Annotated in this window: 54 protein-coding genes and 18 pseudogenes (1 of these 72 cut by a window edge); 39 read left to right on the plus strand and 33 right to left on the minus strand. The window is 60.6% G+C overall.

Features of this window, described 5'->3' with window-relative positions; all coding sequences use genetic code 11:
- The 4 genes and pseudogenes from NKJ01_RS23705 to NKJ01_RS23720 form a co-directional block, all read right to left on the minus strand.
- The coding region (locus NKJ01_RS23705) for a hypothetical protein (RefSeq protein WP_352731477.1) at positions 1-337 on the minus strand (337 nt) is incomplete at its 3' end.
- A 211-nt stretch (positions 338-548) separates the two neighbouring features.
- Positions 549-1,209: pseudogene (locus tag NKJ01_RS23710) on the minus strand (type II toxin-antitoxin system HipA family toxin); the annotation flags it as partial.
- Positions 1,202-1,537: a helix-turn-helix domain-containing protein gene (locus tag NKJ01_RS23715; RefSeq protein WP_352731479.1), complete on the minus strand. Its 336-nt coding sequence runs from the start codon at positions 1,535-1,537 to the stop codon at positions 1,202-1,204. The pseudogene NKJ01_RS23710 and the gene NKJ01_RS23715, both read right to left, overlap by 8 nt.
- Positions 1,538-1,610: 73 nt before the next feature.
- The gene (locus NKJ01_RS23720; RefSeq protein ID WP_352731481.1) at positions 1,611-1,931 is read right to left on the minus strand and encodes a TatD family hydrolase; all 321 of its coding nucleotides are present in this window, start codon (positions 1,929-1,931) and stop codon (positions 1,611-1,613) included.
- Between NKJ01_RS23720 and NKJ01_RS23725 the strand changes: the two are divergent.
- Positions 1,905-2,403: pseudogene (locus NKJ01_RS23725) on the plus strand (IS6 family transposase); the annotation flags it as partial. The gene NKJ01_RS23720 and the pseudogene NKJ01_RS23725 sit on opposite strands and share 27 nt — an antisense overlap.
- Before the next feature lie 87 nt (positions 2,404-2,490).
- Here NKJ01_RS23725 and NKJ01_RS23730 read toward each other — a convergent pair.
- Complete coding sequence (locus tag NKJ01_RS23730) at positions 2,491-4,326, minus strand: AfsR/SARP family transcriptional regulator (RefSeq protein ID WP_352731483.1); 1,836 nt, start codon at positions 4,324-4,326, stop codon at positions 2,491-2,493.
- On the opposite strand from NKJ01_RS23730, the gene NKJ01_RS23735 reads away from it, so the two are divergent.
- Together NKJ01_RS23735 and NKJ01_RS23740 are read left to right on the plus strand one after the other, a co-directional pair.
- Positions 4,325-4,990 (plus strand): peroxiredoxin, encoded by a 666-nt coding sequence (locus tag NKJ01_RS23735; RefSeq protein WP_352731485.1) that lies wholly within the window; start codon positions 4,325-4,327, stop codon positions 4,988-4,990. The two genes, NKJ01_RS23730 and NKJ01_RS23735, sit on opposite strands and share 2 nt — an antisense overlap.
- Positions 4,991-5,106: 116 nt before the next feature.
- Complete coding sequence (locus NKJ01_RS23740; protein ID WP_352731488.1) at positions 5,107-6,249, plus strand: NAD(P)/FAD-dependent oxidoreductase; 1,143 nt, start codon at positions 5,107-5,109, stop codon at positions 6,247-6,249.
- A gap of 182 nt (positions 6,250-6,431) precedes the next feature.
- Here the strand turns inward: NKJ01_RS23740 and NKJ01_RS23745 are convergent.
- Positions 6,432-6,615, minus strand: a pseudogene (locus tag NKJ01_RS23745) (IS1595 family transposase); the annotation flags it as partial.
- A 453-nt stretch (positions 6,616-7,068) separates the two neighbouring features.
- Between NKJ01_RS23745 and NKJ01_RS23750 the strand changes: the two are divergent.
- Positions 7,069-8,169, plus strand: a complete 1,101-nt coding sequence (locus NKJ01_RS23750) for a nucleotidyltransferase family protein (protein WP_352731490.1) — start codon at positions 7,069-7,071, stop codon at positions 8,167-8,169.
- A gap of 183 nt (positions 8,170-8,352) precedes the next feature.
- On the opposite strand, the pseudogene NKJ01_RS23755 reads toward NKJ01_RS23750, so the two are convergent.
- The 3 genes and pseudogenes from NKJ01_RS23755 to NKJ01_RS23765 form a co-directional block, all read right to left on the minus strand.
- Positions 8,353-8,839, minus strand: a pseudogene (locus tag NKJ01_RS23755) (glutathione S-transferase family protein); the annotation flags it as partial.
- A gap of 311 nt (positions 8,840-9,150) precedes the next feature.
- A pseudogene (locus NKJ01_RS23760) lies at positions 9,151-9,609 on the minus strand (NAD(P)H-dependent oxidoreductase); the annotation flags it as partial.
- Positions 9,610-9,620: 11 nt separating this feature from the next.
- Complete coding sequence (locus tag NKJ01_RS23765; RefSeq protein ID WP_352731620.1) at positions 9,621-9,764, minus strand: hypothetical protein; 144 nt, start codon at positions 9,762-9,764, stop codon at positions 9,621-9,623.
- Between the two features lie 290 nt (positions 9,765-10,054).
- On the opposite strand from NKJ01_RS23765, the gene NKJ01_RS23770 reads away from it, so the two are divergent.
- Genes NKJ01_RS23770 through scpB form a run of 7 tightly spaced genes read left to right on the plus strand, consistent with a single transcriptional unit; the run spans position 10,055 to position 13,093 of the window.
- Positions 10,055-10,987: an alpha/beta hydrolase fold domain-containing protein gene (locus NKJ01_RS23770; protein ID WP_352731492.1), complete on the plus strand. Its 933-nt coding sequence runs from the start codon at positions 10,055-10,057 to the stop codon at positions 10,985-10,987.
- On the plus strand, positions 10,984-11,175 hold the full coding sequence (locus tag NKJ01_RS23775) for a dihydrofolate reductase family protein (RefSeq protein WP_352731494.1): 192 nt from the start codon (positions 10,984-10,986) through the stop codon (positions 11,173-11,175). The genes NKJ01_RS23770 and NKJ01_RS23775 overlap by 4 nt, the downstream gene beginning before the upstream one ends.
- A 25-nt stretch (positions 11,176-11,200) precedes the next feature.
- Positions 11,201-11,521 (plus strand): dihydrofolate reductase family protein, encoded by a 321-nt coding sequence (locus tag NKJ01_RS23780; RefSeq protein ID WP_352731496.1) that lies wholly within the window; start codon positions 11,201-11,203, stop codon positions 11,519-11,521.
- A 7-nt stretch (positions 11,522-11,528) separates the two neighbouring features.
- The gene (locus NKJ01_RS23785; protein WP_352731499.1) at positions 11,529-11,939 is read left to right on the plus strand and encodes an RNA polymerase sigma factor; all 411 of its coding nucleotides are present in this window, start codon (positions 11,529-11,531) and stop codon (positions 11,937-11,939) included.
- Positions 11,906-12,286, plus strand: coding sequence for a sigma factor-like helix-turn-helix DNA-binding protein (locus tag NKJ01_RS23790; RefSeq protein WP_352731501.1), 381 nt, complete (start codon positions 11,906-11,908; stop codon positions 12,284-12,286). Before NKJ01_RS23785 ends, NKJ01_RS23790 begins: the two co-directional genes overlap by 34 nt.
- Before the next feature lie 12 nt (positions 12,287-12,298).
- On the plus strand, positions 12,299-12,523 hold the full coding sequence (locus tag NKJ01_RS36475; protein ID WP_502905900.1) for a hypothetical protein: 225 nt from the start codon (positions 12,299-12,301) through the stop codon (positions 12,521-12,523).
- A 3-nt stretch (positions 12,524-12,526) separates the two neighbouring features.
- On the plus strand, positions 12,527-13,093 hold the full coding sequence (gene scpB / locus NKJ01_RS23795) for an SMC-Scp complex subunit ScpB (protein WP_502905901.1): 567 nt from the start codon (positions 12,527-12,529) through the stop codon (positions 13,091-13,093).
- 41 nt (positions 13,094-13,134) lie between these two features.
- Here scpB and NKJ01_RS23800 read toward each other — a convergent pair whose 3' ends face one another.
- From NKJ01_RS23800 to NKJ01_RS23840, 9 genes and pseudogenes are all read right to left on the minus strand, one after another.
- On the minus strand, positions 13,135-13,296 hold the full coding sequence (locus NKJ01_RS23800) for a hypothetical protein (protein ID WP_352731504.1): 162 nt from the start codon (positions 13,294-13,296) through the stop codon (positions 13,135-13,137).
- Between the two features lie 699 nt (positions 13,297-13,995).
- Positions 13,996-14,193, minus strand: a complete 198-nt coding sequence (locus NKJ01_RS23805) for a hypothetical protein (protein WP_352731507.1) — start codon at positions 14,191-14,193, stop codon at positions 13,996-13,998.
- A 90-nt stretch (positions 14,194-14,283) separates the two neighbouring features.
- Positions 14,284-14,839: pseudogene (locus NKJ01_RS23810) on the minus strand (transposase); the annotation flags it as partial.
- Between the two features lie 277 nt (positions 14,840-15,116).
- Positions 15,117-15,265 (minus strand): annotated as a pseudogene (locus NKJ01_RS23815) (transposase domain-containing protein); the annotation flags it as partial.
- A gap of 410 nt (positions 15,266-15,675) precedes the next feature.
- Complete coding sequence (locus NKJ01_RS23820) at positions 15,676-16,446, minus strand: ABC transporter permease (RefSeq protein WP_352731509.1); 771 nt, start codon at positions 16,444-16,446, stop codon at positions 15,676-15,678.
- Positions 16,443-17,249, minus strand: coding sequence for an ABC transporter ATP-binding protein (locus tag NKJ01_RS23825; protein ID WP_352731511.1), 807 nt, complete (start codon positions 17,247-17,249; stop codon positions 16,443-16,445). Before NKJ01_RS23825 ends, NKJ01_RS23820 begins: the two co-directional genes overlap by 4 nt.
- A gap of 23 nt (positions 17,250-17,272) precedes the next feature.
- Positions 17,273-18,328, minus strand: coding sequence for an ABC transporter substrate-binding protein (locus NKJ01_RS23830; RefSeq protein WP_352731513.1), 1,056 nt, complete (start codon positions 18,326-18,328; stop codon positions 17,273-17,275).
- A 308-nt stretch (positions 18,329-18,636) separates the two neighbouring features.
- Positions 18,637-19,334, minus strand: a pseudogene (locus NKJ01_RS23835) (transposase); the annotation flags it as partial.
- Between the two features lie 13 nt (positions 19,335-19,347).
- On the minus strand, positions 19,348-19,638 hold the full coding sequence (locus NKJ01_RS23840; RefSeq protein WP_352731516.1) for a hypothetical protein: 291 nt from the start codon (positions 19,636-19,638) through the stop codon (positions 19,348-19,350).
- A gap of 81 nt (positions 19,639-19,719) precedes the next feature.
- Between NKJ01_RS23840 and NKJ01_RS23845 the strand changes: the two are divergent.
- Positions 19,720-20,078: pseudogene (locus NKJ01_RS23845) on the plus strand (hypothetical protein); the annotation flags it as partial.
- Between the two features lie 516 nt (positions 20,079-20,594).
- Positions 20,595-20,753, plus strand: a pseudogene (locus NKJ01_RS23850) (SMC-Scp complex subunit ScpB); the annotation flags it as partial.
- 41 nt (positions 20,754-20,794) lie between these two features.
- On the opposite strand, the gene NKJ01_RS23855 reads toward NKJ01_RS23850, so the two are convergent.
- Positions 20,795-21,304: an RES family NAD+ phosphorylase gene (locus tag NKJ01_RS23855; protein ID WP_352731518.1), complete on the minus strand. Its 510-nt coding sequence runs from the start codon at positions 21,302-21,304 to the stop codon at positions 20,795-20,797.
- The gene (locus NKJ01_RS23860) at positions 21,301-21,687 is read right to left on the minus strand and encodes a hypothetical protein (RefSeq protein WP_352731521.1); all 387 of its coding nucleotides are present in this window, start codon (positions 21,685-21,687) and stop codon (positions 21,301-21,303) included. Before NKJ01_RS23860 ends, NKJ01_RS23855 begins: the two co-directional genes overlap by 4 nt.
- A gap of 407 nt (positions 21,688-22,094) precedes the next feature.
- Between NKJ01_RS23860 and NKJ01_RS23865 the strand changes: the two genes are divergently transcribed.
- From NKJ01_RS23865 to NKJ01_RS23875, 3 genes and pseudogenes are all read left to right on the plus strand, one after another.
- The gene (locus NKJ01_RS23865; RefSeq protein WP_352731523.1) at positions 22,095-23,831 is read left to right on the plus strand and encodes an adenylate/guanylate cyclase domain-containing protein; all 1,737 of its coding nucleotides are present in this window, start codon (positions 22,095-22,097) and stop codon (positions 23,829-23,831) included.
- 186 nt (positions 23,832-24,017) lie between these two features.
- On the plus strand, positions 24,018-24,500 hold the full coding sequence (locus NKJ01_RS23870; RefSeq protein WP_352731525.1) for a GNAT family N-acetyltransferase: 483 nt from the start codon (positions 24,018-24,020) through the stop codon (positions 24,498-24,500).
- Between the two features lie 161 nt (positions 24,501-24,661).
- Positions 24,662-24,778, plus strand: a pseudogene (locus NKJ01_RS23875) (transposase); the annotation flags it as partial.
- Position 24,779: 1 nt separating this feature from the next.
- Here the strand turns inward: NKJ01_RS23875 and NKJ01_RS23880 are convergent.
- Positions 24,780-25,206 (minus strand): annotated as a pseudogene (locus tag NKJ01_RS23880) (transposase); the annotation flags it as partial.
- Between the two features lie 22 nt (positions 25,207-25,228).
- On the opposite strand from NKJ01_RS23880, the gene NKJ01_RS36480 reads away from it, so the two are divergent.
- From NKJ01_RS36480 to NKJ01_RS23895, 3 genes are all read left to right on the plus strand, one after another.
- The gene (locus NKJ01_RS36480; protein ID WP_502905902.1) at positions 25,229-25,600 is read left to right on the plus strand and encodes a hypothetical protein; all 372 of its coding nucleotides are present in this window, start codon (positions 25,229-25,231) and stop codon (positions 25,598-25,600) included.
- 311 nt (positions 25,601-25,911) lie between these two features.
- Positions 25,912-25,998, plus strand: a complete 87-nt coding sequence (locus NKJ01_RS23890; protein WP_502905904.1) for a hypothetical protein — start codon at positions 25,912-25,914, stop codon at positions 25,996-25,998.
- A 123-nt stretch (positions 25,999-26,121) separates the two neighbouring features.
- Entirely contained in the window at positions 26,122-26,325 is a 204-nt protein-coding gene (locus NKJ01_RS23895) for a helix-turn-helix domain-containing protein (protein WP_352731527.1), read from the plus strand.
- A gap of 179 nt (positions 26,326-26,504) precedes the next feature.
- Here the strand turns inward: NKJ01_RS23895 and NKJ01_RS23900 are convergent.
- Positions 26,505-26,884 (minus strand): annotated as a pseudogene (locus NKJ01_RS23900) (HipA domain-containing protein); the annotation flags it as partial.
- A 685-nt stretch (positions 26,885-27,569) separates the two neighbouring features.
- On the opposite strand from NKJ01_RS23900, the gene NKJ01_RS23905 reads away from it, so the two are divergent.
- From NKJ01_RS23905 to NKJ01_RS23920, 4 genes and pseudogenes are all read left to right on the plus strand, one after another.
- Positions 27,570-28,877 carry a PRC-barrel domain-containing protein gene (locus NKJ01_RS23905; RefSeq protein WP_352731529.1) on the plus strand — a complete coding sequence of 436 codons (1,308 nt, stop codon included), beginning with the start codon at positions 27,570-27,572 and terminating at the stop codon, positions 28,875-28,877.
- A gap of 729 nt (positions 28,878-29,606) precedes the next feature.
- Positions 29,607-29,858 (plus strand): annotated as a pseudogene (locus NKJ01_RS23910) (IS21 family transposase); the annotation flags it as partial.
- A 311-nt stretch (positions 29,859-30,169) separates the two neighbouring features.
- Positions 30,170-30,879 (plus strand): annotated as a pseudogene (locus tag NKJ01_RS23915) (IS6 family transposase).
- Positions 30,880-31,168: 289 nt separating this feature from the next.
- Complete coding sequence (locus NKJ01_RS23920; protein ID WP_352731531.1) at positions 31,169-31,849, plus strand: peroxiredoxin-like family protein; 681 nt, start codon at positions 31,169-31,171, stop codon at positions 31,847-31,849.
- A 420-nt stretch (positions 31,850-32,269) separates the two neighbouring features.
- Here the strand turns inward: NKJ01_RS23920 and NKJ01_RS23925 are convergent, their stop codons facing one another.
- Together NKJ01_RS23925 and NKJ01_RS23930 are read right to left on the minus strand one after the other, a co-directional pair.
- Positions 32,270-32,773 (minus strand): DUF6538 domain-containing protein, encoded by a 504-nt coding sequence (locus NKJ01_RS23925; RefSeq protein WP_352731534.1) that lies wholly within the window; start codon positions 32,771-32,773, stop codon positions 32,270-32,272.
- 216 nt (positions 32,774-32,989) lie between these two features.
- A pseudogene (locus tag NKJ01_RS23930) lies at positions 32,990-33,472 on the minus strand (IS630 family transposase); the annotation flags it as partial.
- Positions 33,473-33,803: 331 nt separating this feature from the next.
- Between NKJ01_RS23930 and NKJ01_RS23935 the strand changes: the two are divergent.
- The 15 genes and pseudogenes from NKJ01_RS23935 to NKJ01_RS24005 all read left to right on the plus strand — a co-directional run.
- Positions 33,804-35,006, plus strand: coding sequence for an ABC transporter substrate-binding protein (locus NKJ01_RS23935; protein ID WP_352731536.1), 1,203 nt, complete (start codon positions 33,804-33,806; stop codon positions 35,004-35,006).
- A gap of 74 nt (positions 35,007-35,080) precedes the next feature.
- Positions 35,081-35,947: a branched-chain amino acid ABC transporter permease gene (locus NKJ01_RS23940; RefSeq protein ID WP_352731538.1), complete on the plus strand. Its 867-nt coding sequence runs from the start codon at positions 35,081-35,083 to the stop codon at positions 35,945-35,947.
- Between the two features lie 5 nt (positions 35,948-35,952).
- Positions 35,953-36,927 (plus strand): branched-chain amino acid ABC transporter permease, encoded by a 975-nt coding sequence (locus NKJ01_RS23945; protein ID WP_352731540.1) that lies wholly within the window; start codon positions 35,953-35,955, stop codon positions 36,925-36,927.
- A 4-nt stretch (positions 36,928-36,931) separates the two neighbouring features.
- Complete coding sequence (locus NKJ01_RS23950; protein ID WP_352528520.1) at positions 36,932-37,711, plus strand: ABC transporter ATP-binding protein; 780 nt, start codon at positions 36,932-36,934, stop codon at positions 37,709-37,711.
- A 2-nt stretch (positions 37,712-37,713) separates the two neighbouring features.
- Complete coding sequence (locus NKJ01_RS23955) at positions 37,714-38,436, plus strand: ABC transporter ATP-binding protein (RefSeq protein WP_023759956.1); 723 nt, start codon at positions 37,714-37,716, stop codon at positions 38,434-38,436.
- Positions 38,437-38,444: 8 nt separating this feature from the next.
- On the plus strand, positions 38,445-39,185 hold the full coding sequence (locus NKJ01_RS23960; RefSeq protein WP_352731543.1) for an aspartate/glutamate racemase family protein: 741 nt from the start codon (positions 38,445-38,447) through the stop codon (positions 39,183-39,185).
- 102 nt (positions 39,186-39,287) lie between these two features.
- Positions 39,288-39,992, plus strand: a complete 705-nt coding sequence (locus NKJ01_RS23965; protein WP_023759958.1) for a GntR family transcriptional regulator — start codon at positions 39,288-39,290, stop codon at positions 39,990-39,992.
- Position 39,993: 1 nt separating this feature from the next.
- Positions 39,994-40,233, plus strand: a pseudogene (locus tag NKJ01_RS23970) (transposase); the annotation flags it as partial.
- Positions 40,234-40,943: 710 nt separating this feature from the next.
- On the plus strand, positions 40,944-42,494 hold the full coding sequence (locus NKJ01_RS23975) for a DUF6600 domain-containing protein (RefSeq protein WP_352731545.1): 1,551 nt from the start codon (positions 40,944-40,946) through the stop codon (positions 42,492-42,494).
- A 260-nt stretch (positions 42,495-42,754) separates the two neighbouring features.
- The gene (locus NKJ01_RS23980) at positions 42,755-42,979 is read left to right on the plus strand and encodes a hypothetical protein (protein ID WP_352604619.1); all 225 of its coding nucleotides are present in this window, start codon (positions 42,755-42,757) and stop codon (positions 42,977-42,979) included.
- A 177-nt stretch (positions 42,980-43,156) separates the two neighbouring features.
- Positions 43,157-44,224, plus strand: a complete 1,068-nt coding sequence (locus NKJ01_RS23985; RefSeq protein WP_352731612.1) for a glycosyltransferase family 2 protein — start codon at positions 43,157-43,159, stop codon at positions 44,222-44,224.
- Complete coding sequence (locus NKJ01_RS23990) at positions 44,199-44,891, plus strand: class I SAM-dependent methyltransferase (protein ID WP_352731547.1); 693 nt, start codon at positions 44,199-44,201, stop codon at positions 44,889-44,891. The genes NKJ01_RS23985 and NKJ01_RS23990 overlap by 26 nt, the downstream gene beginning before the upstream one ends.
- Entirely contained in the window at positions 44,836-45,318 is a 483-nt protein-coding gene (locus NKJ01_RS23995; protein WP_352731549.1) for a GtrA family protein, read from the plus strand. The genes NKJ01_RS23990 and NKJ01_RS23995 overlap by 56 nt, the downstream gene beginning before the upstream one ends.
- A 3-nt stretch (positions 45,319-45,321) precedes the next feature.
- Complete coding sequence (locus NKJ01_RS24000; protein ID WP_352731551.1) at positions 45,322-45,588, plus strand: hypothetical protein; 267 nt, start codon at positions 45,322-45,324, stop codon at positions 45,586-45,588.
- A gap of 51 nt (positions 45,589-45,639) precedes the next feature.
- Positions 45,640-46,278: pseudogene (locus NKJ01_RS24005) on the plus strand (AraC family transcriptional regulator); the annotation flags it as partial.
- Between the two features lie 97 nt (positions 46,279-46,375).
- On the opposite strand, the gene NKJ01_RS24010 reads toward NKJ01_RS24005, so the two are convergent.
- A complete protein-coding gene (locus NKJ01_RS24010; RefSeq protein WP_023759965.1) occupies positions 46,376-46,999 on the minus strand; it encodes a hypothetical protein in 624 nt (207 codons plus the stop codon).
- Positions 46,986-48,224 carry a putative hexosyltransferase gene (locus tag NKJ01_RS24015; protein WP_352731553.1) on the minus strand — a complete coding sequence of 413 codons (1,239 nt, stop codon included), beginning with the start codon at positions 48,222-48,224 and terminating at the stop codon, positions 46,986-46,988. Before NKJ01_RS24015 ends, NKJ01_RS24010 begins: the two co-directional genes overlap by 14 nt.
- Positions 48,225-48,441: 217 nt before the next feature.
- Here NKJ01_RS24015 and NKJ01_RS24020 point away from each other — a divergent pair, with 217 nt between their 5' ends.
- Positions 48,442-48,762, plus strand: coding sequence for a hypothetical protein (locus NKJ01_RS24020; RefSeq protein WP_352731622.1), 321 nt, complete (start codon positions 48,442-48,444; stop codon positions 48,760-48,762).
- Positions 48,763-48,806: 44 nt separating this feature from the next.
- Here NKJ01_RS24020 and NKJ01_RS24025 read toward each other — a convergent pair whose 3' ends face one another.
- The 7 genes from NKJ01_RS24025 to NKJ01_RS24055 form a co-directional block, all read right to left on the minus strand.
- Positions 48,807-49,808 carry a ribonuclease Z gene (locus NKJ01_RS24025; protein WP_352731555.1) on the minus strand — a complete coding sequence of 334 codons (1,002 nt, stop codon included), beginning with the start codon at positions 49,806-49,808 and terminating at the stop codon, positions 48,807-48,809.
- Positions 49,809-49,847: 39 nt separating this feature from the next.
- The gene (locus NKJ01_RS24030) at positions 49,848-50,507 is read right to left on the minus strand and encodes a redoxin domain-containing protein (RefSeq protein WP_352731557.1); all 660 of its coding nucleotides are present in this window, start codon (positions 50,505-50,507) and stop codon (positions 49,848-49,850) included.
- Between the two features lie 82 nt (positions 50,508-50,589).
- On the minus strand, positions 50,590-50,736 hold the full coding sequence (locus NKJ01_RS24035) for a hypothetical protein (RefSeq protein ID WP_352731559.1): 147 nt from the start codon (positions 50,734-50,736) through the stop codon (positions 50,590-50,592).
- Positions 50,737-50,750: 14 nt separating this feature from the next.
- On the minus strand, positions 50,751-51,884 hold the full coding sequence (locus tag NKJ01_RS24040) for a DUF3182 family protein (protein ID WP_352731614.1): 1,134 nt from the start codon (positions 51,882-51,884) through the stop codon (positions 50,751-50,753).
- A 759-nt stretch (positions 51,885-52,643) separates the two neighbouring features.
- Positions 52,644-52,766: a hypothetical protein gene (locus tag NKJ01_RS24045; RefSeq protein ID WP_352731562.1), complete on the minus strand. Its 123-nt coding sequence runs from the start codon at positions 52,764-52,766 to the stop codon at positions 52,644-52,646.
- A 271-nt stretch (positions 52,767-53,037) separates the two neighbouring features.
- Positions 53,038-53,988 (minus strand): PfkB family carbohydrate kinase, encoded by a 951-nt coding sequence (locus tag NKJ01_RS24050; protein WP_352731565.1) that lies wholly within the window; start codon positions 53,986-53,988, stop codon positions 53,038-53,040.
- A 384-nt stretch (positions 53,989-54,372) separates the two neighbouring features.
- On the minus strand, positions 54,373-55,174 hold the 3' portion of the coding sequence (locus NKJ01_RS24055) for an FAD-dependent oxidoreductase (protein WP_352731568.1). Its footprint extends 296 nt past the window's final position; only the last 802 of its 1,098 coding nucleotides appear in the window; its start codon lies beyond the right edge, outside the window; it ends in the stop codon at positions 54,373-54,375.

The following is a 55,174-nucleotide window of genomic DNA, read 5'->3' on the forward strand; positions in this document are numbered from 1 at the left end:
CGACCTGGCCGCCGGCGACGAGCTCGGCCGCCGTGCGATGGCCATAGTCGGCGATCGGTTCATTGCGATACCAGTAGATCGCCTTTTTGACGTCCCCGGTGAGCTCCGTCGCGGCTGAAATCACCTTCACCATCTCACGCATCCGACCCTGCAGTCGCTCCGATGATGGATTACGGAGCGTGTTACGGTGGACGCCAGTCAACTGCGCCAGGTTGGCCACCTTGACGCCCAGCGCCTGCGACAGGCGCCTCGGCGAGATATATGGGGTGCGCGGTTCCTGCAGGCTGTCGACAAAGCCCGAGATCACTGTGGAATGTGCTAGCTGTGCGTGGGCCATGACAATTCTCCGACCTCTCATGCGCACAATATATGCACATTTTAACGCATAGCAAGTGAACGGAGGCCTGACCCCTTGCAGCGCACTGCTGTCCTTCCCCATTATTCAGCGGTTGCTAACGGCAGCAACGCTCCATCTCGGTCACTTTACTAGCGCTTTCCGTCTACCAGACGCGGGCATGGGCGCGTCAACACCTACCCGACATTCACGGCACTCGGCACTGACCCCTTGCTGACCTTCTCCAAGACGAGCCCCAGGTCTCCATGCTGTAGTCGTCGGTCTCCTCGGGAATTTCGCGATGGAGAGGTGACCATGTTGGTCGAAGACCGACGCCTTCGGGCGGGCACCGCCAAGGGAGGAGCCTGGGGCAAAGATGAGCTGCAGGTCTTCATCCGTTTCTTCGTCCCGGAGAACCCGTTCGGTGATCTGGAGCAATCGGCCAAGCTCGATCAGGGCAGGAACGCCGGCACGGATCGGCGCTTGGAAAATCTCTTCGCCGACCCAGCGGAATCGGAGTGCGCCAAGCCGGGTCTCATCGGCCACTCCAAGGAGGTAGTCGCTTTCTACAAGCGTGCGAACCGCGCGGCCTTCCCGATCGGCCAGACGGCGTTCGGCGCGCTGCATGAGGCGCCGGCCCCAGGTGTCAGGCGCTGAGTCACCGATGGAGCCGAATGTCGCAAGACCGGCAGGAGGGGCGAAGGCGCCACGGGTCAGAGCAAGGGCTGGCTCCAGGGAGAAGCGGTTCGGGTCCTCAAGCCATGCGCCGTCATACTCGAAGAGGATGGTCTCGATGCCCCGGACGCGATTGCTCCTCGCCAGTCGACCGGGCGTGTGCGGCCGTCCAAATCGACATGGACCTCGCAGTCAGTCATCGCGGGACGATCCGGTTGGCCGCCTGAGGTGGACATGCTTAGGCAGGTCGGCGCTGGCGAGCGCCTGACCGACGCTGTCGTTGCTGATGTCGGCGACCTGGCTCAGGCCGTCGAGCAGGCCGAGCGCCTGCAGGACGCCGGCATAAATGCCGACGCTGACGTTGGTGTCGCCAGCTTCGACCCTTTGCAGTGTCGAGCGAGACGTGAAGGCGCGCTCAGCTACGACCGCCATCGGCAGCCGTCGGCGTCGACGGGCATCATGGATGTCCGCCCCAAGTTTGCGCAGCGCGCGCCGCACTGCAGCAGGAGGGTAGTGTGGAGTGGGCATTTGACACCTTCGCACTACAGATCGAGCGGATATGTAGCACGAAGATTACAATCTTCCTACCCCTTTGAGGGCCTCACTCCAGTAGAGAGCGAAGGTTCGATCTTACCGTCGTCATGACCGCATCCACCGGGACCCCCCGAACGTCGGCGATCGCGGCGACCGTGGTTTTCACGTCCGCGGGCTCGCTGGGACGACCGTCAACCTGAGTGAAGGGACCGTCTGTCTCCGCCAGCATCCGATCGATGGGCAAGTCGCAGACGAGGCGCGGCCGCGACCCTCGCCTGCCGTGCTGGTGAGCGCGCGGTCTGACCGGCCGCAACGATCGGCCGACGACGATTGCCTCGGGTGCGGCGGGCTTCTTTTGCTCAAGCGTAGCGTGACCGGCAAATGGCATGTCGACGAGACTACATCAAGGTCCGCGGCCGGTGAATGTATTTCTATCGCGCCATCGACAATGTCGGCGACACGGTCGAGTTTTGGTTCAGCGAGCGGCGAGACCTGCCGGCGGCCAAGCGCTTCTTCAGAAAGGCACTGGAGCGTCATGGTCGACCGGATCGCGTCGTCATCGACGGGAGCCAGACTAATCACGAGGCGATCATTTCCTGCGACACCACAAATCGCTTGCAGGATCGTTCCCGGCGCCCGCTGAAGCCGATCCGCATCCGCCGGAGCCAGTATTGGATCGAGCAGGACCATCGGCGCATCAAGCGTCGTGTCCGGCCGATGCTCGGTTCAAATCGACGGCCACTGCCACCACCATCCTTTCCGGCATCAAAATGATCCACATGATGCGCAAGCGACAGGCGAGGTACGCCTTCAATCCGAATCCGTCCCTGGCCGAGCAGTTCGAAATCCTCGCCACCTGATTGACCGCGCACTCAGGCCTCTCTGCGCCCCTATGCAGCCGTTGCAACAAACCTGTAAAATCCCAGGCGAGGAACCTGGTCCTGCCGTCAGCCATCGCGGTCCATGCGAGCCCGGCAGCGGGCCTGGTCGCGCGGGCGGCCCAGCTCCTGATAACGTGAGGCCGCCTCGTCGAAGGCGGCGACCGCGCGGATCTCGTGGTTCTGCGCCCGCCGCTGGACGCCGCGCGCTTCCCAGAGAGCGGCCGCCCAGGGGCCGCCATGCCACATGCCGGCGATGCGCTCGGCGTCGTTCAGGCGGCGGTCGACCTGGTCCAGCTCGCCGGCCTCGGCGAGCGCGATCGCCGAGGCCGTGCGCAGCGCCATCGAACAGGGCTGGCAGGCGCCATGGGTCAGCAGCCGGTCGCCGGCAAGGATCTCCTGCGCCACCATCTTGGGTGTCGTCGCCGCCCGCACGGCCAGCGCCTGCATGCGCATGATCAGGTGCGGCGACAGCCATGTGCGTTCGGCGTCGGTGAGACCGCGCTGGATGAGCCGGTTGGCGCGCCACTTCTGGCCGCGCTCCAGTGCAATCTCGGCCAGCCGCTCTATGGCAAGCACGCGGCCGGCCACCGCGTCCGCCTCCAGCAGCAGCCGCTCGGCCTCGGTCAGGTGGCGCTCGGCTTCGTCGAGATTGCCTGAAAACAGCGCCGCCTCGCCCAGAAGTAGGCAGGCAAGCCCGCGGCCGGCTTTTGATCCGGCCTGATCGGCGACAGTGAGCAGTTCCCGGGCGAGCCCCGCGACTTCGGCATGGCCCTTGGCGCTGCACAGGCAGAATTCGGACAGGCAGAGGTGGCCATCGAAGACATGCTGCACGAAGGCCGTCTTGGCTCGAACCCATTCGATGAACTCGGAGCGGAACAATTGCGGCCACTGCGCCCGCATCATCGAGGCGAGGCCGAGCAGCGCGCTCGCCTCGCCGACTTCGCGCGGCATGTCGGCGCCGAGCGCCAGGTCGCGTGTGTGCCTGGCGATCTCGCTCGCCTTGTCGAACTCGCCGCTCTGCAGATGCACCAAGCCCCAGGCGAGCGAGGTGCGGACGCGCTCCGACGGGTTGACGGTTTCTGTGCCGGAGAGCGCCAATGCCTTCTCGTAAAGGGCAATGGTCGCCGCGCTCGGTCCGACGCCGAGTTCGGCGTGCAGGTTGTCGCGCAGCTGATTGAACTGGCGGATGGCCTCGACGCGGTTGCCGGCATCAAGTGCTGCCTTCATCAGTGAGCACTGGGCCTGCTCGTCGGCGGGGTCGAGCGCGATCAGGCGCTGCCACAGCCCGCCGGCGCGCAAAAGGTCGCTGTAGCGCTGCTGGAGTTGCGCGCGCGGCGCGTCCAGCCATTCGATAAAAAGATCGTCGGGCAGGAGCCTACCGCCGTAGAGGTCGGCGGCGCGCTCATACGCGCTCTTGTCACCGTCGCGCAGCGCTACCTTCGCGGCGATCTCGAAGCTTTCGGCGTCGATCTCGAGCTCGGCATGCGGGGCAAGCGAGACGATGTCGTTACTCACCTTGATCAATTCGTGGACGCCCAGCGTGCGTCGAGCGAAATGGATGGCCTTGCGCAGATTAGCGCCAGCAGCCTCGGGGTCGGCGTCGGGCCAGAAGGTTTCCACGGCCTGCTCGCGGTGGATGCGATGGGCAGGCCTGAGCGCCAGCAGCTTGACCAGGGCCGAGGCGCGGTCGCGCCGCCAGTCGGCCGCCGGGATCGGACGACCATCGATGGTGACGGCGAAGCGGCCGAGCAGATGGATCGAAACGCGCATCAAGGCACCATCATAAAGTGGACCAGCCTTGGCGGCCGTCACCAGCCAGGGGGCGTCGGGGAACGCTGGCGGAACATAGATTTCCCAATATGCGGCTGCAATCGAATTCCAACCGGAAAGGAAAGCTACCATGTCGCTGCGTATCGCAGACATCGCCCCCGACTTCACCGCCGAGACCACCGAAGGCACCATCAGCTTCCACCAATGGCTGGGCAAAGGCTGGGGCATCCTGTTCTCCCACCCCAAGGACTACACGCCGGTGTGCACGACCGAACTTGGCTACATGGCGCGCCTCAAGCCCGAGTTCGACAAGCGCGGCGTCAAGGTCATCGGCCTCTCCGTCGACCCGGTCGAGAAGCATGCCGGCTGGGCCAAGGACATCGCCGAGACGCAAGGGATGGCGCCCAATTTCCCCATGATCGGCGACCCGACGCTCGCCGTCTCGCAGCTCTATGACATGCTGCCGGCGTCCGCCGGCAACAGCAGCGACGGCCGCACCGCCGCCGACAACCAGACGGTGCGCAACGTCTACGTCATCGCGCCGGACAAGAAGATCAAGCTGGTGATATCCTATCCGATGACGACCGGCCGCAACTTTGACGAGGTGTTGCGCGTGGTGGACTCCCTGCAGCTGACGGCCAAGCACCGCCTGGCGACGCCCGTCAACTGGAAGCCCGGCGACGATGTCATCATCGCCGGGTCGGTATCGAATGACGAGGCGAAGCAACTCTACCCGCAGGGCTGGAAGGAGCCGAAGCCCTACATCCGCATCGTGCCGCAGCCAGTCCTGACCTGACATCGGCCAAACTGCGAGGACTTCGACGGCCAAAACTTTGGCGGCGAGGACACGGGAGTCCCCGGCGCCACGACGGGAATGATCGATCAACCAGGAAATATTGGTGGGGAGCAAAGATGAGCACCGCAAACAAACCGCGCATCGTCGTGTTGGGAGCCGGCTTCGGCGGCCTGGAGCTGACGACGCTGCTTTCCGAGGCGATGGGCGACAGCATCGACGTGACGCTGATCGACCAGAGTGATTCCTTCGTGTTCGGTTTTTCCAAGCTGGACGTGATGTTCGGCCTGAAGACGCCGCAGGCCGTGCGCCTGCCCTACAAATGCTACGCCAAGCCGGGCGTCAGGATGCTGAAGCGCGCGATCACCGGGATCGATCCCGACAGGCGCCGGGTGACTACCAATGACGGCGAGTTCGACGCGGACTACCTCGTCATTGCCCTGGGCGCCGAATATGATTTCGACGCCACGCCAGGGCTGTCGGGAACCAACGAGTTCTATACCCTGGCGGGGGCGGAGCGGCTACGCGACGTGCTGCCGACTTTCAAGAAAGGCAAGGCAATAGTCGGCGTTTGCGGCGCGCCCTACAAGTGCCCGCCGGCGCCCAGCGAATGCGTGCTGATGCTGCACGACTATCTGCTCAGACAAGGTGTGCGCCAAGCCTGCGAGATCGCCCTGGTGCTGCCCTTGGACAGTCCGGTGCCACCCTCGCCCGACACTTCGAAGGCGCTGCTGGCCGCCTTTGCCGAACGCGACATCAAGTTCATCCCCAGCCGCCGCGTCGCCTCCGTCGACAATGCCCGCAATGTGGCGGTGCTCCACGACGGCACGGAAATGCCGTTCAATCTCTTCCTCGGCGTTCCCAAGCATCGTGTGCCGCCGGTGGTGCTGGAAAGCGGCATGGCCGAGAACGGCTGGATCCCGGTCAATCCGCGCACGCTCGAAACAAAATACGAGAACGTCTATGCCGTCGGCGACGGAGCCAACACCGGCACGCCGAAGGCCGGCGTGTTCGCCGAGGGTGCCGCGCGAGCCGTCGCCTCCGCGCTCGTCGCAAAACTGCGGCAGAGCGGCAGCGGCTCGCTCTATGACGGCTTCGGCACATGCTATATCGAGTTCGGCGGCGGGCGCATCGGCAAGGTGGAGGTCGATTTCTTCTCAGGTCCCGCGCCAACCGGCAATTATTACGAGCCCTCGGTGGCGCTGCGCGCCGACAAGGAGACCTTCGGGTCAAGCCGGCGCTCGCGCTGGTTCGGCCTCTGAGGCCAGAGGCTGTTCAGGGGCCGCAAGCCCCGGGCGCTCTGTGGTGCCCGCAGATCCGCAAGCGCGGCACCGCCATTGACGCTGCGCCTCAGCCTGGCGGGGTCGCGGCTTCTCATCGACCACGAGTGCAATCTTGAGGGCACCACGTAGAGAGTGGGCTCAGCAACGAGGCCTTTATCAAAAGCTACGGCTGATTTGATGATGATGCCGCCATACGGGCTTCGGCGCATCTGATGACCCGTGGCGGTGCGAAAAACATTCGTCAATTGCAGCGCAGGCGGCACGCGCGACCACAAGGTTCGCACGCTCGCCGGCCATGCCGGGTTTTGCGAATACGTTTCCTGTGACGACGCGCTGCCACCATCGGTGTCAAACGGCTTCCAAAACTGACCCCCGATCGCCGTCCAGCTTTGCACGCCGAGTCACAGATGCTAACGCACTGCTTGATTCCTCCAGCGCCGTCCGAGGCGCGCGGGACAGATGGAGCGCTGGACGCTGGGCCGATTTGAAGCGCCCGCCATCGATCGCCACGCTTGCATCGCTGGAAGGCCCGTTTGGGGGTCGGATAGCGATGGAAGATCTCGTGATCCTCACCTGGGGTCGCATCGTCCACCATGACAAAAAGTGCTGATTGATGATCCGGGGTCAAGGCCCCTCTACGATTGTAGGCGGTGGGACTCGATAGCGTGCCTCTGGTCTTGTCTATCGCGCGGAAGGCAGCGTTATAAGATTTCGGCAATTTTCTTATAACGTCGCTTGCATCGCTTGAGCTCATGCCGTTATAAGAGAAACTCATTTTTCTTATAACGGAGCCGACGCATGAAGACGGTCGACCTCGTTTATCGCACGATGTATGCGGAACTTGTTCAGCGCTGCCTTGACGCATCGTTCGAAACCGACTTCTCCACGGCGGGAAATTTCGTCCGGGTGCCGGTGAAGGGGCGGGACTATTGGTATTTTGAGGAAACCCGACCCAAGAAAACGCGGAAGTATGTCGGCCCGTCCGACGACCCCGAGATCGCGAAACGCGTTGAAACTTTCCAAGAGATTAAGGAAGACCTCCGCAGCCGACGGAAACTCGTCTCCACGCTGACTCGCGAAGCAGGGCTGACTGCTCCGGACCGGTTCACTGGCGATGTCGTTGAAGCCATGGGAGCAGCAGGAATCTTCCGCCTAAGAGGCGTGCTGGTTGGTACGGTTGCCTTCCAGACGTATGCAGGACATCTCGGTGTAAGGTTGCCAGGCGCTTCATTGCAAACCGGCGATGCCGATTTCGCGCAGCACTACTCGATCTCGTCGTCAGTCGAAGACAGCCTGCCGCCGATCCTGGAAATCTTGAGAGAGATTGACCCAACCTTCAGGGAAATCCCCCACAGATCGGATCCCGGACACACGACGCAATTCGAGAATGCAACGAGATACAAGGTCGAGTTCCTTACGCCGAACCGGGGATCCGATGACTTCACCGACCATGCCAGTCCGATGCCAGCACTGGGGGGAGCTTCGGCGCAGCCCTTGCGTTTCCTCGATTTCCTGATCCACGAGCCCATCCGGACCGTGATGCTGCATCGGTCAGGGGTGCCTGTAACCGTGCCGTCGCCGGAACGGTATGCAGTTCACAAGCTCATCGTCGCCTCTCGCAGGCAATCAGATGCAAATGGCGTCGCCAAGCGCGAAAAAGACGTCTATCAGGCCAGCCTCCTTGTCGAGGCACTGGAGGCGACCCGGCGCAAAGACGACCTTGCAACAGTGTTCTCGGAAGCGTGGGGCAGGGGGCAGCACTGGCGCGAGGCGATGCTGAAGGGGCTGGGCCTGATGCCGCCGAAGAAACGACAGGAAGTTGAGGACACAGTCAGAAAGGCCCTTGTCGAGATCGGCGAGGAGCTGGACGGCTTCGACCCGGCCGCCGTGAAGTCGTAGCCGGAAAAAGGGCGAGGCCCGAAAGCCGCCCCTATCGCTTGGGATTGAGGAAGATCCTCGTGGATCAGCATCGGGCACGAGGGAGTATACCGTAGCTGTTAAGGTCTGTTCGCCGTGTGTCCGTCCAAAATCGCATAAAAGGCAGACTGGCGTGATGTCCGGAAACGTTAGGCATTTCACGGGGTCGCCTGCGCTGAACGCACCGTCAGCCGTTGGCCTTGTCAAGACGTTGGGACAGTTGCCAAGCCGATTGCGGATGCGATCCTGGATGAGAGGCAGGCGTTGCGCCGCCCAAGGCTTGTCGCCTTCAAGGAACTTGGCGGTTACAAGTTCAAGGATCTGCGGCTCCCGTGTTGAGCGCGGCGAATATCTAGGTGATGGCGCGCGCCCGGGCATTTACATCGTCCGGCAACAGGCCCGGATGGCGTTCCGCAATGTGGAACACGATCGACCCGGTTTCGAACAACCGGAGATCGCCTTCTTCGTAGGTCGGAATTTGCCCGAAAGGTTGAAGCGCCAGATGCGCCGGTTCCTTCATCGCCTTGAACGAATCGAGGCGAATCTCGTAAGGTTGGCCCACTTCTTCCAGCGCCCAGCGAACGCGCGTATCACGCGCCAGTCCCTTGCCGCCATCGGGCGACCGCTCAAAGACGGTAATGGTGGCGGTCATCGCTTCTCTTGATATCTTTGTTTCGGTCCTAAGGACGAACGAACGGCGCGTTTCACGATAAGACCCCCGAACTTTGCGGCTCGCTGCGCCAAGCCTCCACAAGCATTTCATGGTGTGTCCTGTTCCAATACGTTTGGGAGGGCGACCTTGGGATGACCGCCCATCACCAAGACGGACCAGTCCAGCGAAAGGATACGTCGCCGGCATCAGGATCTGCGCCGCGTGCTTGGATAGGCCTGAGGCGGACGGGAGCCGAAATTCCGGCGAGCACGGTTATGACCGAATTGCGGACGGATCGGATTTAATTACATTCAACTTGCCCCGAACGTGGTCCGGCATTTGGCAGTGGCCTTCTCGAGCCAGTTCTCCCGTTGCTCCTCGGAACTGCCGACAACTGGCCTGAACACATGTCGTTCATGTTCCAGAACCCCGCAATATGGGAGGACGCATCGTCCCCAGATCAGTCCGAGCGGATCACCGAGGTCATTCACCTCTCGCGTCGCATCGGTATCGGAAGTATTGAAGATAATGGCTTTCTTGATCGAGAGGAGGCCTTCGGGCAACCCATCCGCGGTTTTCAGGCGATAGGCAACACCAGGAACCAGAACGCGATCGAGCCAGCCCGCCAGAATTGCAGGTGGCTTCTCCCACCAGTTCGGGTGGACGATCAGTAAACCATCCGCATTCGCGACTTGCGTCCGGTGCTGGAGCAAAACGCGATCTTCGGCGCGTGAAAGCGCTTCTTCCAGCGTGTCGCCGACCGTGTAGGCCTCTTCCGCGGTTAGGCACGGATCGAAGCCTCCATATAGAGATCGTGATGTTCGATTGCGTGGCCGTCGCCGATCAGCGCGTTGCGAACGCGTGCAGAAATTGCGTGGCAAAAGCTGTTGGCATGCGGGTGGGCTATGATGGAGAAGATGCGCACCGTTTACTCCTCGGCTGAGAGGCGCAGGAATTGAAGGACGGGCAACCCGAGCTACCTCGCCTTGGTTGGCGTGCCGACATTGTCGATACCACGAGAGAACGACAGATAAATGTTCATTGATGGCCGATGACGGCAAGGGTCAAGGTAGCGCTGCCGTTGTCGCCAGGATCGATCGGTGCAGATCAGCGCATCTGCCGGCGACGTATCCTTTCGCTGGGTTCATCCGTCTTAGCTGTTCATGGGCACGGTCATCCCTGACATCGCCCCCTGGACGAATTGGAGCGTGACAAATGAACAGCAAGCAGAGCCTAGCGAACAAGATACACTACGAAACGCTCGCGGAGGCTTTTCGCAGCGGTCGAGAATCGCCACAGGAAGCATCCGAGTGGTCCGTTTTGACGGCGGAACCGGGCGGCGTCGATTACGTCGAGACGAACGTCGGCGACAAGACCGCGCTGTGGGTTCAGCCAAAAACGGCGGCCAAAGACCGGGTCATGCTTTACCTGCACGGCGGTGGCTATGTCGGCGGATCGATCTGGACCCATCGCAAGATGGTCGGCCACCTTGCTAAGGCGATCGGCTGTTACGCTCTGCTCGCTGCGTACGACTACGTTTTCCAGAGCAAGTTTCCGCGCCAAATCGAGCAGGCCGTGACCGCGTTCGAATGGCTCGCCGAGCAGGGTGTCGCGCCGAAGCACACCATAGCCGCAGGCGATTCCGCTGGTGCTGCCCTGATCGTTGCGGCGGCGATGAAACTCCGCGATGCGGGACGGCCGCTGCCGGCCGCGATCCTCAGCATCTCTGGCTGGTATGATCTGTCGGCGAGCGGGCACTCCTACGAGAGCAACCGCGAGAAGGACGCCTTCTTCCAGAAGGCGGTCGTGGATATGCTGGTATCGCAAGTCCTTGCAGGCACCGATCCCCGGCATCCACTCGCCAGCCCGATCTTTGCCGATCTGAAGGGCCTGCCGCCGATCTATCTGCAAGTGGGTGGAGACGAAACCCTGCTCGACGACAGCCGAGCGCTCGCCGACGGCGCGAAAGCCGCCGGCGTCGAGATGCGCTTAGACGTATTTCCGGGGATGCTGCACTCGTTCCAGATGATGGCCGGCCGCGCGCCCGAAGCCGACGACGCGATCGCGCGGTTGGCACAATGGGTTCGCCCCAAGCTTGGTCTGGCCGCAACCGCGGCAACACGCGGTGAAGGTCAGGAGGTCGCATGACCCGCAAATTGAAAGTGGGAAGCTTCGTCTCGCTCGACGGCGTGGTCGAGAACCCGATCAGGATCGCGGGATCGTGCTTCGATGAAGAGGCAAAGGAATATTCGTTCGAAGCTTTGGCCGATGTCGAGTTCCTACTGCTCGGTCGCGTTACTTATGAGATGTTTGCGGCGTCCGGAGGCGAAAGGTGACAAATACGCAGATCGCCTCAACGGCATGAAGAAGCTCGTCGCCTCCCGGACCCTCAAGAAGACGGCGTGGAACGCCTCGTTGATTGAGGGCGACGTGGCCGCCGAGCTTGCGAGGATCAAGCAACAGCCGGGCGGCAACATTGTGAAATACGGGATCACCAGCCTCGATCGGACCCTGCTCGCCGCGGGCCTTGTCGATGAGTATCAGATTTGGGTGATCCCCAAAGTGGTCGGCGAGGCAAAGCGCGCATTTGAAGACGTTGACAACGATCTCGTCCGCCTGAAGCTTTTCGATACGCATCGCTTCAAGAATGGGGTCATGGTTCTCACCTATGTTCCTCAATGACGCTAATATGTGGCAGCTGAAGGACATGCCTGGGCGATCGATCGGCCTATTCGACGCGCGATATCGCGCCTTCCTCGAGACAGTGTCGGGCGTCCGCGCGCAACTGCATCGCTATTGCACGCGCATGACCGGCTCGCGGCTCGACGGCGAGGATCTCATGCAGGAGACGCTGTTCGAGGCCTACACGAAGATCGAGACCCTCGATGATCCCCGGAGGCTAAAACCCTGGTTGTTTCGCATCGCCCACAATCGCTGCATTGACTTTCTGAGGCGACGCGATGTGCGCGAGCGCGCGGAGCAGCCTATTCGGACGACATCGGCGTTGTCCCTGCAGAGCCGGCAGCGACCGATGCACGCCGCGCCATCGAACGGCTGGTTGGCCGCTTGCCGCCCAAGGAGCGCGCCTGCGTCCTACTAAAGGATGTGTTCGACTATTCGCTGGAAGAGACCGCAGAACTCGTGGACTCGGTTGGCGGCGTCAAATCCGCGCTCTCCCGCGGACGGGCGAAGCTCGCCGACTTGCCCGCTGAACCTGCCGGTGAACCGATCCGTCCGCTGGATCCCGACACCGCGCGGCTTTTGAAGCGCTATGTCGACCTCTTCAACCGCCATGACTGGGATGGCGTGCGGAGCCTCACCAGCGCCGATGCCCGGTTGCGGGTCGCCGTCTTCGGGCGTGCCGAAGCACTCGTCCAGATGCTGGCGATACCGTTGATCTGCTTGACCACATGCGGCACGCCGCGATCGCGCGCAACAGCACGATGAAGAACGATCCAGATGCCATCATCCTTGCGCCGTGGCCGATGCCTTGCGGCAAGACGTTCGGCGATCTCGACGGCGCGGCCGACCGGCTCGATCGTCACCCATTCCTCCGGCTTGCCGAGTTCCGCTCGGCCCTTACAAACGATGCTGCGTATCGTCAGTCGTTCGATCATGCTGGCGGAACTGCGCTGGCGCGAATGGATGGGCCGCGTCGAAGCGGTGATCTTCGCCGCGAGCTAACCGGTGCCGCGCGAGGTGCTGGCGCGGGTCGTCGGCAAGAATTGCAATCTCGAGCTGATCATCGACGACATCCGCGCCGAGCTCGCCGGCCGGCCCTACGAGCTGGTCTCGGTCGCCAGCGGGTGGCAGCACCGGACCAGAAAGGTTTTTGGCGACGTCATTCACGCAGCCTTCGGCACGGCAGCGGGCGAGGGGGCAAATGAACTGTCGCAGGCGGAGGCGCTTGTCTTGATGTGCATCGCCTACTTCCAGCCGATCACGCGTGGCGAGCTCTCCAGCTTTTTCGGCAAGGAAGTGTCCCAGGACCTGATCGGCGTGCTGCGCGCTGAGCAGCTGATCGCCTCGGGGCCGCGCAGCGCGCAGCCCGGGGGCGCCCTACACCTATGTGACGACGGAACTTTTCCGTCGCAGTTCGGGCTCGACACGTTGCGCCAGCTGCCGGATGTCGAGGCGCTCGAGGATGCCGGGCTGCTGTCGAAGGAGAAGCTGCTGGCGGGAGATATTCCAGCCGGGCTGGCGAGCGGGGAGGGCGACGGCGAGTACGATGTCGTTGAGGACCAGGTGTCGTGAGCGGGCGTTGTCGCGTTGCGCTCCCAGAGACAGTCGATAACTCAGGAACAGGACGACTGGTCGTGCGGCAGCAGGTGATCTGGATCGTGAACCGCGGCATGGTCGCCGTCGACAAGATTGGCCGGAAAGATCACCAGATTGGTGCCGCCGGCGTGGCGCAGCGACAGAAATAGGATACCGCGAAGCCCGGTCGTAATGACCATGTCCGCAAGCTTCCACGATGGCCGATTTTCTTGGCGAAGCTGTCGAGTGTCTTTCCGGGCGGCAGAGGCGCTTCGGCCAGATGGCATTCGATCCTGCGATGCGCCCGCTCGGCCAATTCATGTTCGGCAATGGCCGATAGGAACCGGGCGGCTGGCCATCGCTCTCGATCGGTCTGTTCGGCAAATGGCCAACGCAGATCCCTCTATGCTGATCGCCGTAGTGAGGCAGGTTCCCCAGTCAGGCTGCGCAAAGTCCTTCGCAGATTGCCGGCCAAGGAACGCGCGCTTTGGGTAGTGGGTCAGTTTGAATTTTCCCCTGGCTTTCTCAAGAACCAACTGACTGCGATCACCGTCCCGAAACCCAATGCGGCTACGACGGCAGGCTCTACCCAGAGGAACAGCTATCGTTCTTCGCAGATTTTACCGAAGACGTTGCTGAATTGCGACCAATCGACGTGCTCAGCAGTGACAATGATGAAGATTAAGACGTGGCCTAGTCGGATTTTTTCCATCGCGCGGACGCAGCAGCCCGCGCGATTTCGGATCGCTGTTCCGGTGATAGCGCCTTCATCCTTGCTTTCGCACCCTTAAGGCCGCCTTTGCGAGCGCTGGCGAGCGGCTTCTTATCTTCGGCTTCGCCTGTGGCGAGGGCGACAATCGACTTCGCCAACTGGTTAGGGTCGCGCGGGCGCTTGGGCTTTAGGTTTGGTTGGCAACGTCATCCTCCACGGCACGCTCAAGATTATACAGTTCGGTCAATGTGCCGTCGCTGGCGTAAATGCTGAATTTGATATTCCCCGCTTTGAGTTCGCGCGCTTGGCCTACGACCTGCCTGCTGGACAAGTCGTTGATCACTAAGACGTTCGGCTCCTTGCCAAGTTTGATGGAATAACTCACTGTCCTGCTTCCCATGCGTTTGGTTAAGTATATAGGAGTTCGGCCCGAACCGCGACAAGCGCAGCGTCAAATTTTAAACTGACCCACTACCGTGTCGTTCGACCGCTTCTGGCAATGGAAGTCCGCTTCGGCATTGCGCCCGCCGCCTTGGGCCGGTGGCTCGCCTGAGCCGTCCTTCGGCTTGACGCTCTTCATCGACGCCCATGCCTCGATCAGAGTGCCGTCAACCGAGAAGTGATCCGTCGACAGAAGCTTCTTCACCCTGGGCTGTGCCAGCACTGCTGCCAGGAATTTCGCCGCGATGTCGCCTTCAAGAAGCCGGTCGCGGTTCTTCGAGAACACGAATGATCCCAGGCCACATCATCGACGCCGATACCAATGAACCAGCGGAACAGAAGGTCGTATTCCAGCCGCTCCATCAGCTGCCGCTCCGATCGGATCAAATAGAACGCCTGCAGCAGCATCGCCCTGAGCAGCTTCTCGGGCTGGATCGACGGCCGCCCGATCGGCGAATACAGCGCTGCGAAGTCATCTGGCCAGCGCCTCGTTCACGATCAACCGAATGGCGCGTAGCGGATGATCGCGTCGAACCCGCGCCTCGAACGTAGCTGAACAACTCCCCAGTTCGATTGTCGCCGCCGCGCACCCATCGCCCTCCGAATCTCTTCGCAAACAGTGAATCACCCTCTCACGGCCGCGGCCAGCGCTTTTTTCAACAGCCTGCTAGCCTAGCCCGCTGTGAGATATTGGGGCTAGTGCTGAAGAACTACGAAGACGGATCAATGAGAAGCTGCTTCTCGATCCTGATGTGTGGTTTAGGGAAACTTCTTACACCCGCTTTCGCGAGGCATTTGTGGAGTCGGACGGAGGCCTCCCGAAATCGCAGAAAGCTGTTTAAAGCGGAGTGAGTGAAGTCTAATTGGCTATCGGCAATGTTTTGCGCCACTTGTCCCATAGGAGGGATGGTGCCACGGCAACAGTTCCTCAATTCGGCTCTGCTTGTGGCCGTCGACGATGCCGAGAGCGTGCTGGTAAGATAGGCAAGCGGATCAACAGCGTTGAGCTTGTAGGTTTATGCCGTCCGCCGAACTATGCCTAAGGCGGCTCTTCGAGGCGAAAAGCTCTCGACAATGAGGCGGAGGGCCGCATGCGAAACGTGGACATCGCTTGCCGATGGCCGATGTTGCCCGGCTTCTCCTGATGTGACGCATACCGAAACCCACCGGAAGAGCAGATCATCGCGGTGCTGCGCGAGCACGACCGCTGGATGAAAATTCGGTGGCAGGTCACAGGCAACGAAACACTGCGAACAGCCGCCTACTTTCGACGTTGCAGCGCGACATAGATGCCAGGCGTAGCGGCGCTTCTTGAAGCGGGCGTCGACACACTTCCGGGAAATTGTTGGAACGGTGGCGCGATCGATGCCACAAGGGACCGCTTGTCCGGCTTCGGCGGTAGAACCCAATTAAATGCCAAGCGACATCAGCCCCTTAGCCCGGTGCCCCAGCGTCGATGCAGAAACCGTTCCCACGGGGAAAAAAGGGCTTTGTCAGCGAATAGACCGATAATCACGATGACAATCATGATTCCGATCACCTGCTCCATAGCATTGAGTTCGCGACCATAGTGTAGAAGTTGCCCTAGGCCGAACCCAGTCAGAATAGTGACGAAGATTTCAGCCGCCATCAGCGACCGCCACGCAAAAGCCCACCCTTGCTTCATGCCGCTGATAAGGAAGGGGAGCGAAGCGGGCAGGATCACCCGCGTCCATTTGTGCATTCCTTCGGAACCCATCGTGCGTGCTGCCCGCGCGTAAATGGGCGAGATGTTGCGGGTGCCTGTGTCGGTGGCGATCATCACCGACCAGACGGTGCCCATGATAACGACGAACAGCATGGCGCCCTCGGTCTGTCCGAACCACAAGAGCGCCAGCGGCACCCAACAGACGCTGGGCAGCGTCTGAAGCCCGAGCGCTAACGCGCCGATCGTATCCTCAAAGAATTGCGAGGTGCTGGTCAGAAAGCCCAATGGCACCCCGATCGCCACTCCGACCAAGTAGCCAGCAAGCAACCGGCGAAGCGTCACTAAGCTCGAATCGAGCAGCGTTCCATCCTGCAGGGCTCCCCACAGATATTCGCCGACGCTCAAGGGAGACGGCAAGATTATTGGCGACCACCGCCCGCTCAACACCAAGAGATGCCAAGCGAGCAGGAGGGCGGCAAAGAACAGGACAACCGAGAAGATTCGCCTCAATCAGGTACATCCATCGTTAGATAGTTCTTGAGCGCAGCCGTGATCTCAGCGGCATGTCTTGCCAGCTCCGGGCTATTTATGTCACGCGGTCTAGGCAGATCAATGGGGAATGTCTCTCGAATGCTTCCTGGGCGGGGCGACAATAGGATCACGCGATCGCCCAGGCAAACTGCTTCGCGTACATTGTGAGTGACCAACACGATGGTCTTCTTACGGGATTGCCAAATCTCCTGAACGTCGCTGTAGAGCTGCTCGCGAGTCATAGCGTCTAGCGCAGCCAGAGGCTCGTCCATGAGCAGTATGCGTGGATCAGGCGCCAGCGACCGCGCCAGCGCAACTCGCTGTTTCATGCCACCCGAAAGTTCATGCACATTGGATCGGGCGAATTTTTGCAGCCCGACCAGCGCCAGATGGCTGTTCGCGATCTCGTGGCGCTCGGCGTTATTCAGGTCGGCCCTGAGCTTTAGGCCGAACATCACATTGCCAAACACTGTCAGCCACGGAAACAGAGCCGATTCCTGGAACATCACCAAACGATGCCGTCCGGGTCCCACCACCGGCTGGCCGTCCGCGGAGACGCTACCAGAATCTGGTTTGGTCAGACCGGCGATGATGTCGAGAAGTGTCGATTTCCCGCAACCGCTAGGGCCTACCAGACAGATGAATTCGCCTGGTTTGACATGCAGTGATACATCGTCGAGCGCGTGGACTTCCGAGCGCGACGTTTTGAATCGCTTGGATATGCCCTCGACGATCAGTTGGCCCGGAATGGGCACAGTGACCTGATCCGCAGGGGGATTCAATACGACCTCGTTACCTCTCTCCATTAAGGGCGCTCGACCAGCCGCCCTAAATCGGGGGCGCTGCGCAGAAATCCGACGGATTGGGCATCGCGCACAAAGTGCTCAAGAGCATAGAGGTCGATGTCGCTCGTTACGGTGATGCGCTTCCAGGCGCGTGCGACGAGTTCGGGTGCCATCTTGACACGTGTCTCCTCTGCCAATTCGTCGCGCACAAGCCGCTGGGCCTCCTCTGGATTCTTGACGATCCATTCCGTCAATTCCCGGTGTGCGGCGGCAAACTTGGTTACCAGTGGCCGCTGATCCTTTAAGAAAGGCGCGCTGGAGGCGAGCACGGTCGTAACCGCCTTCGGCTCCTCGAGCAAGACCCGCCCCTGAGCTTCGGATTCGAGTCGAGAGACCCAAGGCTCGACCGTCCACACAGCATCAAGCTGCTTTTCCTTGAATAAGCTGAGTTGATCCGGATTAGCCGTCGGGATTACGTTGGCATCGCCGCCGGTCAATGTTATTTTCAACCCGCCTTTGCCGAGCCAAACGCGTGCCGCGACATCCTGGGTATTGCCAAGTTGAGGTGTGGCGATGGTGCGGCCCTTGAAATCGGCTGCCGAGTTCAGAGGCAAGTCTGGTTGCACCACCAGCGCCGAGCCGCCATTCGCTGCGCCGGCAATGATGCGTATTTCTTCGCCACCCGATTTCGTATATGCGTTGATCGCTGGGCTCGGGCCGACATACGTGAGGTCGAGCGAACTGGCGAAAATGGCTTCCATGGCGCTCGGTCCCGCATTGTAGAGGTACCATTCGACTTTGACGTCCGCGCCCAGCCGCTGCTCGAACCAGCCTTTTCCCTGGCGCGAGAGATTGTGGGCGATCAGCCCTTGCATGTGGGTGAGATTCGGGAAATGCCCCACGCGGATCACGATATCCTCCGCGACGCACGGGCTTACGAGTGCAGCAAGCCAGCTGATAGCGAGAAACCGCATGCTGAGAAGTTTCAAATACCTGCGACTTCGTTGGGAGTTCTGCATGTCCGGATAGGCTCCGATCTGCCCAGTGCGCCCGCGCCCGCACAGCAGGCCGTTCATCGGTCACTCATTCTGACCGACCCAAGTTATAGCAGATCGCGAAAAACCGCCAAGGAGATTACGCTCCGGCTCGCCGACGGTACGATTGCCGATTAGACGCTCGTCGACGAAGGCTAAGCCCCGATCTGGACGCCGAAATACAGCCTCACTGGTGCGATTGAGCAGCCTCAGCGAAAGGCCTTGCGCCATCCCGCCGCCCTTGCCGCCTGCTCCGAACAGAGAACCAGCGTTCACCGGCGAGCAGGTTGCTTCTGGTCTTCCAATAATACTCCTGTCCGGTGTCGGTTGGCAGTTAATTCGGTTCTTCCTCAACTTCGGTGGTGCGGTGGCAGCATTCGTGCCCTCAGCAGTTCGGAACCTGCCCTGCCGTACATCGCGCGCTTAAGGGTCTTGAGGCGGTTGGCGTTGTTGACGGCATCGATGTCTCTGCGCAAAACACGGGCGAACCGCATGATCGGAATGAGTTCGGAGTCCATTGCCTCGTCGATCCACGCATCCAGTGCTTCAGATTGCTTGCTGCGAAGGATCCCGTTGAAGCGCATCGCCAGGCGACGCATCTGGGCGAAAGCGTCAGATCCGCGCTTCAGCGCATCGACCTTTCTTGCCTGTCGACCCGTCAGCAGCCTGGTGGCTTGATGCACAGCGCCGCAGCAATCACCGGCGAGATCGCGTGACCGGTATCCGGATCTCGGACCGGCTCCAGGTTCCGGTTCGGCGCGGGAGACGGAATGTCATAGGCCTGCTCTTTTTCGGCTCGCCACCAAGCTCCCAGCAGGCGCTCCAGATTGGCGAAGCTGCCGGTGTAGTCGCGCTTCTTGACGTCATGAAACAGATGTCGCCCGCAACGGTTTCCTTTCTTCCAGCACTGGGCAAGGAACGTTTCGAAGTACCATGGTGATGTGGTCGGTCGCCTGCGCTCGGCCGACACACAGCCTGGCTGCCTGGCCTGCACCTCACTGTCGCGCATGCCGGTGAGATAGGCGCAAATGACGTAACAGGCGCCCTGCAACATGCGTTCCTCACGGGCGAGGCTCAGGCTTGCGCCAGGGCAGGTCGGTGTGCGGATCGATGGAGATCGGCGTATCGAGACCGCCGACCTCGGTACCGAGTTCGGCCGTCGCCTGATTGATCAACCGTGCCGTCGGTTCGGACTGACTGATCCGGCCGCTCTCGCGAGCGGCAACGTGCAGGCGCATCAGGTGGAGATTGTAAGGGGGTGTCTCTGCGCCCGTTTGTGGGTGGATGCGGCGAGCGACATTGGGCGCACGGTCGGTACGCCTCTGCCGGCCATCCGGCGCGCCTCGAGCCATTTGATCATACGGGCGCGATAAGTCTCGGCGACCGCTTCTCCGCTCTGCGTATCTTTGCCATCAGTGGCTCGCAACAGGCTCGAAATCACCATCCGGCATTCCAAATACGCGGCCTCGCGTTTCGCCCTGGAAGCCGAGCCGGCGCTGATCCAATTCGCGGAATCGTCGCCAATGCCATTCGTCAACGGCATTAAGGCGGCGCGGCAACGCATCGTTGCCAAAGACGACGAAGATCGCCAAAGCTTCCTGCGCAAGCGGGGCTTCTCCAAGTCCGAGACCACGAAGATTATCGATACGGTGCTGCTTGAGGAAGGCCGGCCGCCAGAATCGATTTTCGATTTCGTGCAGGGCATCACGCGGGTCGCGCGCGATAAATCCATCAGGATGTTCGTCTGGAGATGGAGGGTAGGGCTAAGAAGCTTCTCGATTTCGCCGCCTGATCCTGCGGAGGCCGGCAGCGAAAACTTTTGTTGCTGGCCTCACGGTTCGCATTCTCCATCAATCCCAGCGTCGTCCTCCGAAGCAAGAGGACGGCACTTTTTTCGTGACGGATAATGTGCCGGAACGTAGGTCTCCCGGTCATAGACAGCAGATCCGTCAAGTTCGATATCGTGCTGCAGCTGATGCTTGGCGGGCCGCTGGTCGCTGTCGGCCGTAAGCCCGAGCTAGCGCCCTGCGGCCGGCCTCTTCTCAGTACCTACACCACCAGGACGGAATCCGAGCATCTGCATTTTCGGCACGACGGGACGCGCAACACGAGCAAGTCCTTCACCGTCGACCGGCAGGTACTGATCCATATGCTGATGGACTCGCCAGCATGCTGGCGGCCCTCGGGCGGCTTGGTCGCGCCGAGATGCGCCGCCGAAACGATATCAACGCGTCATCATCCCAACCCACCAGATCTTGCGGCAGCCGGCCGGCGGCCGGCGTGAGGCCTGGAGGCAGAGGGGGAAAGCTCGCAGTTCGGGCTGGACACGCTGCGCCATCTGCCGGACTTCGAGGCGCTCGAGGACGCAGGGCTGCTGTCGAAGGAAAAGCTTTTGGCCGGGGATATTCCGGCCGGGTTGACTAGTAGGGAGGGCGAGGACGATGTCGTTGAGGAGCAGGTGTCGTGAGCGGGCGTTGTCGCGTTGCGACCACAGAGACAATCGATCATTCAGGACCAGGACGACTGATCATGCGGCAGCCGGTTATCAGGGTCGTGAACCGCGACATGATCGCCGTCGACAAGGTTGGCTGGAAAGATCACCAGGTTGGTGCCACCGGCGTGACGCAGCGACGGAAACAGGATGCCCCGAAGTCCGGCGGTGATGACCAAGTTCGCAAGCTTCCACGATGAAGGTATCTTCCTGTCGATGCGGGCGATCTGGCGCCAGGCACAATCCCATTCCCTCCAGGCGCTGTCCCAGACATTTGGGTCGAACCCGTGCGATAGGTCGGCGACCTCGGAAAGCGTGGCATGGCGGGCGGGGTGATGCTGGCGCCCTGCTTGTATTTCTCCAACGCCGTCTGAAGGCGCGCGGGACAGGTAAAGTGCTTCGACGCCGGGCCGATTGAATCGCCCGCCGTCGATCGCTGCTCCTGCGCCACTTGTGGGCAGGAAAGCCCATTTGGGTGTCAGATAGCGATGGAATATCTCGTCCGGCCCGACTCGGGTGACTTTCACCCGCGCGCCCCATTCTCGAGATCCCGAATGAAGGCCAGGACTGCTTCGACCTGGCCGCCGGCGACGAGCTCGGCCGCCGTGCGATGGCCATAGTCGGCGATCGGTTCATTGCGATACCAGTAGATCGCCTTGTTGACGTCGCCGGTGAGCTCCGTCGCGGCTGAAATCACCTTCACCATCTCGCGCAGCCGACCCTGCAGTCGCTCCGATGATGGATTACGGAGCGTGTTACGGTGGACGCCGGTCAACTGCGCCAGGTTGGCCACCTTGACGCCCAGCGCCTGCGACAGGCGCCTCGGCGAGATATATGGGGTGCGCGGTTCCTGCAGGCTGTCGACAAAGCCCGAGATCACTGTGGAATGTGCTAGCTGTGCGTGGGCCATGACAATTCTCCGACCTCTCATGTGCACAATATATGCACATTTTAACGCATAGCAAGTGAACGGAGGCCTGACCCCTTGCAGCGCACTGCTGTCCTTCCTCATTATCCAGCGGTTGCTAACGGCAGCAACGCGCCCATCTCGGTCACTTTACTAGCGCTTTCCGTCTACCAGAGGCGGACATGGCCGCGTCAACACCTACCCGACATTCAGGGCACTCGGCACTGACCCCCTTTGCTGACCTTCTCCAAGACGAGTCCAAGGGCAAGTCGTGGCCCAAGTGGGGACAATCGACAGCTGCGATGACCCTATGTAGCTGCTTGGCGATCGAGCCTCGAAGTCAACCTCATAGACTTTTGAAATGGTCGGCATAACATTCGCTTTTCTGCTTTCAATGAAAGCAACGCGAAATGGCCGAAGAACGCGTCCAACGCCGCCTTGCCGCCATATTGGCTGCCGACGTGGTGGGCTACAGTCGACTTCTGGACGTGGACGAGCAAGGAACGTTGGCCGCGTTAAGGAGGAGGAGGAAGGAAATTCTCGAACCACTCGTGCGCGACCGTAAAGGCCGTATTGTAAAAGTGATGGGTGATGGCGTTCTGGTCGAGTTCGGAAGCGCCGTGAACGCCGTGTCATGCGCCGTGGACCTTCAGAAGCGGATGGCGGCCGCAAACGAGGGTGTGACCGCCGACCGGAGAATCAACCTGCATATCGGCATCAATCTGGGCGATGTCGTTGTCGAGGACGGCGATCTGTTCGGCGACGGCGTCATTGTCGCAGTGCGGCTCCAGGCTATGGCCGGGGCAGGAGATGTCTTTGTGTCCGGCAGCGTCTACGACCAAGTCAAGCGGAAGCTCGATTGCGGCTTCGACGAACTTGGTCCGCAAGCGATCAAGAACGTCACCGAACCGGTGACTGTCTACCGGATCTCGTTGTCGACCGCGTCGGACGATGGCGGGCTCGCAGAGAAAGCGCCTCTGCAGCTCCCCGCCAAGCCGTCCATTGCCGTCCTCCCCTTTACGAACATGAGCAATGATCCGGAGCAGGAGGCATTTGTCGATGGCCTCACCGAAGACTTGATCACGGATCTGTCGAGGACAAGCGAGTTGTTCGTCATCGCCAGCAACTCGGCATTTGCATACAAAGGCAGGCACGTTGATGTGCGTCGCATCGCGCGCGAATTGGGAGTTCGCCATCTTCTTGAAGGTAGTGCACGGCGGGCCGCTGGACGGGTGCGTATCAACGCCCAACTGATCGACGCGATCGCGGGTGACCACCTTTGGGCCGAAAGATTCGACCGCAGCCTAGAAGATATCTTCGCTGTTCAGGATGAGGTGACCGGCAAGATTGTCGAGGCTCTGGTTGGCCGCCTGACCACCGCGCCGGCGCGCAGCAGACCGAGCAACCTGGAGGCTTATGATATCTGTGTGCGTGCCCGGGCCCTTGGTCTGCAAACGGCGCTTACCGCGAAAGAGGCCATTTTACTGCTGGACCGGGCAATCGCGCTCGACCCGGAATACGCGGAGGCGCACCGTTGGCTGGCACTAAACCTCTGGCTGGGCTGGGAGTTCTGGGACGAACCGATGGACCCCAACCGCGCAAGAGCGCTCGCCGAAGCGCAACTGGCGGTCGAACTCGACCCGAACGACGCCGGGAACAGATGGGTATTGGGCGTCATATTGGGACATGAGAGTCGCTGGGCGGAATCGGATGCCGAATTCAATGCTGCCCACGAGCTGGATCCCAACCACGCCGATGCTTGGGCTATGCGGGCCGAATTGACGACGCAAAAGGGCCGACCTGCCGAAGCCATAGAGCAGGTCCGCAGGGCACTGCGACTCAACCCTCACCCGCCCGGTTGGTATTATTGGATGTTGGGTCAGGCCCAATATGCCATGGGCGACTACGAATCCGCGATCCAAACGCTGCGCAGGCCCGAAACCTATCGCACGACTTCACGGCGCCTGCTTGCAGCAAGCCTTGCGCAACTTGGCCGTTTGGAGGAAGCGCGCTGGGAGGCGAAAATGTTCATGATAAGCAATCCGCACTTCACTATCCGGCACTGGTCGGAATCGCAGCCATTCCCGGCCGAAGACGTGCGATGGCACATCGAGGAAGGTTATCGCATGGCGGGGCTGCCGGCATGACTGTCATTAGTTATACCTTCGGCCTGCTGTCGACAGGCGTCTCAAGGCTGCCGCAGCAGCGAACATTTGGTCTTCTGACGGAACGAAATTCGCCATATCGAGCGTTTGTTTCGCCTCACGGGGTGCTTGAACATGGCCAGTGAAGACTTTCGGCACCGGATAGCGCGACGCGAGGACCTCGCCTCCATGATTGCGCTCATGAACGCAGCGATCTCCGAACTCCAGAACCCGTTTCTCGACGATGACCAGATCCGATCCAGCCGCGCAATCATGGGGCTGGACACGCAGCTTGTCGATGATGGCACCTATTTCGTCGTGGAGCACGACGGTGTCCTGGCAGGGTGCGGTGGCTGGAGCCGGCGCACGACCATGTATGGTGGTGATCAGTCACCGGGACGCAACGCGGCACTGCTTGATCCAGCCACGGACGCTGCGCGTATCAGAGCCATGTATACGCATCCGGACTTTGTCCGGCGAGGCGTCGGCCGCCTTATCCTTTCACTTTGTGAACGTGCCGCTAAGGCTGAGGGCTTCCGCCGTGCCGATCTGGCAGCCACGATGGCAGGAGAGCCGCTCTATCGAGCCTGCGGCTACCAACCCGCCGAGAAATTCGTCGATGACCGTGGCGGCGCTCCGGTTCCGATCCTGATGATGAGCAAGACGCTCTGAGCTACGGCTCAAAGGTCACTCGCTCGCGGCCGGCACTCGCTCCGGCCAGTATGGCAGCAGGAGAATGCTGGAGGTTGAACCAGGCTGGCCATCTCGAACGAAAGAGTACTTCGTCCGTGAACTATCCGCAAGCCATTGATCTAGCATCCTGATTCCCATTTTGGACACGGGCTCGCGAGGCGGGGCCGATCGCCAGCCAGGCAGTGCTGGTGGCGATCGGCGTGGATTGGGAGGGCCGGCGCCAGGTTTTGGGCGTTGAGCTGGCCAACCGGGAGAGCCATGGGCATCGGAGACGACGAGCTTGACGCCGCGCAGGCCCGTCGACTTGCGCAGGAACTCCGTCCAGGTCGGCTCGGCCTCAGACGTGCCGATCTCCATGCCCAGCACCTCGCGTCGGCCGTCCGCATTGACGCCGACAGCGATGATGGCGGTGACCGAGACGATGCGGCCGCCGCAGCGCACCTTCAGGTAGGTGGCGTCGATCCACAGATATAGCCAGTCGCCGTCGATGGGTCTTTCGAGGAACGCTTTGACCTTGCCGTCGATCTCTTCGCACAGCCGGCTGACCTGGCTCTTGGACGCCGCGCATGCCCATGGCCTTGACCAGGTCATGGACCGAGCGGGTCGAGATACCCTGGACGTAGGCCTGCTGGATAAGGGCGGTCAGCGCCTTCTCGGCCATGCGGCGCGGTTCGAGGAAACCGGGGCTCGCCCGCTCCGAAGACCTTTTGGCTCGGCTCGACGAGCGCGTGCACAATAGCCCGGTCCTCGACGGTTTCTTGCAACGCCAGCATTTTGCTGACGCTGCGGCCGCGCTGTGGCTCGACGGTGAGCTCGTCCACATCCAAGACGTCGTCCTGCGCGACGCCCATATGGACATCCGCACCCCGACCCACGAACTCACCCGGGCGCATGCCGTGCTGCGCGCTCGCCGCCGCATCTTACCCACCCGACTGGGCGCTTTCTCGCGTTGGTTTTTGGCGTTGCGCGGCCGCGAAGGGCAGGGCGGCGACGCGTCGAGCGCGGGGCGGGCAGTCTCTCGACCCGATGCCGCGACGCCGGCCGCCGGGGGGCAAGGCCGCCGCCGGCGAAAGCCTTGAAGACACGGATCAGGAGGACGCTCTTGCCGACGAGCTCGCCGAGATCGACGCGCTGCTGGCCGTTCCAGCCGGCTGCTCGCCGGCGAAAAGTTCGCGCCGCGCGCGCGGACAGCTCGGTGGTCGACACGGCAGGGCAGGGGGGCAAACGCGCGGGAGGGCTTGCCGAACAATGTCGGGCCGCTGATCCGCGATCTCGACCGGGACGAGGACCATCGCTGACCGACTGGCTCGTCGGCTGACTCCGTGGCGAAAACAATGCCGGCCGTGCTGGCCGCGGCGATCGCTTAAAGGCCTGGCAAGACATCAAACCGCTGCAACACCAACATTGGTTCGGCACGCTTCTGGCGGCGCCGCTCAGGCAGCGCGGCAAGGTCGGCTCGCATCTTTTTTTTGCCTGAATGCCGTATTGCGCGTTGTTCCGTGGGAACGGCGGCGGGGCGCGCGATCGGACCGCCCGGCTGCTCGCTATCGTCCGCTTTCGCCGAGGTGGCCTCGGCCGGACTGAAGGAGTCGACCGGCTGATGCTGGCCAAAGGCCACATGGAGCGCCGGCTCAGGAGGCGGCGAAAAAGTTCAAGCCTGCCGGCGCTGATCGAGCTGGTCTCGGCCGGATTGATCGCGGCCGAGCTGAAAATCAGCCAGCGCGCCGCGCTCGACCTCGTCGCCGAACTCGGCATCCCGGAGGTGACGGGCCGGGGGGCGCTACCGGGGTGGGGGATCAGGTAGGATCGCCCGAACTAGCACTTCGGCAAATCCAAATCATGCAGCATCATGCATTGATGCTAGGGCTTTCTCAAGCCGGGATTTCGTCCGCTGGACTCATCGTCTGTTCCATGAACCCTCGACGCTGGCGCCGGTGATGGGACTGGCGCTGACTGGCGCGAAGCTGTGCAGGAATGTCCTCGTCATAGCGCCAGCGCCCGTTTGACGTGTTCGAAGGCGCTGGCCATGCGATTGATCTCGGCTGGGCGGGCGCCGACGCCTTGGCGGTATCGCGCCAGCTTGCGGTCACGGTCGCGACTTCTTTGATTATTGCGCGGGCTTGCAGCAGTGTGAGCGCGAAAAACTCCGACGCGGCTTCCAGCAGATCGAGCGAACAGGTGCCCTCATCGAGATCGATGTTCGTCGTCAGTACCCGGGCCTTGAGATCGGTCGGAACGGGATTGAGGTCGTATGCCGGCGAGAAAGCCCAACCCGCCTTTCCAAGCCACAGGAAACCGTGATGACGGAGGTGGTCGTCGACATTGGAGATCAGCACGTTGGAGACGACACGCCGAAATAGAGCAACCTCAACCATGCTCGAGATCGCCAGGCTGTTGGCCAAACCTTGAATATGCCGCAGCGGCCGGACGCCATGACGATCGCCGACGCGAAGGGCACAACGCCCTATTCCGGCGTTCTGGCCCGACGCCATGAGTGCCCGTAGCGCCGAAACCGACCGGCAGCGCAACGCCGCCGGGCTTACGGTCTGGGAAATGAGGGCGGGACATCGGGAAGCGACTTCGCGGCTTCGAGCTTCTCGGTCGGATTGAAAGTCGGTATAGCCTCCAGAGGGGTTTCAAAGGAAAGCTCCCGCATCGGGCACGATCAGCGACCGGACATATGCTCGACGATATCGGTCCGGCTGAACGCAGACGTCTGGCGTGGCTGAAGATTTCCAGATTCGCGAGTTGGGCGAGGGAGCCTTCGCAGATCCAGACTTGTTCGCGGGTGTCATCGATGCGCCGCCTACGCCGGCAACGGAAATGGCGAGCTGATCCGCTTCAAGACTTCAACGCCTTACGGCGGAAGTCAAACAGCGTTTTCCGAGGAGCGGAATTCATAGCAGGAGCGAAGGAGAGGTGGCTAATATACATTGAGTTTTGCCGGAACAACGGCGCTGTCCCAACGTTGTGAGTCGTGAAGTGCCGCGCCCGATCTTCCGCCGGGCCGCGCGGCCTATACGAAATCAGCCATCAGGAGAGACCATCATGATTCGCACCCTTTTAGCCACCACCGCCCTCGCGACATTGATCGCGACAGGCGCGTATGCGCAGAGCACGAGTACCCCGACGCCTGCCGCCACACCATCCGCGCAGGAGCCCGCGGTCACTCCCCGCGCCGAGGGCAGCATCGCTACCAACATTATCGGCGAAACCGTCTACAACGGCACCGGTGACAACGCCGAGACCATAGGCAAGGTCAGCGACGTCGTCTTCGACAAAAACGGCCAGGCGAAATCCGTCGTCATCGGCGTCGGCGGCTTCCTGGGTGTAGGGACGAAGAATGTCGCCTTCGATTTCGACAAGCTGCAGTGGGCCGAGAAGAACGGCGACCGCTGGCTGGTCGCCCAAACGACCAAGGACGAACTGAAGGCACGGCCGGACTTCGACAGCAAGGCCTATGCGCCGCCGCCCGCACCATTGACGACCACGCAAGCTCCGTCGGCTTCCGCGCCGACCACCACCGCGCAGGCCCCCGCCACGAACACCGCCCCGGCAGAGCCGGTGAAGCGGGCCGATGGCAACCTTGCCACCAACATTCTCGGCGAGACCGTCTACAACGGTACGGGCGATGACGCGCAGAACATCGGCAAGGTCGAGGACATCGTTCTGTCCAAGGAAGGCAAGGCGCAGTCCCTGGTCATCGGCGTGGGTGGTTTCCTTGGTCTTGGCACCAAGAACGTCACCTATGATTTCAACAAGGCACAGTGGGCGGAGAAGAACGGCAACCGCTGGCTGGTGGCGCAGACCACCAAGGAGGAGTTGCAGGCGCAGCCGGATTTCAATCGCAAGGCCTACGACCCTGCACCGGCCACAATGGCATCCAATCAGCCGGCTGCAACCGCCCCAGCCGTGACCACGGCCCCTGCCGCCGCTCCCGCCAACAAGACGGCCGCGGCCCCTGCGGCCACTACGGCACCGGCCCCTGACCAGACAACAACCGGGGCAATCGACAAGACCACACTCAAGCAGGTGCCGATTGGGGAAATCCGAGGTGACGATCTGAAGGGCACGACGGTCTACGGCGCCAATGATGCCACGGTCGGCCAGATCGGCGATGTCGTGCTGACGCCGGACAAGAAGCCCGACGCGGTGATCGTCGATGTCGGCGGCTTCCTTGGCATAGGTTCGAAGGAAGTGGCGGTCGGCATGGACAATTTGAAATTCATGACCGACAAGAATGGCAAGAAGTATCTGTACACGACATTCACCAAGGAACAGCTCCAGGCACAGCCCGCCTATGAGAAGGGCAGCTATGCACAGAAGCGTGACCAGCAGCGAATGGTCGTGCGGTAGCTAGAATAGGCGCCCCGGCGAGTACAGGCGCTATTTGGCTCCGCTCGCCGGATCTCATTTGGTTCGAAGAAATTACGCCAAGAGGGGTAGCAGTGCCGTGACTTTTCCCACCATCGTAGCACTTGCGGCATCCAGGTCTCCGCCGATGTCCAGTTGGTAATGGTAGAACTTTGCGCCAGTAGACACCGAACCCACGTATTGGAGGCCCCCTAGTAGCGATCGCTCTCCTCGATCCCGGGCTTGTACTTCACCTCACCCAGGCCGACGACGATCTTTTTATGCCTAAAAATTGAGATCGGGCTTGGTGGGATAACGCTTGTTGTCCAGGAAAAAGCGGCCATGATGTTGGGAGGCTTTCTTACCATCGAGCACGGCGATCTTCCGCTACGCCACGGCCACTCGAAACATGATGCGCACGTGACTCTCAAAGATTTCGTCGAGGGAAAAGAGGAAGCTCGGCATCTGTACCGTTGGCGGTATACGAGAACCCGATGCGGCTGTACCCAGCAGCATTGAGTAAACCGTCAAGGCTCGCCGATAGGCGTCTCGGAGCCACGCCGGCACCATTGAGGCGAATGCCTGGTCTCCGTCCTGCATCTGTTCCGGCCTGACCATCCCGAGGGCGTTTAGTGCTTCGCCGATTAGCTTTCGGTCTTCATCCTACTCCGGCCCTCGCGGCATCACGTACAGGAACGCCCGGCAGGCGGATTACGGTGACCGTGAAGTCGCCATGTCCGGATCTGCCACAGCCGCATGATGTTCGTCAGGGCCTATCCGCGCGAGACGCAGGAGATGGTGTTCGACGCCCATGACAGGATCTTTGCCTTCTTCGGCGGCGCCTGCACGCGCGGCATCTACGCCAACATGAAGACGGCAGTGGAAACGATCTTTGTTGGCAAGGACCGCCAATACAATCGACGGCTCCTGCAGATGTGTAGCCATTATCTGGTGCAGCCGGTCGCCTGCACGGCTAAACACGGGAGCTGCGCGGCGGACACGCCGACGTCACAGCTACCGCCACGCCAATTTTTGCAAACTTGACGCACACAACTCCCAGCCGCTGCGCGAGGCTCAGCGCTTCATCGCTCAATGGTACGCTTGGCCCAGGCGTACGTCGCCGAGTTCATGCGCCTCTACCATCCTATCGGGCTAGGGCGATCTGGAACCGAATGCATGAGAAGAATGACGCGGCAGGAGGAAGCGCGGTCGGCGCCCGCTGGTTCTGAAGACAAGACGGGACGAATGGGTGGGAGAGACCTACAAGGAAGGGTCGAAGGCCTATTTGGCACTCCATGGCCCAAACACTCCCTGATCCGCTCTACCGTCGCCACCGCTTCCTGCCGAGATCATCGCGCATGCTATGTGGCTTTACTTCCGCTTTCCGCTCAGTCTGTGCATGGTCGAGGACATGCTGGCTGCCCGCGGCATCATCGTTTCCCACCAGACCGTGCGGGCATGGGCGGAGAAGTTCGGTCGCCATTTCGCCAATCAGATCAAGCGAAGATTGGCCGGCCGCCTTGGCGACAAATGGCACCTCGACGAGATGGTCGTCACTATTGCCGACAACAAGCTATGGCGGGCCGTCGACCAGACGGCTTCGTGCTGGACGTCTCGTGCAAAGCCGCAGGAATGCCAAGGCTGCAAAGCGGCTGATGCGCAAACTGCTGAAAAAGCAGGATCATGCACCGCGCGTGATGATCACCGACAAGCTCGGCTCCTACGCTGTGGCTGGTCGAGAGATCATGCCGCAGGTCGAAGATCGGCGGCATAAGGGAATTGAATAACCGAGCGGAGAACTCGCACCAGCCGATGCGACGACGAGAACGGATCATGAAGCGCTTCAAGTCATCCGGGCCAACTTCAGCGGTTCGTTTCCATCCACGATCCGTTTGCCAACCTGTTTCACTTTCCCCGCCACGCTCTTTCATCCGCCGACCATCGTGAACTGCGCAGCGCTGCCATGGAAACTTGGCGCGAAATCACTCACGTCCCTGCTGCATGAAACTTGGATGAGGACGCCACCACTGTACCCTGCAAGCGATAACTTTGTACGGTGCTGTCGCATGCGTGGAAATACTGGCGGGGTTCGAGCACCGTCACACGGGCGACCCGCAGATGCTTTTTTCGTGTTATGATGGGCTTGCAACGCACGTAATTTCGACCTCGGCGATATGGCAGAGGCCGAACGCCATTTTGCCCGGGGCAGGAAGTTTTGCGCCCCAGCACGGACTCAACACCGAAGCGCTGGGCGTGTTGCCTCTTCTTGACTGATCCGGGCGAGGAGGTTGTCCATGTCCACGAGTAATGTCGACCGCCCGCTGCGGCCGGGCGACCGGGCACCGAATATTATGCTCGACGCGATCTCGCGCGAAGGCAAGATCGCGCTCGATGATTTTCGAGGCCGTAGCCCGTTACTGATCGGTTTGTTTCGAGGCCTGCACTGTCCGTTCTGCCGGCGCCATGTCGCGGCGATGGCGCAGCTCAATCCGGCCCTGAAGGAGAAAGGCGTCGAATGTCTCGCAGTGGTCAAGACGCCGGTCGAACGTGCGCGGCTTTACTTCCGTTACCATCCGCTACCCAATCTTCTTAGCGCATCCGATCCGGAGGGGACTTCGCATCGCGCCTTCGGTTTACCCATCGTCGAGTTGACGGAGAATGAAACCGAATGGCCGCACAAAGTCGGAATGGACCTGGTCACGACAATGCGGATCGATCTACCGGGGGAGTTGCCCGAACCGATGAACCCGGCTGCGGCGGGCGACTTTCTCGAAAAAAAGGACGGGTATGAAATTACGGAGGCCGACCAGCAGATTATGATCGCCGGTCACATGCCGCTTATCGGCGAGTTCCTGCTCGATCGGGAAGGCGTTGTGCGCTGGAGCTTCACAGAAGCCGAAGAGGGAGGTCAAAATGTATGCCGGGCGCCGAATCCCGAGGAATTGATGTCAGCAGCTTCCCAAGTCACACATTAAGCAGCTGCTGAAATAGGCTGCTGAAAACTCGTGTCGCTTGGCACCTAGTTGTAAGCAGGCGCCGTGCCTGAGCGGGAGCGCGTGCGTATCGGCCGACGCCTTCGACAAACTATCGTGTCGTCGTCCAGCATTTGCTCGGCCCGGAAAAGGTCATCCAGCGACACGGATTCTGATTTCGATGCAGTTGACTGAGACAGAGCGGAGCGGCTTGGCTGATTAACCTCACCTAGTTCGCCTTGCGCGACCGAGTCCCGCACTGCATCAACCTTTTCATCCTGAAGGGACTGCAGCGTACGAAGCTCTTCGGTCAGAAGCAGTCGCGCAAACACGAACCTTTGACTTCCATCCAATCCTGGGCAAAGGCGATCAGCGATAGTCGAAAACTCAGCCAGGTTCCCCGTTGCACGCATCCTGGTTAGGTCACCGATACGCTGCGCAACGAAACCGCTGCAGATATGCGATCACAGCGTCGGTATCGGCCTCAGCAACAAGACGATCAAAGTGGGTGAAAGCGTCCGTTTCACCATGTCCATAGTCAGCTGCCGTCGGCAAGATGATGAGATCGCCGCTCCACAGCCTTGTGGGATCGCTGGTTGCTAGTTCGAAGAAAGTTGCCTGTGCCACGATTTCGCGCTCGGCTACCTCTACGCCGTACCGTTTCGCCAGCGCGAAAAAGTCACCCTCGGTCCGCTGCGAAACCGAAATGTGATTCGCTGTGTCTCTCCCCGATCGAACACGTTCGAACTGGTCCTCCAATTCGATGGTCTTTCGGGCAAGCCTGGATTTCGCGATTTTCAGATCTTTTGTGCGCAACGAGGTCACAACCAGCGTTCTGCCGAAGGTAGGCGCCACGTCTGTCGGCACCCAGACACGGCAATAAAACGTGCCGCCTGGCAACATCATTCGCTCAGGCAATCGTGCCATACAATATGCCCCACCTATAACAGCGACTGTTACAACTGGGCCAAATTGCCGAACGACATCAAAAAACGTTTCACGATCAAACACTTAGCGTGTGATGGTGCCCAGAAGAGGAGCCTCAAAATCTGTCGGCATACCAGCAGTGCCAAGCCCACCATAGTCACCTCCGATTCTTCTAAACCACAATCAAAGCCCACATTCCGCTAGAGCGGCGGACTTTCATGTGAGTCCATACCCTGTGGCTGCGAAGTAATTTCTGCATTCTGTTGGAGAGAAGAGATTGCAGATATCGCCAATGGCCTGCCACAGGGCGTCGATGGTTCTGATGGCCTTTGCGCGCAGGTGCGCCTTGAGCTTGGCGAATGCCATTTCGATGGGATTGAGATCTGGGCTGTAGGGCGGCAGGAAGAGCAGCCATGCGCCTCTGGCCCGGATCGCTGCCTCGGCGGCCGGGCTCTTGTGGGCAGCGAGATTGTCGAGGATGACGACATCGCCCTTTGCCAGCGTCGGAGCGAGCTGCGTTTCGACATAGGTTTCGAAGATGCGCCGGTTCATCGGCGTGTCGATAACAAAAGGAGCCGTGAGCCCATGACAGCGCAACCCGGCGATGAAGGTCTGCGTCTTCCAATGCCCGAACGGTGCCTTTGAGCGCAGCCGTTGGCCCTTTAGGCAGCGGCCGCGCAGACGTGTCATCTCACTGGAATCCCTCGCGATTCAAACTGAACATCCGACGCTCTAGACCGTCGTAAGCGTACCGGAAAGAGCAGGCAGCGGCCGGGATTTGCGATAGTTCGAGTCACCGATTGTGGTTAAGTTGGTTAGCAAAATCAGCAGGTTACCGCGCACGGCTAAGTCGACCGATTGCAGCTGCGCATCGGATGCGGACCGGGCACTTCATCTACGACCTCACAAGATTGTCAACAATCGGTAAAAGTTTTGTTGACAGATAATAGATTCGAGCCTTCACTCACAAAAGTCGCGTATCGGTCGAGTTCTGTCGCCACAATGCGCGGCCTCCAAAGGGGAAAGAACAATGATCAATAGACGTTCAATAATCACATTCGCCGCGCTCGGCGCTGTCTCTGCGCTGGCAATCATGGCCGGCGGCACAATCACGGTGCACGCCGCCAACAAGGAACTCAAGATCGGTTTTGTCGGCGTCACGAGTGGCGCGGCCGCTGCGTGGGGTACATCCAACGTCCGCTCGATGCAGACGCGCGCCGCCTGGATCAACGAAACCGGCGGTGTGAAGATTGGTGACGAGACCTATGACATCAAAATCGTCACCTTCGACGATCAGAAGGACCCGAAGCGGGCGATCGCCGGCATGGAGAAGATGGCCCAGGAGGGCATCCACTATGTCGTCGGTCCGAATGTCGACGACGGCGCGGCGGCGGTGCGTCCCGTGGCAGAATCCAAGGGCATCATCTATTTTCCCTACGCATTCCCGAAGGAACTCTACACCCCGCCGGCGTCCAACGCCGTGCTCGGCATGATCGCCAACTACCAGTCAGCTCCGGCGATCTACAAATATCTCATGGAAAACAGGGGCGTGAAAAAAGTTGCCTTTGTCGCCGCCAACGAATCCGATCCGCTGAGCCAGCGGGATGGCGGTGTTGCCGCGGCAAAGGCGCTCGGGCTGGAGGTTGTGGCTGCCACGGACGTCTACCAAAACGATACCCGCGATTTCACCCCGGTACTGACGCCGATCGTTTTGCAAAAACCGGACCTGCTGGTGCTTTCGGGTGTCGCGCCCGGCAATGCGCCGCTGCTGATCCGCGCCGCGCGCGAGCTCGGCTACGAAGGTCTGATCTCCACCGAAACGGCGCAGGATGCCAAGGTGCTGGAAGAGGGCGCGGGCGAGTTGGCCAACGGCTTCATCTCAGTCGGCGGCGCATCGACGCCCGAAATCGCGTCCGACATGATGAAGGAGTTCGTCGACCGCTATACGAAAATGTTCGGCGAATACAATGACGAGTCCAACACCAAGGTCTACGCGCTCGAATACATCATCGAGACGCTGAAGGCGAACCCAGCCGCGATCAACAATGTCGAAGAGTTCAAGAAGACGATCGACACTTTCTCGGCGCCCAATCCCTATCTGAAGGGCGATGCCAAGCTGACCTATGTCGGAATAACGTCGTTTGGCCAGAAGCGCCAGCTTTCGGTCCCGATGGTGGTCACGGAATACCGCGACGGCAAGTTCGAGACGCTCTTCGTCGCTCAAGTCGATTGACGCAACTGCGAAGCGGATTGCCGCAGAGGCTCGTGCATTCGCCTTGAGCCTCTGAATGGCCGGGAACCATCCTGATGGAACAAGTCATCGCCAACGGGCTTTATCTTGGCGCGCAATACGCCTTGATCGCGCTCGGTCTGACCCTGATCTTCGCTCTGATGAACGTGCTTAACTTTGCCCATGGGCAGATGTACGTTCTCGGTGGCTTCGTCACCTACACCGTCTATGGCCAGCTCGGCATGCCTTTCGTCGTCGCCCTCGTCGCGTCCGGGATCACGCTGCTGGTCATTGGAGCGCTGGTCGAGAAATTCCTTTTCAGAACGGTGATTAGGCGAAGCGTGCGGGAGGAAAGTACGATGCTTCTCGCGGCGGCGGTCGCATTCTTCCTCGACGCCGTGATCCTCCTGCTGTTCGGTGAAAAGCAGCGCGGCGTGCCGAAGATCGTCAGCGGCGTCTTCGTCTCCGACAGCCTCATAATGCCTTACGACCGGCTGCTGGTCGGCGCACTCGCCATACTGTTCATCGCCTCCTTCGTGCTTTTCATGCAGTATAGCAAGCCGGGACGCGCCATGCGGGCGCTGGCGCAGGACCGGATCGCGGCGCAGCTTATGGGCGTCGAGGTCGACCGCTATTCGATGATCGGCTTTGCGCTTGGCGCCATGCTTGCCGGCATAGTCGGCGGGCTGCTGGTCGCCATCACCGGCGTCAATTCGGGCATCGGCGGGCCGATCTCGATCAAGGCGTTCTTGATGGTGATGATCGGCGGAGCCGGCGTCGTCAGCGGAGCGATCGCCGGCGGCTTCATCCTCGGCATGATGGAATCGGTCGGCCTGACGGTGCTACGCCACTATGGCGACGTCACCTATCTCGTCATCTTCGCCGCGCTGATGGTCTTTCTCAGCATCCGCCCCAACGGGCTCATGGGCAAGCCGTGGGGGTGATCGACATGAAGCGTACACGCAACATCTTCGCCGTCGCTGTCTTCCTGCTGGTCGTACTCATCGGCGTGCCCTGGCTGATCGAGGCGACCGGTCGGCTCGACCTCTACTATACGCTGACCTCGGTCGCATTGCTGAGCATCGCCAGCGCCGGCGTGTGGGTGACCTTCTACATCGGCCGTATCAATATCGGCCAGGGTGCCTTCGCGCTTATGGGCGGCTATGTTTCGGCCATCCTTGTCGTCCAGCACGGTGTGTCGTTCTGGCTGACACTGCCGCTGGCCGGGCTGTTCTGCGCCGCTGCAAGCGTGCTGATCGGACTGCCTATCCTGAGGCTCCGCGGCGTTTACTTCGCGATGGTCACGCTGGTGTTGACCGAAGTGGCGCGGCTGCTGGCGCTGGCGCTGCCGATCACCAACGGCGCCAAGGGCATGGTGAGCATTCCGCTCCCCGGCGGCATTTCGATCTTCGGCCTGACCATCCTTCCCGATTTCGCGACGCTCGCCAATCCACGCCCGGCGTTCTATCTCGTTTCGGTGGTGCTGATGGTGCTGTGCTTTGCCGGGCTTTACCGCCTTGTCCATTCGCGCATCGGCAAGCTCTGCCAGTCGCTGCAGCAGAACGAGGAACTGGCCTCCTCGATCGGCGTCAACATCGCCTATCTGCGTGTCATCGCCTACGCCATCTCCTCGTTCCTCGGCGGTCTCGGCGGCGCAATGTTTGTCGCCATTTCGCAGTCGATTTATCCGTCCAGCTTCACCGTGACCGACTCGGTGAACTTCATGCTGAACTGCTTCCTCGGCGGGCTCAGCTACGTCTTCGGGCCGATGATCGGCACCTTCGTGCTCTATTTCGGCTGGGATTTCCTGTTCGAGACCGGCGAGTTCCAGTTGCTGATCTTCTCGTCGGTGCTGATCGCGCTGATGCTGTTCCTTCCCAACGGCCTGCTCAGCCTGCGGCTGTTCGGCAAGAAGCAAGGCTAGGACCATGACCGAGCTTCTCCAGATCAAGGCAGTGACCAAACGCTTCGGCGGGCTGGTTGCGGTCAACAACGTTTCCTTCGCGGTCCGCGAACGCGAAATCCTCTCCGTGATCGGTCCCAACGGCGCCGGCAAATCGACGCTGTTCAAGCTGATTTCCTCTTTCCTCAGTCCGAGCTCGGGCGAGGTGCTGTTTCGCGGACAGCGGATTTCCGGCCTGGCGCCGCATATCGTCGCTCGGAAGGGCGTAGTCCGCACATTCCAGGAGACGACGATCTTCAAGGGCATGACCGTGCGCGACAACGTCATCATCGCACATCACCTGCGTTCCAATGCCACCCTTGCCGGCTTCTATCTTGGCACGACTACAGCGCGGCGCGACGAGGCCGAATTCGGACGATCCGCCGACGAGATCATCGATTTCCTCGATCTCGGCGCGCAACGGCATGAGATCGCGAGCACGCTGCCGCACGGGCATCTGCGCGCGCTGGGGATTGCCATCGGCCTCGCCACCAACCCGACCGTGCTCCTGCTCGACGAACCCTTTGCCGGCATGAACCACGACGAAACCGTACGTGCGGTGAAAATGGTGCGCGGCGTACGCAAACGCGGCGTGACCGTGCTACTCGTCGAGCACGACATGCCCGCCGTGATGAACATTTCCGACCGTATCGTCGTCCTGAACTTCGGCGTCAAAATCGCCGAGGGAACGCCGAAAGAAATCCAAGAGAACGAAAAGGTCATCGAAGCCTATCTCGGCGCCGAAGACGAGACGATCGGATTTTAGCCATGAGCGAACTGCTGAGCGTCTCCAATGTCGAACTCTACTACGACCACGTCTATGCGCTGAAGGGCGTGTCGCTGAGCGTCAACGAGGGCGAGACGGTAGCGCTGATCGGCGCGAACGGTGCGGGCAAATCGTCAATCCTGCGCGCAATCACCGGCCTGAAAAAAGTCCGTAGCGGCGAGATCCATTTCCAGGGCCGCCGCATCGACAAAACGCGGCCGGACGAGCTGGTCAGGATGGGCATCGCTATGGTGCCGGAGGGCCGGCGCGTCTTCTCCTACATGACCGTGCGCGACAATCTGATGATGGGCGCATTCACCCGCACCAACAAGGCCGACATCGCCACGACGCTGGAGATGGTGCTCGGGCGTTTTCCGCGCCTGAAGGAACGCTATTCGCAGACGGCGGGCACGATGAGCGGCGGCGAACAGCAGATGCTGGTGATCGGGCGGGCGCTGATGGCCAAGCCGAAGCTGCTCTTGCTCGACGAACCCTCGCTCGGCGTCGCGCCGAAGCTCGTGCAGGACATCGCCCGCTCGATCGTCGCGATCAACCGCGACGAAAAGGTCAGCGTGCTGCTGGTCGAGCAGAATTCGCGCATGGCGCTGCGCATCTCGCAGCGCGCCTACGCACTGACGACCGGAACGATCGCGCTGGCCGGAGATTCGGCTGAGCTGCTTGCCGACGATCGGGTCAAGAAACTCTATCTCGGCGGCGAAATATGAAGGCGCAAATGGACATACTCGTCGTCAATCCCAACACCACTGCGTCCATGACCGAGAAGATCGGCGAGGCGGCACGCGGCGCGGCTTCGGCCGGCACCAGGATCATCGCGGCCAATCCGAAGGATGGGCCGCCGAGCATCGAAGGCTATTTCGACGAGGTCTTCGCCATCCCGGGAATGATCGGCGAGATCCAGAGACATCCGGCGTCGAGCGCCTGCGTCATCGCTTGCTTCGACGACACCGGCCTCGACGCAGTACGCTGCGTTGGCGAGATGCCGGTGATCGGCATCGGCGAAGCGGCGTTTCACATGGCCAGCCTGATTGCCGGCAAGTTCAGCGTGGTGACGACGCTGTCGCGTTCGGTGCCGGCGATCGAGCACAATCTGGTGCGCTACGGCCTCGCCAGCCGCTGCGCCAGGGTACGAGCCAGCGACGTTCCCGTTCTGGAGCTCGAAGTGCCCGGCTCCAACGCCCGCCATCGAATTTCGGAGGAGATCGAGCGCGCCATCCGCGACGACCGGGCCGAAGCGATTGTGCTGGGATGCGCCGGCATGGCCGACCTCGCTGCCGCGCTCAGCCGCGAACATAGCCTTCCCGTGATCGACGGCGTCGCCTGCGCAGTAAAACTCTGCGAGAGCCTCGTCGGCCTTGGCCTGTCGACCTCAAAGCGCGGCGGCTACCAGGTTCCACTCGAAAAATCCTTCGCCGGAATCTTTGCGCCCTTTTCGCCCACCGGCCGTGCATCCTGATGCGTGCAAAATTGTTGACATTCCCACACAGGATGTTTGATGTGCGGCCGGAAACGCGGTGTTCGCGCCGCTATGCGATCCGGCCGCCGGGACAATGAGACGATGGACCTGCTTGGGCCAAAGCCACGGGATGGCGACAAGCCGACGATGCGCTGGTTTCCGGTCTATGCCGGCCTGCGCGACGCCATCGTCAGCCACCGCATCGCACCGGGCACAAAACTACCCGAGGACGAACTCGCCTCGATCTATTCGGTGAGCCGCGCGGTAATACGCGCGGCGCTGCAGGCACTGTCGCATGACCGCTTGGCTCGGCTCGAGCCGAACCGCGGCGCGTTCGTCGCCCAGCCGACCAAGCAGGAAGCGCGCGAGGTGTTCGAAGCGCGGGCGCTGATCGAGCCCAAGGTCGCGGCGCTTGCCGCCGAAGTGGCAAAGCCGGCCGAGGTCGCGCAACTGCGGCTTCATCTCGAAAAAGAGCACGAGGCCCTGCATGCCGGCCGCGACAGCGACGCCATTATGCTGTCGGCAAAATTCCATATCGGCATCGCCGAAATCGCCGGCCATTCTATCCTGACCGGCTTCGTCAAAGACCTGCTGTCGCGGTCGTCGCTGATCATCGCGCTCTACTGGCGCCGCCGCGACACCACCTGCGAAAGCCACGCCCATCACGCCCTCGTCGATGCCATCGAAAAGCACGACGCACAAAACGCGTCCGACCTGATGCGAAGCCATCTCGTCGAACTTCTGTCGGGCCTTGATCTGTCGCTTGGCGAGAAGAAGCCCGAGAGCCTGTCGGACATCTTGCGCTGATCTGCGCTGTCAAACTCTTCGCCAAGCTTCGCATTCGGTGCGCGTGCTCGGCAAGCTGTTCCGCCGCCTGTTCCTCTCCCGGTTGGTCGCGCTGCACGACGTTAGCCGGCTCGCCTTCTTCGGCGCAATTGCTCATCTCGCGGAACGGCGGGCATTCCTGCGCCACCTGTCGCCGGTCCGGAAGAAGCGCTGGGTGGTCTACGCCAAGGCGCCCTCCGCCGGCCCGGAGGCGGTGCTCGCCTAGCCTCCATAACCAAAGTGGCGGAACTCGGGGGCGGCTATGGGATCGAGTTCCGTGGACCGGCCAAGCGGGGCCGATTGAGCCGGAAGTTCCCATGAGAAGGTAGCGCAGTGTTCCCGCGCCGCTTCTTCATGCGGCTCCGGAGGGGCGCTCGATATTTCGCAACTGCTTGAAATCGGCGGCCGATGGCCTGACTTTTATGCTTTGAGCGACTGAGAACTGGGCCTGTCAGGCCCGGCACGATGCAACGACCGCCTTCGGCCAGACGGTGCTGCTCTTGTGCCCGCCAAGCCGGCGCAGCGGTTCGTTTGAAATAGTATCTCATCCGAGTCTGTGTGTGCACGCCGCGATTTGTTCAAGGCCATTGCCACGCTGCTCAGATTGGTGGGAGCAGGAAGCTTTGTCTACATAGGCTTGCTTGCAGGGTTTTCTTCGCGGCATCGAGCGGTCCGAAAATGGCTGTCTCCTCATCTGACTTTGCGGAAACAGTTTCGTGGTTGTGAGCAGGAACATCTCCAATCTCCGGCGCGGAATTGTGAGGGCGGTTGGTCACCTGGTGCCCTCATGAAGCAACTCTGACGTTTGATCCTTATCATTGTGCGATGCCAAAGCCGCTGCGTGAGCCAATGCGGGCGACGCTAGCAAGGTGGAACAATCCGACAGCCGGCGAGTTTCTAAGACGAAGGGCGATCTGTTTCGGAGGAAACGGAATGAAACGCGTCCTTGCCCAAAATGCGGTTCGACTGATGCTGAGCGGCGTAGCCGCCTGTCTACTCACGGTCGTCGAGATTCCAAACCCGATTACGCCATTGTTGCTTGTGTCCGAGGCAAGGGCTGCCACCGTTTCGATCAGCACATTCTACCAAGACTTGTCTCCCTATGGTGATTGGGTTTCGTACCACGGAGCGACCGTTTTCGTGCCGGTTCATGTACGTGACGATTGGCGTCCGTATACCCTTGGACACTGGGTCTATACCGAGCAGTATGGCTGGCTCTGGGTATCCGACGAGCCATTCGGTTGGGCGACGTACCATTACGGCCGGTGGGGCTATGCCGACGATATCGGTTGGTACTGGGTTCCGGGGAGTCGCTGGGCGCCAGCATGGGTGAGTTGGCGTCGTGAAAGGGAGCACATCATTTGGGCTCCGCTGCCGCCGCGCCGCGATCCGGATCTGATTTCAATCGAGGTGACCTTCGACGCGACGCCGGATTTTTACTGGGTTGTGGTCCCTACCCGCGAATTCCTTGCTGTGGACATTTCTGTCGTCGTTATCCGTGATGAGCCGGAATTTGTGCGCATTGTCGAGGCGGCCGAGCCGGCCGGCGACGTGACGATCCAGAACAACGTGGTAATCAACAAAGTCATTGATGTTGATGTGATCGAAAAGGAGACGAACCAGAAGGTGACTGCCGTCAAGGTCAGCAAGACCGACGCGCCCGAGCAGTCCGGCAAATTGGAAAACGATACGGTCGCGGTCTTTGAAGGTGAGGTGAAAGCCGACCCCAAGGCCAAACCAGCCAAGCTCAAAGACATCGAGGAGGTGAAGCAGGTTCAGGCTAGCCGGAAATCGAAGCCGACCGAAGGCGCAGCAAAGACCGAACAGGCTCAGCCGGAACAGGCGGCCAAGCCTGAGAAGCCGACAACCCAGGAGCAGCCCGCGGCCGAGCAGCAGGCCGAGCCCGGCAAGGCGGCCAAGCCTGAGAAGCCGAAGGCCAAGAAGCAGCCCGCCGCCGAGCCGCAGCAGGCCGAGCCAGAGCAAGCGGCCAAGCCTGAGAAGCCGAAGGGCAAGAAGCAGCCCGCCGCCGAGCCGCAGCAGGCCGAGCCAGAGCAAGCGGCCAAGCCTGAGAAGCCGAAGGGCAAGAAGCAGCCGGCCGCCGAGCAGCAGCAGGCCGAGCCAGAACAGGCGGCCAAGCCTGAGAAGCCGAAGGCCAAGAAGCAGCCGGCCGCCGAGCCGCAGCAGGCCGAGCCAGAGCAAGCGGCCAAGCCTGAGAAGCCGAAGGCCAAGAAGCAGCCCGCCGCCGAGCAGCAGCAGGCCGAGCCCGAACAGGCGGCCAAGCCTCAGAAGCCGAAGGCCAAGAAGCAGCCCGCCGCCGAGCAGCAGCAAGCCGAGCCCGAACAGGCGGCCAAGCCTGAGAAGCCGAAGGGCAAGAAGCAGCCGGCCGCCGAGCAGCAGCAGGCCGAGCCCGAGCAGGCGGCCAAACCCAAGCCACAGAAGCAAAAAAACAAGGCGTGCGATCCGCAGACTGACGCGAACTGCTAGCTGTGCGCGGCACCGCGATTATTCCATCGCGGTGCCGCTGAATGCGCGAAAAGCCGCGATCCTCGCCACTTTCCTTCGCTGCCGCCTGCTCTCCTCTATATCGGCTGAAAGCGCGGAACGCCCGTCAACGAACATAGGTAAGCATGCAAGCCGAAGAGGGTGAGACGTCACCTCGCGCCCGAGGCTATTTCGAAAGGCCTGACATTGTCTGTTACCCATCCTAGGTTTGTCTCGGCAGAGGTCCTTATCCAGAAACGGCCATGAGCACCCGCGGTGCCGACTTTCTATACAAATGGATTTCCGAACATATGCCGGAAGGGCCAATCGACGACCCGGGCCGGCTTGTGACCGATATGGCAGACCAGGCCCTGCGGGCGGCCGCCATCGAAGGCATCCCAATTCAGGAGATCGATGAAGAGATCGGGAGCGTCTATGAAGCGATCATTCATGCCGTTGAACATCGCGACGGCGGTCTGGCGGATTAAAGATTTTGTGGTTGCCTCAGGCGGCTCGCGGTCGCGACGAGGCTGCAGATATGGACTATTGAGTTTTGAGCATGGGCAGCAGCGCGCCTGTCTTTCCCCCCGACTCGCCATATCTAAAATTTTCTAAATTAGCTGCGTCTTATGGAACTTTGGTGCGGGCGTTTCATTTTCATCCGCATGCGAGCCCCTGTGATCCAAAGCGTCGGGACGGGAGTGAACGCGTCGCCGCGCTACTCGCTGGTCCTGCCGATATATAATGAAGAACAAGTGCTGCCGCGACTGATCGAACGGATCAGGTCACTGATCAGTCGGCTGGACGGAGAGACTGAGGCAATTTTTGTCGATGACGGTAGCCATGACGGCAGCGTCAAATACCTTCGGCAGGTGGTCACCGCCGAACCTCGCTTCCGGCTTATCGAACTTTCCCGTAATTTCGGACACCAGATTGCGATCACGGCTGGCATGGATGCTGCTGCGGGGGATGCAGTCATCGTCATGGATGCCGACCTGCAAGATCCACCGGAGGTCGTTCTTGATCTCGTGGCAAAGTGGAAGGAAGGTTTCGAGATCGTCTACGCCCGCCGTGTCAAGCGCGAGGGCGAATCCTGGTTCAAGCGGCTTAGCGCCGATCTTTTCTACCGTTTCCTCGAGAAGATGACGTCGGTCAACATCCCGCGCAACGTCGGGGACTTCCGTCTGGTCGGCCGCCATGCGCTGGACGTCTTCAAACACATGCCTGAACACGATCGCTTCGTGAGGGGCATGTTCGGCTGGATGGGATTCAAGCAAGCGGGAGTGCCATTCGAACGCCCCCCGAGGACCATCGGCCAGACCAAATACCCTTTCTGGAAGATGATGCACCTTGCTGTCCACGCCATTGTCAGCTTCTCGGAAAAGCCGCTTCACTTTGCGCTTTGGGGCGGATCGGCCATTTCTGCACTTGCGCTGGCCTTTGGCGCTTATGCCGTGTTCGCCTGGATTTTTGAAACCGGCGTCATTGCCGGCTGGACGTCCACCGTTGTGATCGTATCGTTCCTGTGCGGCATCAATCTTTTCATGACAGGCGTGGTCGGCCTCTATGTCGGTAGCATCCACGCCGAAGTGAAACGCCGCCCTCTTTACGTGATCGATCGGCTTACCGGCTTCGACGAGCCGGTGCGTGCCATCGCTGGTGGGAACCGGAGATCGTTTCGCAAGCCTAAGAACGGAGCCGCTCCCAGTGTCCGAACTCTTCGACAGCTATAGATCCAGTTATGGAGAGACGATCGATGCGTCGATCCGCTTTTCCGGACTCAAGCACGCATTCTTTTTGGTCGCAAAGGCCGACCTGCTGCGACGCCTAGTCGCCGAGCGAGGACTTCGTCGACGGGGAGCCATGCTGCGGGCGCTTGATGTGGGCTGCGGTGTCGGTTCGCTCCATCCTTATCTAGACGGGGCTTTCGAGCGCCTGGATGGCTGCGACGTCTCGCAAGAGTCGATCCAGCGCGCCAGCGAGGACAATCCGGGCGTCGTCTATAGGACATGCACCACGACGGCCCTGCCTTATGACGACTGCGTGTTCGACCTGGCTTTTGCCAGTTGTGTTGTTCATCATGTTTCGCCCGCATCCTGGCTCGTTTTTTTTCGCGAGATGCGACGCGTCGTGCGGCAAGGCGGCGTCGCCTGCATCATCGAGCACAATCCCTATAATCCGCTGACGCGCCTGGCGGTGCTCCGATGTCCGTTTGACCAAGACGCGGTCCTGCTCAACGCGGTCAAAGCAGCGGCCCTCTTTCGACAAGCAGGCTTCAGGGAGGTTCGATGCGAGCATTTCCTGCTGCTCCCGTCGGCCGGCAGATTCGCCAGAAAGGTTGAGCGTGCCCTCGCGCCGCTGCCGCTTGGCGCCCAGTATGCGTGTAGTGCCCGTGTCTGAATTTCGGCCTGCCGCTGGCACCGTCCTGAAGCTTCTGGCGCGCTTCGGCCTGGTCGGCGTCGCCGCCACAATCCTGTATGCCGCCTTGGCGGATGTCTTTGTCAAATCGGAACGGTTCGGCTTCAGCCCCGTTCAAGCGTCCCTTGCAGCATACGCAGCCGCAGCCTTGTTTTCCTATCTCGCGCACAGGTCAGTAACCTTCATGTCGCGCGGTTTGCATAGATCAGAGGCTCCGCGTTTTCTCTTGCTGGCGGCGATCGGCTTGGCCATCGCCTATGGCGCGCCGGCGCTCTTGACGGCGAAGCTGGGCCTGCCGCTCATCTTTCCCATCACGATTACCTGCTTGCTTGTGCCCGCGATCAATTTCGTCGTGCTCCACCGATGGGTCTTTGCAGAACACATTCCCGATCAGTCCGGCGATGGTTGACGCGTGATCGGCCAGAAAGATTCGTTCCAAAACAGTTCACCGTTTCACGGAAACGATGAACTGCTCCAAAGCCGCTTGCTGAAGCACGGCTTCCACTTACGATTGGATGATGCCGGGCTCCGTTCAACCGTCGATCGCTTTGCCTTCAAGCCGTTGCTGGCAGCACATGTTGAAGAACCATCCAAATCGCAGGATCGGTCGAGCGCCATGCCCGGGAGGGCCTGGCTGGTGTCACCACGCAGGAAGAGAGGCAATGAAGGCGGCACTTGAAACCTGCGGGTGCTCACATTGACCAGCATCTGGACGATGAGCTGGCCTTGGCGCGCGTCGTACCGGCTCGCCGACATGGACGCCCAAAGCGTCACGGACATAGCCATGGATGCAGGTTACGATGCGCCCGATGTGTTCGCCCGCGCCTCTCGGCGACGGTTCGGGCAATCGCCTTCGTCGCTCCGAATATCTCCCAGCTGTGGGTCGTGGCTTATGGCCTTCGGGGCCCCTCGACAACGCAAGCAACGAGCCCATGCAGATAATCTTTGACCACGACGATCCGTGATGTGCCGCCTACGCCGGTGGTGGTGGTCGAGTATCGCGGGGACCGGGTGACGCCCGAAGACACCTTCCGGCGGTTCAGGGCCTGGCCCAAAGCGAATGGCTCGTCGCCGCTGACAAGCTCTACTTTCATGGTCTTCCGTTCCGAAAGGGAGCCGCCGTCCCAGACCGATCAGTCGATCGAGGCGAATGACGCGCTAATGAAAGCTGGCGTGATCCCGCCGCATGCTGCGCGGTGCTGCGCTAAAAACGATCTCGAGCCCGCCGCGCTCTACCTCTATCGCTTGACTATTGGCCAACTGCGGGGAGGCACGCGACTTCCCGATCTATTGCCAACGCCGGCTCTCCTCCATCCCGGAGGTGCAGGCACATGAGGCGAGCACGGAACTGTTGCTGCCGCTGAACTAGGGCAACTCCAGAAAGTTGTGAAGCGGCTTTCCGTCCGGAATTGCGTCAATACAAAGAGCTAGGGCACGTCGCCGTTTCAGCGGAAAAGTGAAGTGCTCTAGCCGGCGTCCAGCCGGAACGACACCAATTTAATGGCGCGTTTGTAGATCTTGCTGGCGGCGGGGCTTGGCGGAATCCCGTCGCGATAGTCGAAAGTCACTTCGAGTACCTTTGCGCTGGCAAATGCTGCGTGCGGGATCGCGAACGAGATCGTCGTCGGGTCTTGGCTCGACAGTGTTACTTCGTGTACCCGAACTCCGTTCACCGAGATCATTACCCTTTGTATGGTTTGTGGTGGACGAATGACGGCAGACATTTGTAGCGTGGCTGTAAACCCGTCGCGAAGCGAAGGTATTTCCAGCCTCAGCCGAGAGGTCTCGCCGAGCGAATGGGTTCCGTCGGCTACCGGCCCCGACCAACCGCAGACCATCATTCCGGCTGCTTGTTTGGCACCGTCGGACCGGAAAGATACCGTCTGCCCAGGAGTGTAGCTGCCAACCGCATCGCGATTGAGGCACGTCGTCGTGCGATCAATGTAATAGGCCCGATAATCAGCGTTGACATCTGGATTGAGAGCGAGTGCAAGGATGATGATCTCGGACACGGCCAAAACCACCGCCAGCGCGTAGCCGCCGGTCGAGGCAGCACGGCCATAGGATGACAGGCCGTCAGACCAGGGCAAGATAGCCTCCAATCCATGCCACAGTCATGAAATAACATGCGCTCAGGAAAAGAGCCAAAGTCACGAGATAGGTCAGCTTCGATACCGACAGCAGCTCGGCAATCAACATCATCAGCGGCGCAAGCCCAATGACGTATCTGATCATGGAAGCCAGGTTGGTGATCAACGGCAGGATGATGCTGCTCGCACAGAAGAGCGCAGCGCCATATCGCCTGCGAGCCGCCAGAACGACCGATAGGGTCAGCCCTATAATCGCTGCGAGCGCGCTCCATTGCGGGGCCGTGGGCAGCCATCCTTTTGTCGGAACAGCAGAGAGACCGTCCCATAGAAAAAGGAGCGGATCGCCAGCAATCCGCCCAAACGCGCGCTGGACGTGCAAGAACGCAAACCCGTCCCCGACAGTGACGTACAAAAAGAGCATGTAAGCAAACAAGCCGGCGGGCGAGATGAAGATAGCTACGACCATATCCGGACGACCAAGCACCCATCGCGGGAAAGACACCGCCGACCCGCCCTGCTGGCGGTGCTGCTCGAACATTTGGATGACGCTTGCAAACACAGCAAGGACCCCGACCACCCTCGTTGCCGACAGCAAAGCGCATGAAACGCCAGCGGCCAGGTAGTTGGAGCGCTTGAGTGCCAAAAAGACGCACGAAGTCAGGAGCACGAAAAGAGGTTCGGTAAGGAACGTGGTGAAGTGGAAGGAGAACGGGCCGCTAAGCAGGAAAGCGCAATACAGTGTATAAGCGCGCATGTTCTTCTCCAGCAGTGGCCATGCCACAAGACAGGCGGCGTAGCTGCAGGCAATCGAGGTGATCGTCGCGATCAGAATCGTGGGAAAAGGGAAAGCAAACCGAAGAGTCGTCACGAGCATGGGATACAATGGAAAGAAGCCCCAGCGTCCGACGTTGCTTTGGCCTGGAATGGGAAAACGCTCGTAGCCGTGTTCGGAAATGTCCACATACCACGCGCAATCCCACCTGCAGAGCGCACGCGCATAAGCTTCGAAGCCTGGTACTGCCGAGACTGAATGGAATGCAGCATACCGAATGACAAGCCCGCTGATCATGAACAGGAGCGGAACCGCAACGGCGATGACACAAAGGCGACCGCCAGCGTCTGCGCGAGCCATGTCTCCAAGCGCCAGTTGTGTCTCCACAGGTGATGGCGCCACAGTCTGCGATGGCGAGCCCGAGTTCGCCGGCTCGATGGCGCTGCCAGCCATAAAATCGGTCCATCGGAAGCGTCAAGGTCATCAACCGACTTGAAGCCCCGTCTGCGACTTGATCAACGATGCCGCGCCGCTACGGTTCCTTCTGAAGCAGGAGTTCGTTGGGGTCAGGTCGATCGATCACACCAGCCGAAGCAGGGAGCGATATTGCGCTTCGACGGCACCGGTTCCTCAAGGTGTCAGCAACCTGGCCTTACCGGCGAGCCGTCAGATGACCATCGCAAAGCCGTTCGATCGCTACAGCGCTATCGAGAACGCGCTCGCCAGCGGCTTCGCTGCCGCCAAGCTACACCACCTGCGGGGACGCGACCTGCGCCAGCTCGCCGCAACGCTGCTTCGAGAAAAACGGGAACAGCGTGGTTCAATCCTTGCCGCGGCGCGGGTCTTTGCCGGCCGCCTGACTGCTTTTCTTCGGCTGTTCGTCGCGTTTGTCCTGATTGCCTGCACGGTTGCCTCCGTGCGCCCCTTGGGAAGATTTTGCGGTCTTGCCGTCTTTGAGTTTCGTTGCCATGGTTTCCTCCTGGAATCCTGATGTTTCCAGAACCGCCTCGCCGCGTGAATGTTCCGCAGCATTTACTATCTACGCGCAACCGAGCGGCCGTGGAACGCAAGCTCGAATTCGGCCCGCAGTTCGTCCTCCCGTCCGAGATAGCGCGGCGAGAAATGCATCTGGTGAGCGAAGTCCACTGCCGCCAGGCGGGCGATCTCGCCCGCCTGCACTGCTGTCAGGTGCTTCTTTGAAGCGGCGAGTTCCCGATCCTCCTGCAAGAATCCACCTTCGATAAAGAGTTGATCGGCGCCGCGCGCCAAGCTGCAAAGCCGGGTTATGTTCAAGGAATGGAAGGCCAGGTCAGTGGCATAGGCAACGCGCTGGCCCGGCGCGCAAACGAGCGCTTGGCTTTGCAGCAGCTCTCCCAGAACTACCTTCCTGTCCTTGGTGGGCATGAACTCGGTTGCAGGCCCGGCGCCGCTGCGAACGGCCCGTTTGGCTTCGGTCAGCCAGGGACCAACTGGAAGGCGGAGCTCGTCGAGACGCGTCTTGTGAACGTTGACCCTGATTTTCTCCTGGAATGCGAAGGCCAGGCAAGGAATGCCATGATCAAGCGTGACCGCAACGACCTTGAATTCCGGATCGTCGAGCGGAAGCCGCGCTTCCGACGGCTGCTGGTTTTCGCGAACAAAAGCGTTGCGCGCCCTGAAGATGGCCTCGGTAATGAATCCTCCCTCCGCCCAGTCGGAGGCGGCAATCTCCAAATCATGGGACCGCTCGTCCAGCAGGTTCCACGTGTAAGCCCGCAACTTGGCCTCGACGGCGTCAGTCAGACCGGGCGGTCCGACGATATGGACGCGTCTGTCCCGGTAAAGCGACAGCCTGAGCAGGCGGTCGAAACCGCTGAAGTGATCCATATGCATATGCGTCACGAAGACGTGCGAGATCCGCAGGATTTCACGCGGCGAAAGGGTCGAAAGATCTCCGAGATCGAACAGCAAGGCCCTGTTGCCGAAGCGGAAATCCAGTAGCACGCCCGGATCGGAAAAGGGGCCGTTTACCAAGCGTGGCTGGACGAAAAGCGTCACTGCGAGAAGACCGCCGCGAGCGATGCAGGCTTCATCCGTTCAGCTTCTCTTTGCCCGGCCGGCATATTGGTCGACCGCTCCGGCCATCTGGAGCATGAGTGTCGCCATAGAGATGGAATTCCCGCCATAGGGGTAGAAGTCGGATTTATCGCCTTTGTTCCATTTCTCCCGTAGCTCGGGTTCGGTGATGTCCCAGTCGCGATAGGTTCTTCGCGCCAGTTCGCGCAGCTCTATGTGCAATTCGGCGGTGGAGGGGCGGCCCCAGTAATAATAACCGTTGTAGACCTTGAAGACTTCGAGGTCCCGCCCCAACACGATCGTGTGCGGGACCATCACGTCGTGCGTGGTGTCGGTGTATTCCTTGATGTCCAGGTCCTTCTGCACGAGCCGTTCCTCATCATACAGAAAGGGCCAAGGCGCCGAGGTCTGCTGGCGGTAATTGTTGGTCGTATGCCAATCGTCCGTGGTGATCGTGACGAGCTGGGTGTAGCCGACGACCAATTGCGGGTGAAACCGCACCAGTTCGAGCACTTGCTGCCGGTCTTTCGGGCAGAAGAATCCACGCGTCAGCATCACGATCATCAGCTGGTCGCCCTGCAGGTCCGACAGCCGCCGTGGCGTCTTGGTGTGGTCGGGTAGAACGTAATCGGGGAACTTCGCGCCAGCCACGATATCTTGTCGCATTTTCAGTCGCTCCATCAATTCGGTTCCTGTAACTCCCGAACAAAAGACTCCTCGCCATGTTCCTTGATTCCAGGCAAGCCGAAGGAGACGACCGGGTCTAAGGGCCGCCTGCCGTAGCACCCACGACCACCATCACGAGCCCATCCAACTCGACTTCGCCATCGATGATCGTCTTGCCGCCCCTTTTTCGAACCTTGAGCTTCGACGTGTTTGCGGCGGCCTGTCTTTCGAGTTCGTCAATCACTCCCGTGCTCGTCGCTAAGCGATCTTCCGTGATATCCGCGTAACCGCCGTGTAGCGCGTGATGGCACCCTCGTCGGGATCCTCTCCTTGAAAATGCACGGTAGCGTTGGCCGGCGGCCGACAATTTGTGCCAAAAGCCTTGACCGCCGAAGCGCATACGGTCTGGACATCGGGGTGCTGTTGCATGACATTCATGGCCGCAAGTTCGGCGGTGCTGCTGCCGCCGATCCGCCAGCAGGCTTCGAGCACTCCCGACTTCCACTTCCCAGACCAGTCGGTCCCTTGGCCGATGTCATAGTTGCGCCGCGATGCGAAAAATCCGGGACACTCGATCATCGCTGCGTCATATGTTCTCGCCTGCGCGACCGCCAGCGCTGAAGCAGATAAAAGACTGAGGCCTGCGAGTGCCTCCCATCCCCCGCGTACGGCGATGATATCGGACCCGCCATAAACGGGCAGTCCCGCATTATCCGCCGTTATTCTCTGCGTGCCGACGTACGCAATGGCGATCTCGTCTACATCCGCTATTCCGACGCTTAGCGTGGCGATGTCAGCCAGATTCGTCTCTAGAACGAGCCCGTGTTTTTCTAGATCCGAAGCTTGATAGCGTTCCAGGAAAGCTTCGACTTCCGACACGGAAGAAGCGATCTGTTGTTCGCGTCCGCGCGATGCAAGTGGAGGCTTAAGACGAACTGGTCCTTGCCGCAGGAGCCGATCCGCCGCTTGCAAAGTGTCCGTTCGGGAGAACGTGCTGTAACCCGGCAAAACCGCAGCGCTGACCCGTTCAGGGAATTCCGCTGGCCAGTCATCAGGACGAAATGCGGACGCGCCGATCACGTCATGCGTGATGACTTTGGTCATTGCCAGCCGGGACGGAAGCACGCCGCCAAAAAAGTCTTTTGGACCTGCGATTCCCATTCGGCTCGCATCGGCGAGAAGCAGGCTGTCGTCCGGGACGTAGTACAAGTATTCTCCGTCCAACTTGAACGCGCTAAGATCGCCCTCGAATGCAAACCCTTTGAGTACAGCGATCTGGCGGGCGACCGCATTGATCGCGTGCCGTTCATGGGCGAAGAGAGCTTCGCTGCCTGGCGCGGAGCATGCGATCACAATTCCTTTTGGCCCGTCCGGGCATGTATTGCTTGTCACCTTCAATCCACAATCCTGTTTACGTCCGTGCGGAACCGCACGTCTCCAATTGCGAAAACGGCGGGGCGGCGAAAACGTTCTGTTCCGGTTTCAGTTAGCGAGCTTCCCTGGAAGGGGAGCGTGTCGAAACCCGCGCAATTATCCGCGTCGACGGGATTCGAAAACTGATCGAGAGATCGGTTATTGCGTGCTCGCCGCCGGGCAGGGGTCGGCACATTCGGGCGTGCCGAATGGCGGCGCTTGCGGGGCTCAGCCAGAACGCGATCTATTTTCTTACAGACGTCACAGGCCGTACCACAAGAACGTCGAATCAAACGAGGAACCGGGGAACAAGCTCAGGCCCACGATAGTTCTGGAACAAGTGCGGCGGTCGCCAGCTCTCGCGAAGCCGCGGCTCTTGCGGCTTGGCATTCGCCGCAAATGCGCGAAGGGCAACTCTACAATCGAGACGCGGTGGATCTCAGCAGGCTTCAATAGAAGGAGCCACCAGGGTCGCCGAAGCCACGCGAATTGCCGGGACGCCGGATGCGCTACGGCATGAGATCGGCCGGATCGGTGCCGTTGGAGAGTGGGCGTCCATTGTAAGACAAGGTCGAGAGCGAACGCCAGCGCGGCCATGCACGGCGACTAAGCTCGCTGCCGAGACTGGACTGGGAACAGGGAGAACGCAGGACACGTGTTGCTGTTGTTTCTCACGATGACGGGCAGCGAAAAGAAAGGACGATTTGTCCAAAATTTGCTTGTTCTGCCAGGAGCCGGTCAGGCCCGTTCGAATGTGCCGACGATCCCAGCCTCTGCGAAGATGTGCAGCTTGGCTTTCAATTCGTGGACGGCCGCTTTTTGCCCTTCTTTTTGCGGCTCGCGCGCCAGTGCCTTGCGCACCCGCTAGATCTGATCCTTATTGGTGAACGGGCTACGAACTGTCATCGGGCAAACCTATGTAGGCATCTCGCGGCCCGTCGTTAGCGCCAGTGGAAATCTTTCTGTTCCTGGCCAGGTCGCCTCCATGGAAGTTTGGAGAGAAATGGCCAAGGCCCTATCAGAGTTGTAGTGGCTCCGAAAAATCGACGCGCGGCTTTTGACTGGAGCGTTCACAGAGCTCAGCGTCGGTCACCAACTCCTGGCAGAGCGCCAAGCCGAACAGTCCGCCATGTCACCGGCCATTCTTCTTCAATACAGCAGCGAGCATCTGATCGAACTCCGACCGTGTGGGATAAGACGCCTGCGTGCCCTTCCGACCAACCGAGAAGGTTGAAGCCGCAACGCCCCAGCAGGCGGCTTCATATGCCGATTTGTCCTCCAAAGTCGCGACAGTGAACGCGGCAATAAAGGCATCGCCGGCCCCCGTCTTGTCCACGACATCGACAGCGGGCGCTCGTATTGCGGTCGTCTCATTCCTCTCACGGAGGATGCAGCCACCGTCGGGGAGCTTAACGCATGCAATTTCAACCCCTAGCGCGTTGAATTCGGTTGCCGCCTGGCCGGCCTGACTTTCATTGGCCACTTCAATTCCTAAAACATACGCTGCTTCCTTTTGGTTGGGCGACACCGCATAGAAGCGTTTTAGATCGGTCTTCTCGATTTGATCGGCAAATGTTGGGTCGACGATGATCCTGAAGCCGCGCCTTTCCGCAGCTTTGAATGCGGCCCCAAGCACAATGCGAGGAACCTCGAAATCGGCGATCAGGACGGAAGATGCTGGGGCGTTGTCGATTGCCTGCACTACTTTTTCGACAGCGGGAGTTTGCCAGTTCATATTGGCGTTTGCGACTGAAAGGATTGACTTGTTGCCATCTGCTGGAACGACGACGACCGCTATGCCTGTCATCGAATTTGGAGCGACAAAGACAGCCTCCAAATCGAGATTCTCTTGCATGAACGGACCAATGGCCACCGTCGCGAGATCGTCGTCTCCGACTTGGCCGAGAAGCTTTGTTGGAAATCCGAGCCGCTGCGTAAAATAAGCCACATTGGCAGCCTTTCCGCCGCTCTTTCGAGAAAATCCGGATGCTCTGACGGTCGCGTCACTGCTGAACGGCTTGTCGACCTCGAACCTCAGGTCGGCATTAATGCTACCCAGAGATAGAACCGCCGGCTGTGCCAAACTTCAAACTCCGCTTTTCGGATTATTCGCTGGTGTGATCTGCAACCCAGCTTGCTTGGTCCCATACGCCTTGCTTCGCGGTCCGCGAGCCTCCCGGGCGATCGTCGACCGAACGCCGCAGTTTCGGATGCGTTGAACACGATAGTCGTTGCCAAAACTGGTCTGGGCAAGAATGGTTCCGGGACAAAGCTCTAGGAGATCGATTCACATCCCAGGCGAACGTCTTATGGCCGGATTCTGGACGAGTTCGTTAGCGGGTTCAGCGGAAAGTGCTGGGGAATACGGCAGAGGCGACGAGCAAATAAACCACCATCTTCAGCATTCAGTGGACGCAAGCGCGTCCGCGACCTGCCGATCAGGATCGAGCAGTTGCTCGTTTGAAATCTATTCCTTCAATCCGGCTACGCGCTCGAGCAGGGGCTTTTGCAGAATGGGGAAGGAACCGATCGTCAACATGACGAAGTTCCTGCATGTCTGGACGAAGCTGTTGGTCGACTGCGCCGTGGACAGAATACGTTCGCTCAAATCAATCCAGCGACCTCCCACCGGTCGACGCTCGTCCGTGTAGCCCGCAAGCGTGCCATCGTTGAAACGCCGGGCGAAGCAAGCTGCATCCTCAATACCGAGATTCATGCCGCGCGCGCCAAGCGGCGAGTGCGCATGCGCGGCATCGCCGCCGAGGAAGACGCGGGCGGTTTGATAGCGGGACGCCTGTTTTGCCGGAATGTGGAAATGATCGGTCCGCAGCAGCTGCGACACGCTATACCTGCCCGGCACATGCGCCAGCGCATCGGGTGTGTTGGAGACCGCGCGAAAGCGGTTGCCGCCGATCGGTATGATGAAGCCGACGTCCCCGTCTCGATGCAGGAAAGCCTGTGCCGCGTCCACCTCGTAAGGCCAGGACGCGATCTCCGCATCGGTGATGCTCCATCGCCGCCTGTGCGTGTAGCCCTCGAAGTCGATGCTCGATGATTTGCGGACCGAGCTGTCGGCGCCGGCGGCGCCGAAGACGATGTCGAAGTTGTGGCTTTGCTCTTCTTCACCGTCTCTCCTGGTCCGAACCTCCACCTTGTCGGCCTGCTGGGTGAGGCCGGCCAGTTCCGTCCGCCATTCGACGTCGACGCCGAATGTCGCGACTGTCTCGGCCATGATCCTTTCGGTGTCACGCTGCGGCAGCGACAGCAGG

It is taken from the genome of Mesorhizobium sp. M0276 (assembly GCF_040321755.1).
Classification (GTDB): domain Bacteria; phylum Pseudomonadota; class Alphaproteobacteria; order Rhizobiales; family Rhizobiaceae; genus Mesorhizobium.

What these genes read in the sequence shown, in the direction of transcription:
- NKJ01_RS23730 (WP_352731483.1), bottom strand. Translation starts at nt 4,326, where the DNA reads ATGGTAGCTTTCCTTTCCGGTTGGAATTCGATTGCAGCCGCATATTGG.
- NKJ01_RS23735 (WP_352731485.1), top strand. Translation starts at nt 4,325, where the DNA reads ATGTCGCTGCGTATCGCAGACATCGCCCCCGACTTCACCGCCGAGACC.
- NKJ01_RS23955 (WP_023759956.1), top strand. Translation starts at nt 37,714, where the DNA reads ATGAGCGAACTGCTGAGCGTCTCCAATGTCGAACTCTACTACGACCAC.
- NKJ01_RS23770 (WP_352731492.1), top strand. Translation starts at nt 10,055, where the DNA reads ATGAACAGCAAGCAGAGCCTAGCGAACAAGATACACTACGAAACGCTC.
- NKJ01_RS23720 (WP_352731481.1), bottom strand. Translation starts at nt 1,931, where the DNA reads ATGCCATTTGCCGGTCACGCTACGCTTGAGCAAAAGAAGCCCGCCGCA.
- NKJ01_RS23865 (WP_352731523.1), top strand. Translation starts at nt 22,095, where the DNA reads ATGGCCGAAGAACGCGTCCAACGCCGCCTTGCCGCCATATTGGCTGCC.
- NKJ01_RS23750 (WP_352731490.1), top strand. Translation starts at nt 7,069, where the DNA reads ATGAAGACGGTCGACCTCGTTTATCGCACGATGTATGCGGAACTTGTT.
- NKJ01_RS23965 (WP_023759958.1), top strand. Translation starts at nt 39,288, where the DNA reads ATGGACCTGCTTGGGCCAAAGCCACGGGATGGCGACAAGCCGACGATG.
- NKJ01_RS23945 (WP_352731540.1), top strand. Translation starts at nt 35,953, where the DNA reads ATGAAGCGTACACGCAACATCTTCGCCGTCGCTGTCTTCCTGCTGGTC.
- NKJ01_RS23940 (WP_352731538.1), top strand. Translation starts at nt 35,081, where the DNA reads ATGGAACAAGTCATCGCCAACGGGCTTTATCTTGGCGCGCAATACGCC.
- NKJ01_RS23905 (WP_352731529.1), top strand. Translation starts at nt 27,570, where the DNA reads ATGATTCGCACCCTTTTAGCCACCACCGCCCTCGCGACATTGATCGCG.
- NKJ01_RS23980 (WP_352604619.1), top strand. Translation starts at nt 42,755, where the DNA reads ATGAGCACCCGCGGTGCCGACTTTCTATACAAATGGATTTCCGAACAT.
- NKJ01_RS23830 (WP_352731513.1), bottom strand. Translation starts at nt 18,328, where the DNA reads ATGAACGGCCTGCTGTGCGGGCGCGGGCGCACTGGGCAGATCGGAGCC.
- NKJ01_RS23715 (WP_352731479.1), bottom strand. Translation starts at nt 1,537, where the DNA reads ATGCCCACTCCACACTACCCTCCTGCTGCAGTGCGGCGCGCGCTGCGC.
- NKJ01_RS23985 (WP_352731612.1), top strand. Translation starts at nt 43,157, where the DNA reads ATGCGAGCCCCTGTGATCCAAAGCGTCGGGACGGGAGTGAACGCGTCG.
- NKJ01_RS36475 (WP_502905900.1), top strand. Translation starts at nt 12,299, where the DNA reads ATGCCATCATCCTTGCGCCGTGGCCGATGCCTTGCGGCAAGACGTTCG.
- NKJ01_RS23870 (WP_352731525.1), top strand. Translation starts at nt 24,018, where the DNA reads ATGATTGCGCTCATGAACGCAGCGATCTCCGAACTCCAGAACCCGTTT.
- NKJ01_RS24015 (WP_352731553.1), bottom strand. Translation starts at nt 48,224, where the DNA reads ATGGCTGGCAGCGCCATCGAGCCGGCGAACTCGGGCTCGCCATCGCAG.
- NKJ01_RS23960 (WP_352731543.1), top strand. Translation starts at nt 38,445, where the DNA reads ATGGACATACTCGTCGTCAATCCCAACACCACTGCGTCCATGACCGAG.
- NKJ01_RS23935 (WP_352731536.1), top strand. Translation starts at nt 33,804, where the DNA reads ATGATCAATAGACGTTCAATAATCACATTCGCCGCGCTCGGCGCTGTC.
- NKJ01_RS23740 (WP_352731488.1), top strand. Translation starts at nt 5,107, where the DNA reads ATGAGCACCGCAAACAAACCGCGCATCGTCGTGTTGGGAGCCGGCTTC.
- NKJ01_RS24020 (WP_352731622.1), top strand. Translation starts at nt 48,442, where the DNA reads ATGACCATCGCAAAGCCGTTCGATCGCTACAGCGCTATCGAGAACGCG.
- NKJ01_RS23950 (WP_352528520.1), top strand. Translation starts at nt 36,932, where the DNA reads ATGACCGAGCTTCTCCAGATCAAGGCAGTGACCAAACGCTTCGGCGGG.
- NKJ01_RS23975 (WP_352731545.1), top strand. Translation starts at nt 40,944, where the DNA reads ATGAAACGCGTCCTTGCCCAAAATGCGGTTCGACTGATGCTGAGCGGC.
- NKJ01_RS23785 (WP_352731499.1), top strand. Translation starts at nt 11,529, where the DNA reads ATGTGGCAGCTGAAGGACATGCCTGGGCGATCGATCGGCCTATTCGAC.
- NKJ01_RS23800 (WP_352731504.1), bottom strand. Translation starts at nt 13,296, where the DNA reads ATGGTCATTACGACCGGGCTTCGCGGTATCCTATTTCTGTCGCTGCGC.
- NKJ01_RS23895 (WP_352731527.1), top strand. Translation starts at nt 26,122, where the DNA reads ATGCTGGCCAAAGGCCACATGGAGCGCCGGCTCAGGAGGCGGCGAAAA.
- NKJ01_RS23840 (WP_352731516.1), bottom strand. Translation starts at nt 19,638, where the DNA reads ATGGCTCGAGGCGCGCCGGATGGCCGGCAGAGGCGTACCGACCGTGCG.
- NKJ01_RS23780 (WP_352731496.1), top strand. Translation starts at nt 11,201, where the DNA reads ATGAAGAAGCTCGTCGCCTCCCGGACCCTCAAGAAGACGGCGTGGAAC.
- NKJ01_RS23920 (WP_352731531.1), top strand. Translation starts at nt 31,169, where the DNA reads ATGTCCACGAGTAATGTCGACCGCCCGCTGCGGCCGGGCGACCGGGCA.
- NKJ01_RS23775 (WP_352731494.1), top strand. Translation starts at nt 10,984, where the DNA reads ATGACCCGCAAATTGAAAGTGGGAAGCTTCGTCTCGCTCGACGGCGTG.
- NKJ01_RS24030 (WP_352731557.1), bottom strand. Translation starts at nt 50,507, where the DNA reads ATGGAGCGACTGAAAATGCGACAAGATATCGTGGCTGGCGCGAAGTTC.
- NKJ01_RS23925 (WP_352731534.1), bottom strand. Translation starts at nt 32,773, where the DNA reads ATGGCACGATTGCCTGAGCGAATGATGTTGCCAGGCGGCACGTTTTAT.
- NKJ01_RS23860 (WP_352731521.1), bottom strand. Translation starts at nt 21,687, where the DNA reads ATGGCCCACGCACAGCTAGCACATTCCACAGTGATCTCGGGCTTTGTC.